This window comes from Pseudomonas sp. CAM1A (assembly GCF_047501685.1).
Lineage (GTDB): Bacteria > Pseudomonadota > Gammaproteobacteria > Pseudomonadales > Pseudomonadaceae > Aquipseudomonas.
In genome coordinates this window covers 1-57,671 of record NZ_JBFNXP010000003.1, presented here as the reverse complement: position 1 = coordinate 57,671, position 57,671 = coordinate 1, and the positions used below count along the sequence as shown (strand labels likewise).

At 65.7% G+C, this 57,671-nt stretch carries 44 protein-coding genes and 1 rRNA gene (1 of these 45 running past the window's edge); 22 read left to right on the top strand and 23 right to left on the bottom strand.

The annotated features are described in order from the left end of the window. Positions 1-1,047, top strand: partial view of a nucleobase:cation symporter-2 family protein gene (locus tag ABZO33_RS08640; RefSeq protein ID WP_023630301.1) — the 3' portion only. 471 nt of this gene lie to the left of the window's left edge; only the last 1,047 of its 1,518 coding nucleotides appear in the window; its start codon lies beyond the left edge, outside the window; it ends in the stop codon at positions 1,045-1,047. A gap of 100 nt (positions 1,048-1,147) precedes the next feature. On the opposite strand, the gene ABZO33_RS08635 is transcribed toward ABZO33_RS08640, so the two are convergent. The 8 genes from ABZO33_RS08635 to radA form a co-directional block, all read right to left on the bottom strand. Beyond that, a complete protein-coding gene (locus ABZO33_RS08635; protein WP_414535721.1) occupies positions 1,148-2,485 on the bottom strand; it encodes a TolC family outer membrane protein in 1,338 nt (445 codons plus the stop codon). 5 nt (positions 2,486-2,490) lie between these two features. Beyond that, entirely contained in the window at positions 2,491-3,822 is a 1,332-nt protein-coding gene (locus ABZO33_RS08630; protein ID WP_414535720.1) for an HlyD family type I secretion periplasmic adaptor subunit, read from the bottom strand. Between the two features lie 4 nt (positions 3,823-3,826). Beyond that, positions 3,827-5,584 carry a type I secretion system permease/ATPase gene (locus ABZO33_RS08625; RefSeq protein WP_414535719.1) on the bottom strand — a complete coding sequence of 586 codons (1,758 nt, stop codon included), beginning with the start codon at positions 5,582-5,584 and terminating at the stop codon, positions 3,827-3,829. A 169-nt stretch (positions 5,585-5,753) separates the two neighbouring features. Then, entirely contained in the window at positions 5,754-6,371 is a 618-nt protein-coding gene (locus ABZO33_RS08620) for a heme acquisition protein HasA (protein WP_414535718.1), read from the bottom strand. Between the two features lie 82 nt (positions 6,372-6,453). Continuing rightward, positions 6,454-9,123 (bottom strand): TonB-dependent hemoglobin/transferrin/lactoferrin family receptor, encoded by a 2,670-nt coding sequence (locus ABZO33_RS08615; protein ID WP_414536326.1) that lies wholly within the window; start codon positions 9,121-9,123, stop codon positions 6,454-6,456. Between the two features lie 195 nt (positions 9,124-9,318). Beyond that, a complete protein-coding gene (locus tag ABZO33_RS08610; protein ID WP_414535717.1) occupies positions 9,319-10,311 on the bottom strand; it encodes a FecR family protein in 993 nt (330 codons plus the stop codon). A 68-nt stretch (positions 10,312-10,379) separates the two neighbouring features. Further along, positions 10,380-10,883 (bottom strand): RNA polymerase sigma factor, encoded by a 504-nt coding sequence (locus tag ABZO33_RS08605; RefSeq protein ID WP_414535716.1) that lies wholly within the window; start codon positions 10,881-10,883, stop codon positions 10,380-10,382. 72 nt (positions 10,884-10,955) lie between these two features. Then, a complete protein-coding gene (radA, locus tag ABZO33_RS08600; protein ID WP_046857208.1) occupies positions 10,956-12,323 on the bottom strand; it encodes a DNA repair protein RadA in 1,368 nt (455 codons plus the stop codon). A 178-nt stretch (positions 12,324-12,501) separates the two neighbouring features. Here radA and mscL point away from each other — a divergent pair, with 178 nt between their 5' ends. Next, entirely contained in the window at positions 12,502-12,915 is a 414-nt protein-coding gene (gene mscL, locus ABZO33_RS08595) for a large-conductance mechanosensitive channel protein MscL (RefSeq protein ID WP_277461073.1), read from the top strand. 68 nt (positions 12,916-12,983) lie between these two features. Here the strand turns inward: mscL and ABZO33_RS08590 are convergent, their stop codons facing one another. Then, the gene (locus tag ABZO33_RS08590; protein WP_414535715.1) at positions 12,984-13,760 is read right to left on the bottom strand and encodes a ferredoxin--NADP reductase; all 777 of its coding nucleotides are present in this window, start codon (positions 13,758-13,760) and stop codon (positions 12,984-12,986) included. A 216-nt stretch (positions 13,761-13,976) separates the two neighbouring features. Here ABZO33_RS08590 and ABZO33_RS08585 point away from each other — a divergent pair, with 216 nt between their 5' ends. Beyond that, positions 13,977-14,681, top strand: a complete 705-nt coding sequence (locus tag ABZO33_RS08585; protein WP_414535714.1) for an autoinducer binding domain-containing protein — start codon at positions 13,977-13,979, stop codon at positions 14,679-14,681. A 98-nt stretch (positions 14,682-14,779) separates the two neighbouring features. After that, positions 14,780-15,904, top strand: a complete 1,125-nt coding sequence (locus tag ABZO33_RS08580; RefSeq protein WP_414535713.1) for a methyltransferase — start codon at positions 14,780-14,782, stop codon at positions 15,902-15,904. A 55-nt stretch (positions 15,905-15,959) separates the two neighbouring features. Here ABZO33_RS08580 and ABZO33_RS08575 read toward each other — a convergent pair whose 3' ends face one another. Genes ABZO33_RS08575 through ABZO33_RS08565 form a run of 3 tightly spaced genes read right to left on the bottom strand, consistent with a single transcriptional unit; the run spans position 15,960 to position 18,558 of the window. Next, positions 15,960-16,100 carry a DUF2474 domain-containing protein gene (locus ABZO33_RS08575; RefSeq protein ID WP_414536325.1) on the bottom strand — a complete coding sequence of 47 codons (141 nt, stop codon included), beginning with the start codon at positions 16,098-16,100 and terminating at the stop codon, positions 15,960-15,962. A gap of 12 nt (positions 16,101-16,112) precedes the next feature. After that, entirely contained in the window at positions 16,113-17,120 is a 1,008-nt protein-coding gene (gene cydB, locus ABZO33_RS08570) for a cytochrome d ubiquinol oxidase subunit II (protein WP_414535712.1), read from the bottom strand. A 1-nt stretch (position 17,121) separates the two neighbouring features. Continuing rightward, a complete protein-coding gene (locus tag ABZO33_RS08565) occupies positions 17,122-18,558 on the bottom strand; it encodes a cytochrome ubiquinol oxidase subunit I (protein ID WP_414535711.1) in 1,437 nt (478 codons plus the stop codon). Between the two features lie 343 nt (positions 18,559-18,901). Here ABZO33_RS08565 and ABZO33_RS08560 point away from each other — a divergent pair, with 343 nt between their 5' ends. The 5 genes from ABZO33_RS08560 to ABZO33_RS08540 all read left to right on the top strand — a co-directional run bounded on the left by ABZO33_RS08560 (position 18,902) and on the right by ABZO33_RS08540 (position 24,248). Further along, positions 18,902-20,122, top strand: a complete 1,221-nt coding sequence (locus tag ABZO33_RS08560) for an MFS transporter (RefSeq protein WP_414535710.1) — start codon at positions 18,902-18,904, stop codon at positions 20,120-20,122. Between the two features lie 244 nt (positions 20,123-20,366). Beyond that, positions 20,367-21,662: an NCS2 family permease gene (locus ABZO33_RS08555; protein WP_414535709.1), complete on the top strand. Its 1,296-nt coding sequence runs from the start codon at positions 20,367-20,369 to the stop codon at positions 21,660-21,662. Continuing rightward, positions 21,659-22,744: a tRNA (uridine(54)-C5)-methyltransferase TrmA gene (gene trmA, locus ABZO33_RS08550; RefSeq protein WP_414535708.1), complete on the top strand. Its 1,086-nt coding sequence runs from the start codon at positions 21,659-21,661 to the stop codon at positions 22,742-22,744. The genes ABZO33_RS08555 and trmA overlap by 4 nt, the downstream gene beginning before the upstream one ends. Positions 22,745-22,802: 58 nt before the next feature. Beyond that, positions 22,803-23,708, top strand: coding sequence for a LysR family transcriptional regulator (locus ABZO33_RS08545; protein ID WP_414535707.1), 906 nt, complete (start codon positions 22,803-22,805; stop codon positions 23,706-23,708). A gap of 102 nt (positions 23,709-23,810) precedes the next feature. Then, positions 23,811-24,248 carry a cupin domain-containing protein gene (locus ABZO33_RS08540; protein WP_414535706.1) on the top strand — a complete coding sequence of 146 codons (438 nt, stop codon included), beginning with the start codon at positions 23,811-23,813 and terminating at the stop codon, positions 24,246-24,248. A gap of 15 nt (positions 24,249-24,263) precedes the next feature. On the opposite strand, the gene pbpC is transcribed toward ABZO33_RS08540, so the two are convergent. After that, a complete protein-coding gene (gene pbpC, locus ABZO33_RS08535; RefSeq protein ID WP_414535705.1) occupies positions 24,264-26,612 on the bottom strand; it encodes a peptidoglycan glycosyltransferase PbpC in 2,349 nt (782 codons plus the stop codon). Positions 26,613-26,680: 68 nt separating this feature from the next. Between pbpC and ABZO33_RS08530 the strand changes: the two genes are divergently transcribed. Further along, entirely contained in the window at positions 26,681-26,974 is a 294-nt protein-coding gene (locus ABZO33_RS08530; RefSeq protein WP_217852491.1) for a hypothetical protein, read from the top strand. Positions 26,975-27,098: 124 nt separating this feature from the next. Here the strand turns inward: ABZO33_RS08530 and ABZO33_RS08525 are convergent, their stop codons facing one another. Further along, positions 27,099-32,003 (bottom strand): alpha-2-macroglobulin, encoded by a 4,905-nt coding sequence (locus ABZO33_RS08525; RefSeq protein WP_414535704.1) that lies wholly within the window; start codon positions 32,001-32,003, stop codon positions 27,099-27,101. 219 nt (positions 32,004-32,222) lie between these two features. On the opposite strand from ABZO33_RS08525, the gene ABZO33_RS08520 reads away from it, so the two are divergent. The 11 genes from ABZO33_RS08520 (at position 32,223) to ABZO33_RS08470 (ending at position 42,098) form a co-directional block, all read left to right on the top strand. Next, positions 32,223-33,560, top strand: a complete 1,338-nt coding sequence (locus tag ABZO33_RS08520; protein WP_414535703.1) for an MATE family efflux transporter — start codon at positions 32,223-32,225, stop codon at positions 33,558-33,560. A gap of 128 nt (positions 33,561-33,688) precedes the next feature. Further along, entirely contained in the window at positions 33,689-34,294 is a 606-nt protein-coding gene (locus ABZO33_RS08515) for a CDP-alcohol phosphatidyltransferase family protein (RefSeq protein ID WP_414535702.1), read from the top strand. Between the two features lie 30 nt (positions 34,295-34,324). Beyond that, positions 34,325-36,079: a bifunctional alpha/beta hydrolase/class I SAM-dependent methyltransferase gene (locus ABZO33_RS08510; RefSeq protein ID WP_414535701.1), complete on the top strand. Its 1,755-nt coding sequence runs from the start codon at positions 34,325-34,327 to the stop codon at positions 36,077-36,079. Beyond that, positions 36,079-37,425, top strand: a complete 1,347-nt coding sequence (locus ABZO33_RS08505) for a phosphatase PAP2/dual specificity phosphatase family protein (protein ID WP_414535700.1) — start codon at positions 36,079-36,081, stop codon at positions 37,423-37,425. The genes ABZO33_RS08510 and ABZO33_RS08505 overlap by 1 nt, the downstream gene beginning before the upstream one ends. Further along, positions 37,422-37,841 (top strand): hypothetical protein, encoded by a 420-nt coding sequence (locus ABZO33_RS08500; RefSeq protein ID WP_414535699.1) that lies wholly within the window; start codon positions 37,422-37,424, stop codon positions 37,839-37,841. The genes ABZO33_RS08505 and ABZO33_RS08500 overlap by 4 nt, the downstream gene beginning before the upstream one ends. Before the next feature lie 5 nt (positions 37,842-37,846). Next, the gene (locus ABZO33_RS08495; protein WP_046857224.1) at positions 37,847-38,467 is read left to right on the top strand and encodes a lysophospholipid acyltransferase family protein; all 621 of its coding nucleotides are present in this window, start codon (positions 37,847-37,849) and stop codon (positions 38,465-38,467) included. Between the two features lies 1 nt (position 38,468). Beyond that, positions 38,469-39,401, top strand: coding sequence for a phosphatidate cytidylyltransferase (locus ABZO33_RS08490; RefSeq protein WP_023631694.1), 933 nt, complete (start codon positions 38,469-38,471; stop codon positions 39,399-39,401). A gap of 4 nt (positions 39,402-39,405) precedes the next feature. Continuing rightward, on the top strand, positions 39,406-39,927 hold the full coding sequence (locus ABZO33_RS08485; RefSeq protein ID WP_414535698.1) for an HIT family protein: 522 nt from the start codon (positions 39,406-39,408) through the stop codon (positions 39,925-39,927). Positions 39,928-39,980: 53 nt separating this feature from the next. Next, entirely contained in the window at positions 39,981-40,739 is a 759-nt protein-coding gene (locus tag ABZO33_RS08480; protein ID WP_414535697.1) for an aminoglycoside adenylyltransferase family protein, read from the top strand. 96 nt (positions 40,740-40,835) lie between these two features. After that, positions 40,836-41,180 (top strand): cupin domain-containing protein, encoded by a 345-nt coding sequence (locus ABZO33_RS08475; RefSeq protein ID WP_023631693.1) that lies wholly within the window; start codon positions 40,836-40,838, stop codon positions 41,178-41,180. Positions 41,181-41,297: 117 nt separating this feature from the next. After that, positions 41,298-42,098, top strand: a complete 801-nt coding sequence (locus ABZO33_RS08470) for an RHS repeat-associated core domain-containing protein (RefSeq protein WP_414535696.1) — start codon at positions 41,298-41,300, stop codon at positions 42,096-42,098. Positions 42,099-42,230: 132 nt separating this feature from the next. Here ABZO33_RS08470 and mmsB read toward each other — a convergent pair whose 3' ends face one another. Continuing rightward, complete coding sequence (gene mmsB / locus ABZO33_RS08465) at positions 42,231-43,121, bottom strand: 3-hydroxyisobutyrate dehydrogenase (protein WP_414535695.1); 891 nt, start codon at positions 43,119-43,121, stop codon at positions 42,231-42,233. A gap of 10 nt (positions 43,122-43,131) precedes the next feature. Next, entirely contained in the window at positions 43,132-44,658 is a 1,527-nt protein-coding gene (locus ABZO33_RS08460; RefSeq protein ID WP_414535694.1) for a CoA-acylating methylmalonate-semialdehyde dehydrogenase, read from the bottom strand. A 133-nt stretch (positions 44,659-44,791) separates the two neighbouring features. On the opposite strand from ABZO33_RS08460, the gene ABZO33_RS08455 reads away from it, so the two are divergent. Beyond that, positions 44,792-45,742: a LysR family transcriptional regulator gene (locus tag ABZO33_RS08455; protein ID WP_102684573.1), complete on the top strand. Its 951-nt coding sequence runs from the start codon at positions 44,792-44,794 to the stop codon at positions 45,740-45,742. 40 nt (positions 45,743-45,782) lie between these two features. Here the strand turns inward: ABZO33_RS08455 and ABZO33_RS08450 are convergent, their stop codons facing one another. The 7 genes from ABZO33_RS08450 to rrf all read right to left on the bottom strand — a co-directional run. Beyond that, complete coding sequence (locus ABZO33_RS08450; protein ID WP_414535693.1) at positions 45,783-46,283, bottom strand: OmpA family protein; 501 nt, start codon at positions 46,281-46,283, stop codon at positions 45,783-45,785. Positions 46,284-46,286: 3 nt separating this feature from the next. Next, positions 46,287-47,558 (bottom strand): diguanylate cyclase domain-containing protein, encoded by a 1,272-nt coding sequence (locus ABZO33_RS08445; RefSeq protein WP_414535692.1) that lies wholly within the window; start codon positions 47,556-47,558, stop codon positions 46,287-46,289. After that, the gene (locus ABZO33_RS08440) at positions 47,555-48,130 is read right to left on the bottom strand and encodes a YfiR family protein (protein WP_414535691.1); all 576 of its coding nucleotides are present in this window, start codon (positions 48,128-48,130) and stop codon (positions 47,555-47,557) included. Before ABZO33_RS08440 ends, ABZO33_RS08445 begins: the two co-directional genes overlap by 4 nt. Positions 48,131-48,199: 69 nt before the next feature. Further along, a complete protein-coding gene (gene recD, locus ABZO33_RS08435) occupies positions 48,200-50,275 on the bottom strand; it encodes an exodeoxyribonuclease V subunit alpha (RefSeq protein ID WP_414535690.1) in 2,076 nt (691 codons plus the stop codon). Beyond that, positions 50,272-53,943, bottom strand: coding sequence for an exodeoxyribonuclease V subunit beta (recB, locus tag ABZO33_RS08430; protein WP_414535689.1), 3,672 nt, complete (start codon positions 53,941-53,943; stop codon positions 50,272-50,274). Before recB ends, recD begins: the two co-directional genes overlap by 4 nt. After that, complete coding sequence (gene recC, locus ABZO33_RS08425; RefSeq protein WP_414535688.1) at positions 53,940-57,422, bottom strand: exodeoxyribonuclease V subunit gamma; 3,483 nt, start codon at positions 57,420-57,422, stop codon at positions 53,940-53,942. The genes recB and recC overlap by 4 nt, the downstream gene beginning before the upstream one ends. Positions 57,423-57,577: 155 nt before the next feature. Further along, positions 57,578-57,671: ribosomal RNA gene (gene rrf / locus ABZO33_RS08420) — 5S ribosomal RNA — on the bottom strand; the annotation flags it as partial.

Sequence of the window (57,671 nt, the reverse complement as noted above, 5' to 3'; positions counted from 1 at the left end):
GTTGCAGCCCGCTGGGTGATGGGCGGCAACAGCGCCTCGCCAGAGTTCGGCAGCATGGCCAACATCGGCCTGGCGGCGCTGACTTTCGCCATCGTCCTGCTGCTGAGCAAGCTGGGTAGCGCGAGCATTTCGCGCCTGTCGATCCTCTTGGCCATGGTCGCCGGCACATTGATCGCCTGGTCGCTGGGCATGGCCGACTTCAGCAAGGTCACCGAAGGTCCGATCTTCGCCTTCCCCACCCCGTTCCACTTTGGCATGCCGACCTTCCACATCGCCGCGATCCTGTCGATGTGCATCGTGATCATGGTGACCCTCGTCGAAACCTCGGCGGACATCCTCGCGGTCGGTGAGATCATCGACACCAAGGTCGACTCCAAGCGCCTGGGCAACGGCCTGCGTGCCGACATGGCATCGAGCATCCTGGCGCCGATCTTCGGCTCGTTCACCCAGAGCGCCTTCGCCCAGAACGTGGGCCTGGTGGCAGTGACCGGCGTGAAGAGCCGCTATGTGGTGGCCACCGGCGGCGTGATCCTGGTGGTGCTCGGCCTGCTGCCGATCATGGGCCGGGTGATTGCGGCAGTGCCTACCCCGGTACTCGGTGGCGCCGGTATCGTGCTGTTTGGCACCGTGGCCGCCAGCGGCATCCGCACCCTGTCGAAAGTCAGCTACAAGAACAACGTCAACCTGATCATCGTCGCCGCCTCGCTGGGCTTCGGCATGATCCCGATCGCGGCGCCGAACTTCTACCACAGCTTCCCCAGCTGGTTCGAAACCATCTTCCACTCCGGCATCAGCTCGGCGGCGATCATGGCAATTCTGCTGAACCTGATGTTCAACCACTTCACCACCGGCAACTCGGAAAACCAGTCGGTGTTCGCCGCGGCCTACGAGCGCACCATCCAGTACTCCGACATCTCGGCCCTGCGTGATGGCGACTACTTCAAGGATGGCAAGCTGTTCGACGCCGAGGGCAACGAGGTACCGGTGCTGGAACTGGACGAACATGGCAACGAGACGCCCAGGCGCAAGGCGGTTGCCGAACACTGATCGCTGACCAGGACGGTCATCGAGGGGAGCCGACGCGCATCGTCGGCTCCCTTTTTTGTCTGGGCAGATCCATGGGAGCAAGCCCGCCCCCACGATCACCCTAGCCGTGCGCCGCGAAGTACCGATTCAACACATTCAGGTCCCCGGCCTCCAGCACCCCCGCCAGATAGCGCAGCTGCAACCACGCCCGCAGGTACTCGTGCCGCGCCTGGGCCAGGTCGCGCCTGGCGCCGAACAGCTGTTGCTCGGCATCCAGCACATCGAGGTTGACCCGTTCACCGCCTTGCACACTCTTGCGCGTGGCCTGCACCAGGGCTGCGGCCGCCTTGACCGCCAGGTCGTAGGCGCGGATCTTCGCCGTGCCGCTGGCGCACAGGTTGAACTGCCGGCGCAGCTGGTTGACCGTGTCGCGCATTTGAGCATCCAGCTCGAAGCCTGCGGCATCCCGCTGGGCACGGGCCTGGCGCACCGACGCCGACACGCCGCCACCGGCGAACAGCGGCACGTTCAACTGCACACCAATGCTGTCGGTGTCGTAGCGCTGGTTGTAGCTGCTCTCGGAGCTGGAGCTGGATACACCCTTGCTGGCATAGGCACTCAACGAAGGCAGATGCCCGGCCCGCTGACGCTCGATGTTCTGCTCGGCGACCTCGAGCCCATGGCGCTGGCTGGCCAGCTCGGCGTTGCGGGCGACGGCCAGGTCGCGCCAGGGCTCGAAACGTGCCGGGGTCAGTGGCTGGACGCGGAAATCACCGGTCATCGGCGCCAGGTCATCGACCTCTACCGGCTCGCCGATGATCGCCTGCAAGGCCCGCAACGCCGCATCGAGATTGTCGCCTGCCTCGATCTCCTGGGCCTGGGCCAACTCATAGCGAGCCCGGGTCTCGAGCACGTCGGTACGGGTACCCTCGCCGCCTTTGACCAGACGCTCGTTGAGCGTCAGTTGTTCGGCAAAGGTACGTCGCTGGGCCTGGGCCAGGGCGATCTGCTCATTGGCGAACAGCGCTTCGCTGTAGGCACCGAACAGACGCACCATCAGCTCCTGGCCACGCCCCCGGTAGCGCTCGTCGGCCAGCGCGGCCTGGGCCACGCCTCGACGATAATCACTCCAGGCGGCATAGTCGAACAGCGGCTGCTCGAGGGTCAGGGTCGAGCTGTAGCTGCGGTAATCGCGCTGGGTGGTCACGTTGCCGGACGGGTTGCGCTGGGTCACCTCCGAGTCGTTGCGGGCGCGGTTGTAGCGATACGACAGCCTGGGCAGCAAGCCTGCGCGGCCGATCGCCCGGTTTTCGAGCCCGGCCTCACGCTCGGCGATCGAGCCCTGCCAGGTCGGGTCGTTGCGCAGGGCCAGGGCGTAGGCATCGCCCAGGTCCAGGGCCTGCGCCGAGAGGCTGGTGAGCAGCAGCAACAGGCCTGCGAAACGCAAAGATACCGGCATCACCCTTATTCCTCCGCCAGGGCAACGTGCACCCGATCGGCCAGAGGCTTGAACAGGTAGTTGAGCATCGAGCGTTCGCCGGTGCGCACGAAAGCCTCCACCGGCATGCCGGGGCGGATATCCAGGCCCGCCAGTTGCCCCAATCCCTGTTCGCTGACCTTGATGCGCACCTGGTAGTAGGGCTGCTGGGTCTTCTCGTCCACCAGACGGTCGGCCGAGACCAGGGTCACCTCGCCGTCCACCCGCGGCGTGGTGCTCTGGTTGAACGCCACGAACATCAGCTCTACCGGCAAGCCCGGGTGCAGACGGTCGATCATCTCCACCGAGGCCCGCGCATCGACCAGCAAAGGCGCATCACGCGGCACGATCTCCATCAGTTGCTGACCGCGGGCGATGACCCCGCCGTTGGTGAACACACTGAGGCCAACCACCGTGCCTGCCACCGGGGCGCGCACCTGGGCATGGGCCAGCTCGAATTCGGCGCTGTGCAGGCGGTTGCCCAGGTCCTCGGCGCTGGCCTGCAGTTCGGCGAGCTGCTGGCGCACTTCGTTCTGGTACTCTTGCTGACGCTGGCCGATCCGCAGCTTCAGCTCCAGCACCTGGCGCCGGGTGCGGCCGATGTTGCCGAAGTCCTCGGCGATCGAGCCATTGACCTGGGCCAACAGGCGCTCGCTGTCGAGCAGGCGATTACGGGCAATGTAGCCGTCCCGGGCCAGCTCACGCAGGCCGCGCAACTGCTCATCCAGCGCATCGCGCTGGGCCTGCTTGCTGGCCAGCGAACCTTGCAGCCCCTGCAGCGAGGCTTCGGCACCGGCAATGCTCTCGCGCAGGCCGCCGAGTTCCATGTCCAGCGCCTGGGCCCGGCTGCCACGCAGCTGGCGCTGCCCTTCCAGCACCGTGGCCACCCAGGGGAGGTTTGCCTGGGCCAGCAGGTCTTCGGGGTATGCAATCGTCGCCCGACCATCGCGCTCGGCCAGCAGACGCGCCTCCCCGGCGCGGGCGTTGACGTACTGCACCCGCAACGAACCGACCTGGGCCTGGGCCTGGGTCGGGTCCATGCGCAGCAGCACCTGGCCGGCGTTCACTGTGTCACCGTCACGCACCAGCAACTGTTCTATCACACCGCCCGTGGGGTGCTGCACGGCCTGGCGGCTACCGGCAACCATCACGCTGCCGCTGACCGGCACACCTTTGTCCAATGGCGCCAGCGCGGCCCACAGCAGGAAGCCGCCGAAGCCTGCCAGCACCAGCCAGCGGCCGACACGGCCCGGCCGGTGTTCATCGAGGCTGAGCAGGCTCGCATCGGTCTTTTGCGTGGAAAGGGCGTGTACGCTCATGAAATCAGGCTCTTGGCTGGCCGAACGTGACGTTCATGCCGATGGGGTTACGGGCGATGGAGGGTGCGGGGGCTGGCCGAGCGGCCCGTTGGGCGTCCTGCAATACCCTGGCGGTGGGGCCGAAGGCCTGCAACTGGCCGCCCTTGAGCATCAACAGGTTGTCCAGGCCGGCCAGCAGCGACGACTTGTGGGTAATCAGGATCAGCGTGCGCTTGTGCTCATGCAGCCTGGCAATGGCCTCGACCAGCGCCCGTTCACCGGCTTCATCGAGGTTGGAGTTGGGTTCGTCGAGCACGATCAGCGCCGGCAGCCCGTACAGCGCGCGTGCCAGGCCGATGCGCTGGCGCTGGCCACCGGAAAGCCCCATGCCGCCCTCCCCCAGCAGCGTGTCATAGCCGCCCGGCAAGGCGAGGATCATGTCGTGCACCCCTGCCAGTTGCGCTGCGGCGACCACCTGCTGGGCGTCGACAGGGCCCAGGCGCGCAATGTTGTCGGCGATGCTGCCGGCAAACAGCTGCACATCCTGCGGCAGGTAGCCAATGTGCTGACCCAGCGCGCCACGGTCCCAGGCCCGCAGGTCGGCACCGTCCAGGCGCACCTTGCCACTGACCGGCGCACTGGCCCCGACCAACAGCCGCGCCAGGGTCGACTTGCCCGACCCGGAGGGGCCGATGATCCCCAGCGACTCGCCCGCCGGCAGCTCGAAGCCCAGGTTGTTAAGGCACAGGCGACTGCTGCCCGGCTGCGTCGCGCCCACCTGCTCGACCGTGAGCTTGCCGAGCGGTGCCGGCAGCGGCATGCCCGCCGGCCGCAGCGGCTGGGCCTGCAGCAACTCGCTCAGGCGCTGATAGGCCAGGCGCGCACCGCTCCATTGCCGCCAGGCGCCAATCAACTGGTCGATCGGCGCCAGCACGCGGGCCATGAGGATGGAGCCGGCGATCATCATCCCCGGGGTGATCAACTGTTCGATGGCCAGCCAGGCGCCCAGCCCGAGCACCAGCGACTGCAAGGCCAGGCGCACGGTCTTGGTCAGCGCGGTGACCGCCGCGGTGCGCTCGCTGCCCAGGTTCTGCCGGGCAAGAAAGCCATGATGCAAGCGTGCCCAGCGCTGGCGCACGGCGCCGAGCATGCCCATGGCCTCGATCACTTCGGCATTGCGCAGGTTGGCGCTGGCCTCCAGGCCCGCCTGCTGCGACAACTGCCCGGCTTGCGCAAACGGCGCCTGGGTCAGGCGCTCGTTGACCCACGCCAGCACCGTCAGCAACACCGCGCCCGCCAGCGCCATCAGGCCCAGCCACGGGCTGAACATGAACATCACCAGCAGGTAAACCGGAAACCACGGCGCATCGAAGAAGGCGAACAACGCCTGGCCGGTGGCGAACTGGCGCAGCGCGGTCAGGTCGGCGAGCATCTGCCCCGCCGCCCCCTTGTGCCCGGCCAGGCTGGCCTCGTAGGCGGCCTCGAACACCCGCGGGTTGAGGTCCATGTCCATGCGCGTGCCCAGGCGGATCACCACCTGGCTGCGCAGCCACTCCAGCAGGCCCATGAAGGCGAACACCCCGAGCACCATGAGGCTGAGCATCAGCAGGGTCATCTCGTTGCGCGACGACAAGACCCGGTCATAGACCTGCAGCATGTACAGCGCCGGCGCCAGCATCAGCACATTGATCACCGCGGTGAACAACGCGACGTTGCCAAGCCCGGCACGGCAGGCCTTGAGCGCCCGCAGCACTTCATTGGCCGCGGCGGGAGCGGTTCGCATTTGTTGGAAACCTCGTAGAAGGCGCCGACCGGCGATTGCATTCGCGCCATCGTCGCCACAGAATTCGCACCGCCGCAGCCTGGGCCCGGCAAAGACACGGGCTGCGGGGTAAGTGCATCAGATCAGCGAATGGCAGGGTGACCTTCCATTCGCTTTTTCATGCCTGCGCTCAGGCCGCCAGGGCCAGGTCCTCAGGCAGCGCCTGCACGCCGACCGCTTCGGCGGAGGCCGCGTGAGCGGGGCCGGCGGCCAGGGCCGCGCCGATTTCGGCGAAGGTGCTGTTGGTGGACACGCCATAACCGGCCAGCAGGTTGTCGAGCACACCTTCCAGGGCCGAGGTGTTGCCCTGCATCAGGCCGTAGATCACGCCCTGCACTTCGTTGCCGGCACGGCCGGCGCCCTGGGCGGCATCCAGGTCCAGGCCGTTGAAGCTGACCACGTAGTTGCTCAGGCTGAAGTCGCTGCCGCTGCCGCCGCCGAGCACTTCACCCAGGGAAACGTTGTCCAGCGAACCCCACAGGTAGTGATTGAGGTTGTCGCCCGGTGCCTTCGACGGGTCGAACACGTAGTGCAGGCCGTTGGCGCTGTCGCTGTCGGCAATGAAGGCGTAGTCCGAGCTGTTGCGACCGTGGGTGGCGTACTGGTCGCCATCGAAGGTGCCGTTGCTGAAGCCGCCGGTGTTGCTGTAGCCGTGGCCGGCGGTGACGAACCCGGCACTCCAGAAGGCCAGGTAGTCGTCGACGGTCGAGGTGGCGAAGGCAGCGTCGTAGTTAACGGAAAGGGTCATGACGGTTCCTCGTTGTTGCACAGTGATGACGAAGGCGTGTTCCGTGCCTTCGCGTCGCCCGGAATGGGCAAACCCGGTTGGTTCAGAAACGGTACTCGAGCATGCCGCTCAAGGTGCGGCCGCGAGCCAGCGACAAGTTGTTGCCATCGCCCATGGCCACGAAGTAGGCCTCATCGGTGGCATTTTCCAGGGAAAGCGCCAGGTTCAGGCTGGGCGTCATCCAGTAGCTGGCGTACAGGTCATAGACTGTGTACTGGGGCCACTGCGCCTGATCGATCTGGTTGTAGGTATGGCTCTTGAGGTTTTCGCCATTGCCTTCGCTGTAGCGCACACGCATGCCTACATCCAGGGTGCGCTCGAGCAGGCGCATGCCCAGGGTCAGCGCGCCGCGGTCTGCAGGCATATAGGAGGCGTTGCCCATGATGTCGCCGCAACTGACGATGCTGTTGGTGTCTGCGGCGCCCTCGGCGCGTGATACCCGCACCGGCAGCATGATGATGCGGCTGCCCACACGGACCGGGCGCATGACGGTGCCGGCACTGACCAGCCGCTGTGCGCCGCCCATGTAGAACTGGTTGGAGCAGAACTCGTTGCTGCCGATCATGTGGGTGTAGCTGAGCTGGCCGTAGTAGGCGCCGGCGTCATAATCCAGGCTGTATTCCACGCCGCGAAAGCGCGTGGTCTCCAGGTTGTTCTGGTAGGCCGAGCGACCCAGGGCGATACCCGCCACGCTGCTGCCGGGCAGTGAGACGTTGGTGTCGAGGAACGAGAAATTGTCGATGCGCGTATCGAAGTACGCGACCTTGGCGCCGAAGCGGTCGCCGTCGCGCAGCAACGACTCCTTGAAGATGTTCACCCCCAACTCCCAGTTGTGCGACTCCTCGGCCTTGAGGAAGGGATTGGGGTAGACCATCTCGGCACTGCCGCCGGCATGCGGACGGCCGCTCATGAACACTTCGGTGACTGCCGGCGGGCGCCAGCCTCGGCCCCAGCGCGTGTACACCTGCAGCCAATCCAGCCCAGGCTTGACGGCAATGCCGAAGGTTGGCGAGAAGCGCCCTTCCTCGGTCTGCTCGTCGAAGATCATGTGGGTCTGCTGGCGCGACAGGCTGACTTCGGTGACCCCCTCGGGGTACATCCAGGTGGTGACACCGGTCTTGCCGCTCAGGCGGTAGCGGTCATAACGCAACCCGGCATCCAGGTTGAGCCAGTCGTCATGCTCGTAGGTGAGATTGCCGAACAGGCTGGCCATGATCCGCTTACCCTTGGGATTGGCACCTTGCACATAGGGCAGCGATTCCACTTCGTTCTGGGCCGCGACACGGTCCGTGCTGGGGCGAAAGCTGTCCTGGAACAGCTCGGTGCCATAGTTGAAGCTCAAGGTGTCGACTTGCCCGAAATGCCAGCGCGAGGTGTTCTGCACTTGCAGGCCCCAGGTGTCGGTCTGGAAGCGGTCGGTGTAGGCCTCGACACGGTTGCCGGTACCTGCACTGGACATATTGTCGGCGTTCCAGCGGTCCTGGCGGGTGGTTACGTAATAAAGCTTGGCCTTGAAATCGATCAGGTCGTTGTCGGGTGAGAAGCTGTAGTCGAATGCAGCGTTCTTCGCATTGATGTCATTGGTCCCGGTGACCCGGTAGTAATAGCGGTTGCTGTTACTGTCGTTGTAGGTCCAGGCATCCTTGCTGTCGGCATCGGTCTCGAAGTAGCTGAACTGAAGACGCTGATGTTCAGGCAGGTTGATGCCGAACTTGAACAGCTGGGAGCGGGTGATGCTGTCCATCGCCCCGACTTCACCGTGCAACCAGCTCTTCCAGGCCTCACGATTCTCCAGCTTGCCGCGGATCTGCGTGCCCAGATTGTCGGCATTCTGCGTGCCGCTGCGGTAGTCGCCGAAGTGCCGCTCGCTGTAGCCGACGAGGATGTCACCTATTTCGTTGCCGGCAGCAAACAGCCCGCTGCCGTTGAAGTACGTGCCATTGCCCAGCTCACCGATTCCATGGCCGGCGCGCAGGCGACCGCCTATTTCCTTGCCTTCGCCAAGCAGGTCATGGGCCTCGACGGTATTGAAACTGGCGATGCCACCGATTACCCCGGCGCCCCCCATGCCGGCAGAGGTGCCCTTGTCGATTTCCACGCCCTGGATGAACTCCGGGTCGATGAACATCGTGCCGTTGCGTTGCTGGTGGCCGTTGACGCTGAAGTTCTGGCGCATGCCATCGATGTTCATGTTGACTCGGCCATAGTCCTGCACGCCGCGGATGTTCACCGACAACCCGGGGTCGCGCTGGTTGACCGCCGTGTACACCCCTGCGGTCTGCTCGAGCAGGTCGGCAGCGTGGCGCGGCGGGCGCTTGTCGATCTGCTCGCGGGTGATCACGCTGACCGAGCGGGGCGTCTGGTAGACCCAGTCACCGTCGCGCGCCGATTCGATGTGGGTGGCGCCCAGTTCCATGACCTGGCCACCCTCCGCCAGGCGCTCCAGGCCCACTTGGCCCGGAGCACTGAAGCGATAGCGTACGGGCATGCCGCGCAGCAACCGGTGCAGCCCCTCTTCGATGCTGTAGCTCCCATGCAGCCCCTCGCTTTGCAAGCCGGCCAGGGTTCGGCTGTCGAAGAACACCTGCACACCGGACTGCTCGGCGTAGGCCAGCACGGCGCTGTCGAGCGACTGGGCAGGGATGTCGAACTGAATGACGGTGTGCTTGGCACTGCTGGCGGCGGTGGCGGCCTGCACCATGCCGATCCCCATCGGCAGGGTGCAGGTGCCCAGGGCCAGGCTGCCGGCAAGGGCGATGCGGCTCAGAGGCCAGAGGGATCGAGTTGATTGCGTGCTCACTGCGCGTCTCGTCTGTTGGCGTTTTCTAGTAATGAAAATCAATCTCAACAGTCAGACGAGCCACGCGGGGAAACTCAGTAACGCCAGATGAAAGTTTTTTCGAGAATCTCAGTAGATCACGGTCAAGCCCGGTAACTGCAGGCGCTTGGCCTTCAGCTCGCGGGTAAGGGTATCGGCGGCGGCGGCCAGGTTGTCGAGGCGGAACACCCCGCTCACTTCCCGCTGCGCCAGCGTGCCATCGATCACCATCAGGCGGCCATCGCGATAACGGTTCAGGCGCTCGACCACCTCGGCCAGGGGCTGGCGCTCGAACACCAGCACACCCCGCTGCCAGTCGGTGGCCCGGTGCAGATCGCGGCCAGTCCATGGCCGGATACCCTGGGCCTGGTCGTAGCGCAGTGCCTGCCCCTCCTGCAGGACCTGATGGGCGGCACCCTGGGCCGGCGCCGTTTGCAGCCGCACATCGACACTGTGCTCGAGCATGCCCACCCAGCCGCCATCACCCGCCTTGCCCACCACGAATCGGGTGCCCAGTGCCTGGCTGGTGGCACCTGCGTATTCGACCACGAAGGGCCGCGGCTCATCCGCGCTGACCGGCGCCGCACTGAACACCACCTCCCCCGCCAACAGGCGCACCCGACGCTGCCGACCATCGAAGTCGAGCTGCACGGCACTGCCGCTGTCCAGGTCGACCTGGCTACCATCGGGCAGGCTTACGCGGCGTACTTCGCCAGGGGCGGTGGCGTAGTCGGCACGCCAGTCGAGCAGTACCCGAGGGCCTTGTTCGACGCCCAGAATTGCCAGCAGCAGCAACGCACTGCTGGCCACCGCCCAGCGCAGCCGCGTCGGCCGACGCCGGCCACGCGGACGCTCGGCCCGGGCCACTGGCGCCCGGTGCGGCGTTGTCGGTGCCAGACTCGTCACCTGCCCGAGATCGGCCCAGGTCGCCTGGGCGAAGGCATAGGCCCGCGCGTGGCGCGGATCGCTGCCGCACCATTGCGCCAACGCCAGCTGCTGCGCCGGGCTCAGGGGGCCGCCCCCCTCCAGCACCACCCACTCGGCGGCCTGCTCGCGGATGGCTTGCTCGTTCTGGCTGCTCACACGGTTCTCTCGCGATCTGGTTATGTCTGGGCTGACGTCTGAAGCGGCATTAGTCAGTAAACCGTTGGTCATTCGGCTTCCTGCAGGCACTGCATCACATAGGCCAGGGCCTTGGCCAGATGCTTTTGCACCGAGCTGTCGGAGATCCCCAGTTGCCGGGCAACCTCGGCGTGGGTCAGGCCTTCCAGGCGGTTGAGGCGGAAGATCTCCCGGGTGCGCTCGGGCAACTCGCCGAGGATCGTCTGCAGGCGACGCAGGTGCTGCTCGCGCACGGCTTGCTCCTCGAGCCCCGGGCCATCCTCGACGAGCGCCTCGAAAGCCTCATGGGGCACCGTGTCGGTCTTGCGCCTTTGCTGCTGACGCACATGATCGATCATCAGGTTGTGCGCGGTGCGATAGAGGTACGCCTGGGCGTTGTCGATCGTCTCGGTACGCTGCTGCTCGGCCAGGCGCAGGAAACTGTCCTGCACAAGGTCAGCGGCCAGCTGGGGGTCGCGCACCTTGCGCGAGAGCAGGCCTTGAAGGTTTTTCGCGTGCTTGAGAAACAGCCGCTTGAGGTCTAACTCCGCCACACGCGCTCCATGAGGTGGTCGCAAGGTGGCGGTATGCTACTCGTTATTGAGAATCACTTACAAGAAAATGACCTACTCGAACAGTGCATCCAGCGCTTGTTCCAGACGGGTCACGGCAATCACCTGCAACCCGGCGGGAGCCTCTTTCGGCGCGTTGCCCTTGGGCACGATGGCACGCTTGAAGCCATGTTTTGCCGCTTCCTTCAGACGCTCCTGGCCACTGGGCACCGGGCGCACCTCGCCCGACAGGCCGATCTCGCCAAACACCAGCAGGCCATGAGCCAGCGGGCGGTTGCGCAGGCTGGACATCACCGCCGCCAGTAACGCCAGGTCGGAAGCGGTCTCGAGCACCTTCACGCCACCAACGACATTGAGGAACACGTCCTGGTCGTGGGTGGGGATGCCACCGTGTCGGTGCAGCACCGCCAGCAGCATGGCCAGGCGATTCTGATCCAGGCCCAGGGTCACCCGTCGCGGGTTGGCCAGGTGGCTGTCGTCGACCAGCGCCTGGACTTCCACCAGCATCGGCCGAGTGCCCTCCCAGGTAGCCATGACCACGCTGCCGGGCACTTCTTCCTGAGTGCGATTGAGGAAGATCGCCGACGGATTGGAGACTTCCTTGAGGCCGCGGTCGGTCATGCCGAACACGCCCAGCTCGTTGACCGCGCCAAAGCGGTTCTTCACTGCGCGCAGCAGGCGCAGGCGGCCATCGGACTCGCCCTCGAAATACAGCACGGTGTCGACCATGTGCTCGAGCACCCGAGGACCTGCCAACGAGCCTTCCTTGGTGACGTGACCGACCAGGAAGATCGCCGTGCCGCTCTGCTTGGCATAGCGCACCAGCAATGCCGTGCTCTCGCGCACCTGGGCCACGCCGCCCGGCGCCGACTGCAGTTGTTCGGTGAAGATGGTCTGGATCGAGTCGATCACCATCACCCGCGGCTTTTCCTGGCGCGCGGTGGCGATGATGGTCTCGATGCAGGTTTCGGTCATGACCTTCAGCTGGTCCTGGGGCAGGCCCAGGCGCCGTGAGCGCATGGCCACCTGCTGCTGCGACTCTTCGCCGGTGACATACAGCGCCGGCATCTGCACGGCAATGTTGCACAGGGTCTGCAGGAGGATGGTCGATTTGCCGATACCCGGATCGCCGCCGATCAGCACCACCGATCCATCCACCAGCCCGCCGCCCAGCACACGGTCGAGTTCGGTGCTGCTGGTGGTAAAGCGCGGGATCTCCTCGACGCTCACTTCGGCCAGGGTCTTGATCTGCGCCTGCTGCCCGGTCCAGCCGGTGCGCCCGCTCGGTGCCGCGGCGCCGCCGCTTTCGATCATGCTCTCGACCAGGGTGTTCCAGGCCCCGCACTCGCCACACTGCCCGGCCCACTTGGGGAAGGTCGCGCCGCACTCGGTGCAGCCATACAAACGCTTGGCCTTGGCCATGGGCTGGGTCTCCTGGAAAAAACCGCCATGATAGCCGAACACGAACGTGTCCCGGAGGCCTCGGTGGGCGACAAAACTATTCGCTCTATAAACAGTCTGTAGCTGCGAACGTCACGCATGAAGCGTTTTAGTGGCTTACACTGCGTTTACCTCTCCATTCGTAACAAAGGAATACAGCATGGGCATGCTCAGTGAATTCAAGGCCTTCGCGGTCAAGGGAAATGTCGTCGACATGGCGGTGGGTATCATCATCGGCGCGGCGTTCGGCAAGATCGTCTCTTCCTTTGTCGGCGACGTGATCATGCCCCCTATCGGCCTGCTGATCGGCGGGGTGGACTTCAGCGACCTGGCCATCACGCTCAAGGCCGCCGAAGGCGATGTGCCGGCTGTGATGCTGGCTTACGGCAAGTTCATCCAGACCATCCTCGACTTCATCATTGTCGCCTTCGCCATCTTCATGGGCGTGAAGGTGATCAACCGCCTCAAGCGCGAAGAAGCCGTGGCCCCGACCGCACCGCCGGTGCCCAGCGCCGAGGAAACCCTGCTGACCGAGATTCGCGACCTGCTCAAGGCGCAGAATCGCCAGCCCTAAAGCACAAAACGACTGGGGCCGCTTTGCGGCGGCCCCAGTGACGACGATCCAAAAGGCGCCGTTGCTCCTTACCAGTAGTTCTCCACCGCCACCTGCCCCGGCCGCTTGCTCAGGCTCAGTTGCAAGTCACGCGCCTTGAGCACCTTGCGCGTCTCGTCGATCATCTCCGGGTTGCCGCACAGCATGATCCGTGAATGCTCCGGCGACAGCGCCAACCCCGCCGCCTTTTCCAGTTCACCGTTCTCGATCAACGTGGTAATCCGCGCGTTCAACGCACCCGGATGCTGCTCTCGGGTGACCACTGGAATGAACTGCAGCTTGCCCGCGAACTCTTGTAGGTAATCGCGCTGCTCCAGCGTGGCGATTTCATCGACATACGCCAGCTCCTTCGCCTCGCGCACCGAGTACACCAGCTTGATGTTGTCGAAGCGCTCCCAGGCCTCGAAGTCCTGCAGGATCGACATGAACGGTGCGATGCCCGTACCGGTGGCCAGCAGCCACAAGTCACGGCCACCGACGAAGCGGTCAAGGGTCAGGTAGCCGAAGGCCTGACGGTCGATCAGCAGGGTGTCGCCTTCGCCAAGGCGGCTGAGCTCACTGGTGAACTCGCCCCCGGGCACCACGATGGAAAAGAAATCGAGAAACTCGTCATGGGGCGCGCTGACCATGGAATAGGCACGCCAGACGACGCTGCCATCGGCCTTGTTCACGCCCAGGCGGGCGAACTGACCGGCACGAAAGCGAAAGCCTGCATCGCGGGTGACGCGCAGGGAAAACAGGTTGGGTGTGAGGGGCTGGACGCCGAGCAGGGTCTGGCGGGTGAATTTGTCGGCGCTGGCGGTCATGACGGGCTCCACGAATCAAGTGCGCACAGTGTCGCGCAAAGCAGCAGAGATAAACACCGTCAGTTTGTAAGGTATCGCCAGGAAGCAAGCGTAATCTGCTTAAGAATGCGTGACAGCTATAGCAAAAAAACCCAGCACACCTCTAGGAGATTTCCTACACTACGAACCGGGTAACGCTGACTTTGGATCCACCGCGACGCAAAGGGAGCTTCATCGATGCCACATTGGAAGAGCGAGCAGCTCCAGCAGATGCTGGAGGAGCGCGAGCCGCAGCAGCTGTTCGGCCAAGCCGTGAGACTGGCCCAGGCACTGGACATGGAGTTCGTCGGCCTGACGCTGCACCTTCATGTCGCTGCCCGTGGCCCCCAGGTGATCCTCTACAACAATTACCCAAGCGCCTGGAATGCGCGCTACCAGGCTGAAGACTTCATCAAGATAGATCCGACAGTATCGAAATGCCACCACACGACACTGCCGCTGGTCTGGAACGACGCACTGTTCCAAGAGGTACCTCAGTTGCGAGAGGCCGCCACTGCCTACGGCATGACCCATGGCTGGAGCCAGTCGGTGCACGACCAGCAGCACAACGAAAGCCAGTTGAGCGTCTCCAGGGCCCAAGGCGTGGTCTCCCGTGACGAACTGTTCGAGAAGAGCGCCCAGGTGATGTGGCTGTGCAACACCTTGCACGCCACCCTCAGCACGCACCATCTGGCGAAGTACAGCCCACTGCCGCAATTGAGCGACCGCGAGCTTGAAGTGCTCAAGTGGTCCGCCGCCGGCAAGACCGCAGCCGACGTGGCAATGATCCTCTCGCTTTCGACCAGCACCGTGAATTTCCATATCCGCAGTGTGATCAGCAAGACCAACGCCTCCAACAAAGCCGGCGCCATCGCCATTGCCGCCCTGCGCGGTCTGCTCTGACAGCCCGTCCCCCGCCCAGGCGCAAAGCCCTGTAGAATCACCCGCCGCAAGCCCGCCGCACAGCGCGCCGGGCAGGATTCGCAGCAGAGCCCCACGTCATGCCCCTGTTCAACAGCCCCTTCGCCGACCTCGACCTGATCCGCCAGCCGGAGCAAGCCAACGACCCGCTGCTGGCGTTCGATGCCGCCGACCAGTACCTGTTGGAGCACCTGGCCGCCCAGGCGCCGGGCGCTGGTTGCAAGGTACTGGTGCTCAACGACAGCTTCGGCGCCCTGGCGACCAGCCTGGCCGGGCACCTGGACGTGACCAGCAGCGGCGACTCGCACCTGGCGCACCTGGCCCTGGAGAAAAACCTCGCGGGTAACGGCAAGGCATTCGACAGCGTGCCCTTCATCCCGGCCAGCGAGCCCTTCCAGGGCCCGTTCGACCGCGTGCTGGTGCGCGTGCCCAAGACCCTGGCCCTGCTCGAGGAACAGCTCATTCGCCTGCAGGGTCAACTGGCCCCCGGCGCCCAGGTAATCGCCGGGGCCATGATCAAGCACCTGCCCCGCGCCGCTGGCGACCTGATGGAAAAGTACATCGGCCCGGTCCAGGCTTCGCTGGCGCAGAAAAAAGCGCGCCTGTTGATTGCCACCGTCGCCGAACGCCCGGCCGCCCGCTCTCCCTACCCCAGCCACTACCGCCTGGACAGCCCGGCCCTGGAGCTGGTCAACCACGCCAACGTGTTCTGCCGCGAAGGCCTGGACATCGGCACCCGCGCCTTCCTGCCGCATCTGCCGCGTGACCTGGGCCGCGCCCGAGTCGCCGATCTTGGCTGTGGCAATGGCGTGCTGGCGATCGCCAGCGCCCTGGCCAACCCGGATGCGCATTTCACCCTGGTCGACGAGTCGTACATGGCGGTGCAGTCGGCGCGGGAGAACTGGCAAGCGGCGCTGGGCGACCGCGAGGTGACGATCAGGGCCGCCGATGGCCTGGCTGGCCAGGAGAAACAATCGCTGGACGTGGTGCTGTGCAATCCACCGTTCCACCAGCAGCAGGTGGTCGGCGACTTCCTCGCCTGGCGCATGTTCCAGCAGGCCCGCGAGGCCTTGGAAGTCGGTGGCGCGCTGTACATCGTCGGCAACCGCCACCTGGGCTATCACAGCAAGCTGGCGCGGTTGTTCCGGGGTGTCGAGCAGGTGGCGGCGACGCCGAAGTTCGTGGTGCTCAAGGCACGTAAATAAAAGCATCGCGGGGCAAGTCGCATCGATGCGACTTGCCCCGCGATGACTCAATGGCTTAGTGAGTACTCAGGCCTGCCGCACTCATGAACATGCGCATGCCATAAGCCACCACGCCAAGCGCCGCCACGCTCACCCCCCAGATCAGCACCAGCCAACCCAGGCGTTGCCACAGCGGCTTCTTCTCTTCGACGCTCATCATGATGCGCTCCTAGTGATAGCCGTCTTCATGGGTCACCTTGCCGCGGAACACGTAGTAGCTCCAGTAGGTGTAACCAAGGATGAACGGCAGGATGAACAACGTGCCCACCAGCATGAAGCCCTGGCTCTGCGGCGGCGCCGCGGCATCCCAGATGCTGATCGACGGCGGGATGATGTTCGGCCACAGGCTGATGCCCAGCCCGCTGTAACCGAGGAAGATCAGTACCAGGGTCAGCAGGAACGGGGTGTAGTGGGCGTTGCGCGCCACCGCCCGCAGCAACCCGTAGAAGGTCACCAGCACCAGGATCGGCACCGGCATGAACCAGACCAGGTTAGGCATGCTGAACCAGCGCTCGGCGATCTGCGGGTAGGCGATCGGCGTCCACAGGCTGACGATACCGATCACCACCAGCAGCACCAGCGCCAGGGGACGGGCCATGTCATGCATCTTCTGCTGCAGCGGCCCTTCGGTCTTCATGATCAACCAGGTGCAGCCCAGCAGGGTGTAGGCGACGATCAGGCCCAGGCCGGAGAACACGGTGAACGGGGTCAGCCAATCAAGGGTGCCACCGACGAACTTGCGGTCGACCACCTTGAAGCCCTCGATGAAGGCACCCAGGGCCACGCCCTGGAAGAAGGTCGCCACCAGCGAACCCCAGATGAAGGCCTTGTCCCAGATATGACGTCTGTGGGCCCTGGCCTTGAAACGGAACTCGAAGGCCACGCCACGGAAGATCAGGCCCACCAGCATCAGGATCAGCGGCAGGTACAGCGCCTCCAGCACCACCGAGTAGGCCAGCGGGAAAGCGCCGAACAGGGCCGCGCCGCCCAGCACCAGCCAGGTCTCGTTGCCGTCCCATACCGGGGCGACCGTATTCATCATCACATCGCGGTCACGCTCGTCCTGGACGAACGGGAAGAGCATGCCGATGCCCAGGTCGAAACCATCCATCACCACGTACATCATGACGCCGAAGATGATGATCACGGCCCAGATCAGCGGAAGATCGATACCCATCTCAGTTCCCCTTGCTCAGGCTGCTGGAGTCGGCCTCATGGCCTTCATCGGCGGCGGACAGCGGCCGCGCCGGTGTACGTTTCTGGCCAGGGCCACCCGGGGTGTGCTCATCGCCTTCACCGGTCTTCGGCCCTTTGCGCACCAGGCGCATCATGTAGCCCAGACCGGTGCCGAACAGGGCGAAGTAGACCACCACGAACATGACGAGGGTGAAGCCGAGCTGGGCATAACTGTGGTTGGACACCCCATCGGCGGTGCGCATCAACCCGTAGACCACCCACGGCTGGCGACCGATTTCGGTGGTGAACCAGCCAGCGAGGATGGCGATCAGCCCTGAAGGGCCCATCCACAGGGTCAGGTAGAGGAACGGCCGCGAACTGTACAAGGTGCCGCGCTTGCGCAGCCACAGGCTCCACAGGCCGACGAAGATCATCAGCATGCCCAGGCCGACCATGACTCGGAACGACCAGAACACGATGGTCGAGTTGGGTCGGTCCTCAGGCGGAAACTCCTTCATCGCCGGCACTTGCTTGTCCAGGCTATGGGTCAGGATCAGGCTGCCCAAGGCAGGGATCTCGACCTTGTAGCGCGTGGTTTCGGCCTGCATGTCGGGAATGCCGAACAGGATCAGCGGGGTAGGCTCGCCGGGCTTGTTCTCCCAGTGGCCTTCGATGGCGGCGATCTTCACCGGTTGATGCTTGAGTGTGTTCAAGCCATGGAAGTCGCCGATCACGGCCTGGATCGGCGCCACCACCAGGGCCATCCACATGGCCATCGAGAGCATCTTGCGCACCGCAGGGTTGTCACGCCCGCGCAGCAGGTGCCAGGCCGCCGAGGCGCCGACGAAGAACGCGGTGGCGACAAAGGCCGCAGTGGCCATGTGCATCAGGCGGTAGGGGAAGGACGGGTTGAAGATCACCGCGAACCAGTCCACCGGAATCACTTGGCCATTGACGATCTCGTAGCCCTGGGGCGTCTGCATCCAGCTGTTGGAGGCGAGGATCCAGAACGTCGACACCAGCGTGCCGAGCGCCACCATGCACGTGGCGAAGAAGTGCAGGCCACGCCCGACACGGTTCCAGCCGAACAGCATGACACCGAGGAAACCGGCCTCGAGGAAGAATGCCGTGAGCACCTCGTAGGTCAGCAGCGGGCCGGTGATGGACCCGGCAAAGTCGGAGAACTGGCTCCAGTTGGTGCCGAACTGATAGGCCATGACCAGGCCCGAGACCACGCCCATGCCGAAGTTGACGGCGAAGATCTTCGACCAGAAGTGGTAGAGGTCACGGTAGGTATTGTCGCCGGTCTTCAGCCAAAGGCCTTCGAGGACCGCCAGGTAGCTCGCCAGACCAATGGTGATGGCTGGGAACAGGATGTGAAAGGACACGGTAAAGGCAAACTGGATTCGGGCGAGCTCTAGGGCTTCCAATCCGAACATGGTGCTTCCTCTTCAGGTAATCCGGCGACCGGGCTCATGGCCTGTCGCCCACTGCCCCCACGGGTATCGAGTGCGGCGCGTTGGAATTGTTCTGTTCGATCGCGGGGATTCCGGCCCGAAGGCCAAGATCGTTGCATCTGGAACGATTGATCCAGATCAACGACTGAATGGAAGCATAGTCCCGAATGACCCATCCGGATGTGTGGTTGATTGCCGCGTGACCGGTTGCCTCACCCTCTTTTTTTGCGTGTGAAACGTTGATCCATACGGCTTTCAGCAACTATTTGTTACAAACAGATGTTACTCTTCAGCCCCCTCTAGTACCGAGGTCGCAGGCTCTCCGATGTCCGATTCCGCCCCGCAATTGCTGCGCCATCATCGCCCTTTCCTGGCCTTCTGGCTGGCCCGTGTGTTCACCGCCAGCGGCTTTCAGATGCTCACCGTGGCCATTGGCTGGCACCTCTACCAGCTCACCGGAAACGTGCTCGACCTGGGCCTGGTCGGGCTGGTCGAGTTCGCCCCGCGGGTGCTGTTCATGCTGCACACCGGGCACGTCGCCGACCGTTATGACCGGCGCAAGGTCGCCGCCCTGTGCCAGACCTTGCAGGCGCTGATCGCCCTGGCGCTGGCCGTGGGCAGTTTTACCGGCAACGTCAGCCGTGAGCTGATCTTCGTGCTGGCGTTCCTGCTGGGTGCCGCCCGCTCATTCGAGATGCCGGCGACCCAGGCCCTGCTGCCCAACGTGGTGCCAGCCGGGCTTTTCCCACGCGCGGTCGCAGCCTCGGCATCGGCCTCCCAGGCAGCAACCATCGTCGCACCGGCGGTGGGTGGCCTTCTCTATGCCTTCGGCAGTACCTGGGTGTATGGCCCGACCGTGGCCCTGTATGTCATCGCCTGCCTGCTCACCTTGAGCCTGGACGCCCGCCAGCAGCTCCCGCAACGCGGCCGCGCCAGCCTGGACTCGCTGCTGGCCGGGATCCGCTTCATTCGCAGTCGCCCGGATATCCTCGGCGCGATCTCGCTGGACTTGTTCGCCGTGCTGCTCGGCGGCGCCACCGCGCTGCTGCCGGTGTTCGCCAAGGACATCCTGCTGACCGGCGCCTGGGGCCTGGGCCTGTTGCGCTCGGCACCCGCCGTCGGTGCATTGCTGATGTCATTGTGGCTGGCGCGCTTCCCGGTGGAACGCAAGGTGGGCCTGACCATGTTCACCGCCGTGGGCATATTTGGCGTGGCGACCATCGCCTTCGGCCTGTCCACCTCGTTCTGGTTCTCGCTGGCGGTACTGGTGGTGCTCGGCGCGGCGGACATGATCAGCATGGTGATCCGCAGCGCTTTCGTGCAACTGGAGACGCCAGACGAGATGCGCGGCCGGGTAAGCGCGGTGAACGGGCTGTTCATCGGTGCCTCGAACCAGCTCGGCGAGTTCGAGTCGGGGGTGACCGCGCACTGGTTTGGCACAGTGCCGGCAGTGGTGCTCGGTGGCGTGGGCACACTGCTGGTGACCGGGGTATGGATGAAGCTGTTCCCGACGCTGACCCATCGCGACCGGATGCATAACGGCTGACACGCTCTTACATTCCCATTGTGGGAGCGGGCTTGCCCCGCGATCTCAACGGCGCGGACGTTTGCGCATGACCGATCCGACGAAATCGCGGGGCAAGCCCGCTCCCACGATAGGCCCCTGTCCCCCTTGCTGGTATGATGCGCGGCTTTTTTCCACCCCACACAAAACCACGGCACCCGGTACGGTCTGTGCTTTGCTGTTGGGGTCGATACATTCACGGCGCGAGGGCGCCCGGGGAGCAGGCATGCTGGAAAGGCTGTTTCAACTAAAAGCACACGACACCAATGTGCGCACCGAGATTCTCGCGGGCGTCACCACCTTCCTGGCCATGGCCTACATCCTGTTCGTCAACCCGAGCATCCTCGGCGAGACCGGCATGGACAAGGGCGCACTGTTCGTCGCCACCTGCCTGGCCGCGGCCATCGGCTCGGTGACCATGGGCATCATCGCCAACTACCCGATCGCCCTGGCGCCGGGCATGGGCCTGAACGCCTTCTTCACCTACACCGTGGTCCTGCACATGGGCCACACCTGGCAGGTGGCGCTGGGCGCGGTATTCATCTCCGCCGTGCTGTTCTTCCTGCTGTCGATCTTCCGCATCCGCGAGTGGATCGTGAACAGCATCCCGCTGCCGCTGCGCTCGGCCATTGCCGCCGGTATCGGCCTGTTCCTGGCACTGATCGCCCTGCATAACGCCGGCATCGTCGTCGATAACCCGGCCACCCTGGTGGGCCTGGGCGACCTCAGCAAGCCGGCGCCGATCCTCGCCATCCTGGGCTTCTTCCTGATTGTCGCCCTTGAGTCGCTGAAGGTCCGCGGCGCGGTGCTGATCGGCATCCTGGCGGTGACCGTGGCCTCGATCGCGATGGGCGTCACGCCGTTCAATGGCGTGGTCTCGATGCCGCCGTCGCTGGCCCCGACCTTCCTGCAACTGGACATCGCCGGTGCCCTCGACGTCGGCCTGATCAGCGTGATCTTCGCCTTCCTGTTCGTCGACCTGTTCGACAACTCCGGCACCCTGATCGGCGTGGCCAAGCGCGCCGGCCTGATGGGCAAGGACGGCCACATGCCGAAGATGGGTCGCGCCCTGATCGCCGACAGTACTGCCGCCATGGCCGGCTCGCTGCTGGGCACTTCGACCACTACCAGCTACATCGAATCGGCAGCGGGCGTGAGCGCCGGTGGCCGCACCGGCCTGACCGCCATCGTGGTCGCCATCCTGTTCCTGCTGGCGCTGTTCTTCGCCCCGCTGGCCGGCAGCGTACCGGCCTTCGCCACCGCACCGGCGCTGCTGTTCGTCGCCGTGTTGATGGCCTCGGGCCTGGCCGAGATCAACTGGGATGACGTCACCGAAGCCGCACCGGTGGTGGTGACCGCCCTGGCCATGCCGCTGACCTATTCGATCGCCAACGGCATCGCCTTCGGCTTCATCGCCTGGACTGCCATCAAACTGATCTCCGGTCGTCACCGCGACCTGAACCCGGCGCTGGTGATCCTGTCGATCCTGTTCGTCATCAAGCTGGGCTGGTTCCCCGCATGAGTGCTGTCCTGGATCCTTCTCAATACGACGCGCAACTGGCGGCCAAGGCCGTCCGCCTGCGCGAGCTGCTGGCACCGTTCAGCGCGCCGGAGCCGGCGGTGTTCGACTCGCCACGCGGGCACTATCGCCTGCGCGCCGAGTTCCGCCTGTGGCGCGAAGGCGGCCAGCGTCACTATGCGATGTTCGCCCCGGGCGAAAAGCACAAGGCCATCCTGATCGACGACTTCCCGATCGCCAGCGAGCGCATCAATGAACTGATGCCACGCCTGAAGGCCGCCTGGCAGGGCAGCGAGGAATTGAACAATCGTCTATTCCAGGTCGAGTTCCTCACCACCCTGGCCGGTGATGCGATGATCACCCTGTGCTACCACCGCCCGCTGGACGAAGCCTGGGAAGCCGCCGCGCAGCAACTGGCCCGCGACCTGAACGTCAGCGTGATCGGCCGCTCCAAGGGCAAGCGCGTGGTGATCGGCCGTGACTACGCCGTGGAAAAACTCGACATCGCCGGGCGCACCTTCAGCTATCGCCAACCCGAAGGCGCCTTCACCCAGCCCAACGGCGCGGTGAACCAGAAGATGCTCGGCTGGGCCTTCGAGGCCATGGGCGAGCGCCAGGACGACCTGCTCGAGTTGTATTGCGGCAACGGCAACTTCACCTTGCCGCTGGCCACTCGCGCGCGCCAGGTGCTGGCCACCGAGATCAGCAAGACCTCGGTCAACGCTGCCCTGCACAACCTCGACGAGAATGGCGTGGACAACGTGCGCCTGGTGCGCCTGTCAGCCGAGGAACTGACCCAAGCGCTGAACGAGGTCCGCCCGTTCCGCCGCCTGGAAGGCATCGACCTCAAGGCCTACGACTTCGGCACCGTGTTCGTCGACCCGCCGCGCGCCGGCATGGACCCGGACACCTGCGAGCTGACCCGGCGCTTCGAGCGCATCCTGTACATCTCGTGCAACCCGGAAACCCTGGCGCAGAACATCGCCCAGCTGCACGATACCCACCGTATCGAACGCTGCGCGCTGTTCGACCAGTTCCCCTACACCCACCACATGGAAAGCGGGGTGCTGCTGGTTCGGCGCTGACCCGCGACGACGCGGGGCCGCCACGGCCCCGCCGTTCGCTGCAAGGAGTGATGTGCCATTGGACCAGTTGAGCGCCATGCAGACCTTCCGCCGGGTCGTCGACCTCGGCAGCTTCAGCGCCGCCGCCCAGCAGGCGGGCGTTTCCCACACCGTGCTGTCGCGCCAGGTGAAGCACCTCGAACGCCATCTCGGCACGCAACTGCTCAACCGCACCACCCGTCGCCTGCAAGTGACCGAAGCCGGCGCGCTGTTCTATCGCCACTGCTCGCGGATTCTCGAGCAGATGCAGGCCATGAACCTTGAACTGTCCGAGCATCAACAACAGCCCAGCGGCACGCTGCGCCTGGGTGTGGCCACTGCTTTTGGCGAGCTGGAGCTCGGACACTGGCTACCCGATTTCGTCGGACGTCACGAGCGATTGCAGGTTGAACTGCATTGCAGCGACCGCTTCATAGACTTGCTGGAAGAAGACATCGATGTCTGCCTGAGGGTCACCGACCACCTGCCCGACTCCAGCCTGGTGGCCCGCAGGCTGGCGGACAGCGAGGTGCTGCTGGTGGCCGCCCCCGGCTATCTGGAGCGACACGGCACGCCGACAACGCCCGACGCCCTGGCTGCTCACCCGCTGCTCGGCTACAGCCGCTTGCCGCATCCACAGCGCCTGCAACTGACCGGCCCCGCCGGCGAGCGCCGTGAGTTGCTGATGCCCCAGCGCCTGAGCGCCAATTCGCCGATGGCCCTGCGCGCGGCAGCAATCGGCGGGTTGGGGATCGCCAGCTTCGACCGCTTCATCGCCCACGATGCCTTGCGCGACGGGCGCCTGGTGCCGGTGCTGGCGGACTGGTCGATACCCTCGCGCACCCTGTACGCGGTCTACCCGCAAAGCCGCTACGTGGCCCCCAAGGTACGGGCACTGCTCGACTACGTGCAGGCGTACTACGCAGCGCCGCGATGGCGGTATTGATTTGTGCTTAAAACGCACAAGACATGGCATTTTGAAGGTGTATTTGTGCGTAGCTTGATTGGTTAACCTTCGCCCATTGTCACTTGGCGAAGGAGCCTCCCCATGAAAGCACTGCACACGATGTTCGCCGGCCTCACCCTGGCCGCGATTGCCACTACCGCCAGCGCCGCTGGCGACAACCTGAGCTCGGTCCCTGACAGCGCCGCACTGAAATGGCAGCAGGTGCCCGGCACCCAAGGCGCGGTGAGCTACGCCAATGTCGAAGGCGATCTGTTCGGCAAGGGGCCGTACTCGGCCTACGTGAAGTTCCGCAAAGGCACCGACAATGGCCTGCACACCCACAGCCAGACCCTGCCGACCGTGGTGCTGAGCGGAACCTTCTACGCGGTGATCGATGGCAAGCGGGTGGAGTATCCGGCAGGCGCCTACTACAAACTGCCCGCCAACCTGGTGCATGAAAGCGGCTGCACCGCGGCGGCGGATTGCCTGCTGTTCCAGTACCAGGCCGGTGCCTTCGACCTGAACCCGGTCAAAGGCTGAGCCTGGGCAACGGGCTCACTCGCTGACCTGGAACTCCACCCGCGCCGTTTCGCCGCTTTCATCCAAAGCACTCAACTCGATACGCCCGGCCTGCTCGAAACTTACCTGCAGGCTGTCCTGCCCTTGGGTCTCGCCCAAGGGCTGGCCATTGAGGAACCACCAGCGCCGCCCCGCCCCACCCAATGCCGACACCCGCACCTGCAGCGGCTCATGGCTGGTGGCCGGGCGGCGCAGGCTGTCGCCGGCCCGCACCCCGACGATCGACAGCGGTGGCGCGCTGGCCGCCATCTGCGGTGGGCAGGCGGGGTCAACCGCCGGCAGCCGCGTTGCCCGGCGTTCAACGGTGGGCAACCACGGCTCGAGCGGGGCCGGCCACAGCGCGACGTCATGGGCCTTGGCACCGGCACAGGAGGCATCGACACGCAAGCCGCGCTCGTTGAGCCACACCGTTTCGCGCAACCCCAGCCCCAGCGGCTGGTCGGCAGCCTGCAAGGTCGGTGGCGTGGTGGCGTCGAGGGTCCAGGCGAAACGTTGCCGACGGCAGTTCGGGTCCTGGCGGTTCATCGGCTGGCCCAGCGGCCAACAGATTGCCGCCACGCCGACCGAATCGGGCACTGCCTCGACCGGCACTTCGATGCCGCGTTGGCTGTCGCGATTGCTCAGCAGGTCATGCACCTGCAGCATCAATGGCGCCGCCGAGGCCAGGCCGAACTGGCCCGGCACCGGGGTGCCGTCGGGGCGGCCGATCCACACGCCGATCAGGTAGCGCGGGCCGACGCCCACCGACCAGGCATCGCGAAAGCCGTAGCTGGTGCCGGTCTTCCAGGCCAATTGCGGACGCTGCACCAGCTCGGCATGAGGGTCACGGTCCGGCCGGGCCAGGCCGCTGAGAATGCGCCGGGTGATCCAGGCCGAACCCGGCGATAGCAAGCGGCGCTCCACCAACGGGTCCTGCGGTTGCAGGCGCACCTGTGCGCTCAAGCCGCCGCGGGCGAGCGCGGCATAGCCACCGACCAGGTCATCCAGCCGGCTGCCTGCGCCACCGAGGATCAGCGACAGGTTCGGCTCGGCCAGCGGCGGCAGCACCAGCGGCATCCCGCCCATGCGCATCTGCGCGGCGAAGCGTTTCGGGCCGTAGGCCTCGAGCAGTTGCACCGCCGGCAGGTTGAGCGACAGCGCCAGCGCCGAGCTGGCCGACACCGGGCCGCTGAAACCCATGGAGAAGTTGCCGGGGCGGTAATCGCCATAGCGTCGTGGCACATCCTGCAACAGCGACTCGGAGTGGATCAGGCCGTCGTCCATGGCCATGGCGTAGAGGAACGGCTTGAGGGTCGAACCGGGTGAACGCAAGGCGTGGATCATGTCCACGTGACCGAAGCGGCGCTCATCGTTCAAGTCGATGGAGCCGAGATACGCGCGCACGGCCATGCTCTGCGTCTCGACCACCAACAACGCCGCCGAGGTGCGCTCGGGCAGGCGGGCACGCCAGCCCAGCAGCAGGTCTTCGAGGCGCCGCTGCAAGGCTGCGTCGAGGGTGGTGCGGATCAGCGGCGGGCTGTTCGGGGTATTCAGACGCCGGGCCAGCAGCGGCGCCAGCGCCGGCTCCTGGCGTGGCGCCAGCAACAGCGGCTCCTCACGGGCCTCGGCGATGCGCTGGGCCGGCCACACCTGGTACTCGGCCAGGCGCTGCAGCACCTTGTCCCGGGCGCGTTGGGCGCGCTCAGGGTGGCGGTCCGGGCGCAAGCGGCTCGGCGCCTGGGGCAGCACGGCGAGCAACGCGGCTTCGGCCGGAGTCAGGTGTTTCGGCGACTTGCCCAGGTACGCCCAACTGGCCGCTGCCACACCCTGCAAGGTGCCGCCGAACGGCGCCCGGTTGAGGTACAGCTGCAAGATCTCGTCCTTGGACAGGTGCCACTCCAGCTGCGCCGTGCGCCACAGCTGGCGCAGCTTGCCGGACAAGGTGCGGTCGTGCGGGTCGAGCAGGCGCGCCACTTGCATCGACAGGGTGCTGCCGCCAGACACCACCCGCCCGCCACGCAGGTTGAGCCAGGCGGCACGGGCCAGGGCCATGGGGTTCACCCCAGGGTGGTGGTAGAACCAGCGGTCCTCGTAGGCCAGCAGGGCTTCAAGGTACAACGGCGAGACTTCCTGCGGGCTGACCGGATAGCGCCATACGCCGTCGGCGTCGGCGAAGCGCCACAACGGTGTGCCGTCCTCGGCCAGCACCACCCGCGCCAGGTCGTCGCCCGGCATGGGCAATGGCCAGATCCGGTCGGCCAGCCACAGCAGGGCGATGCCCAGCAGCACGCTGACGGCGACACGCCGCAGCAGCTTGAACAGGCGTGGGCGCGCTAAGCTTGGCATCGGGAACCGACCGGGCCAGGAGATGGCCAAAGGCTGGGTATCCTTGATTCGTTCATCAGGAAGCGACTATGCATGTAGAAGGTTTTTTCGGATGGCTGGGCCAGGCGCTGGGCGAGATGATCCGTTTCATCGTCGATGGCCTGAGCGGGTTGTTCAACCTGCTGGCCAACGCCGGTGGCAATTTCATCGATGGCCTGGCGCGCACACTGGGGATGGACACCTCGCTGGTGAGCATCCTGGCGCTTATCGTCGGCCTGATGTTGCTGTACTCGGCGGTCCGCGCATTCATGCGAGCGTCGATCATCCTCGGGATCATCTGGGCATTGCTGGGCTTGTGGGTGTTGAGCTGGGTGGTGCATTGAAGGCTTTGCACTTTCCCGTAGGAGCGGGCTAGCCCCGCGATAGCGTCAGACCAGGCAGCGGTGCGGCCCGTACTGACGCTATCGCGGGGCAAGCCCGCTCCCACGATTCATCTCCTGTGCGGCTTCAGCGGGCGCGGACCACCATATCGCCCTGGCTATCACCAATCGCCTGCAGGTTGGGCCGGTACATCGACTCCACCTGCGGTGGCGGAATGCGGTAGCTGCCCGGCGTCACCGCACGGGCCAGGTACAGCAGGTGGGTGGTGCCGTAGCTGTCGAGCTTGAGCGCGGCCACATAGCGGTCGTCGCGGTACTCCTGGTGCACCACGCTGGCGTTCTGCATCGACTCGCGCCATTGCTTCACTGCGCTGCTGGCGTTGTCCAGGCTGGCAGCGCTCTGCGCCAGGTTCTGGTTCTCCAGCTCCAGGCCTGCCGGCAGCAGGTCCACCACCAGGGCGTCAGGCACCTGGTCCTGGGCCTTGAGCGCCAGGTGCACCAGCACCAGGTCACCGCTGCGCAGGTTGCGCACATCCAGCGTCTGGCCATTCATGCCCAGGTACTCGCGGCGGATTTCCATGCCATTGCCGCTGGCGGCCGGAGCCTGGCGCGGGTAGCCGGACAGCGTCAGTTGCTGGTACAGAGTGTCGCCGCCCTGGTTCTGCACGGTCAGGGGCGATGCCAGCAGCGGGCCTTCGAGCTTCATGCCCGAGTCGTTGTTGTCGAACTCGCGGACTTCACCGGCGCTGTCCAGCCGGGCCTTCCAGTTGCCTTCCGGTTTACCCAGCAGGCCACGGCCGGCAAGGAACAGCGCGTTGCGCTCCTGGGTGGACAGCCAACGGTTGGCGGCCAGCTCGTCGGACAGCCCGAACAAGCGCTGGTCGACCTGGTTACCCGCCAGGTTGTTCTCCTGCAGCAGGGCCAGGATCAACGCCTGGTCACGCAGGGCGCTGCCGTAGTCGGCCAGCCAGCCTTTGCCGCGGGTAACAGCGAGGCCCGCCTGCAGTGCCTGTTGCGAGCGCTGCTTGTCGCCCATCTTGTCCAGCGCCACTGCCAGTTGCACCAGCGGCAGACCGGAGCGGGCGTCGGCGCGACGCTCGAACAGGCTGCGCAGGGCTCCCAGCGGCGCCTGTTGGCTGCGCGCCAGCACCAGGCCAGCGTAGGCCTGCACGGCGAAGCGGGTGTGGTCGGCGTTCTGGCTGTAGTCGACTTCGATCAGGTTGCGCTCCTGCACATAGCGCAGCAGGCGCTCGCTGGCCTTCTTCAGCGCCTCGGCCGGTACGCCGTAGCCTTGCTCGCGCGCGCGCAGCAGGAAGTCGGTGACGTAGGCGGTCAGCCAGTATTCCTCCTCGCTGTCCGAGCTCCACAGGCCGAAGCTGCCGTTGTAGCGCTGCATGCCCAGCAGGTGCTCGATGCCCATCTCGATCTTGCGCTTGCGCACATCGACCGGCTCACCCTTGATGCCCAGGCGCTTGAGGCTGTCGGCATCGGCATACAGCGACGGGTACAGGCCACTGGTGGTTTGCTCCAGGCAGCCGTAGGGGTAGGCTTCCAGGGCACGGATCTGCTCGGCAAGGTTCAGCGGTGGGCGGCTCGACAACGCCAGGCTGGCCTCCAGGCCCGCAGGCTCGAACTCGGCCAGGTCATTGTCCGGCAGGCTCCAGGGCTGGTCCTTGAGGGCCACGCGGTAGTGCTTGAGCATCGCCGGGTAGGCCGGGCGGATACCCAGGGTCCATTCACGCTCGAAGGTACTGGCAGGCTCACCCGGCAGCTGCAGGCCGTTGACCTGCACACGGACTTTGCCCTGACCCAGACCGCCTTGGGCCTGCACCGGGATCATCAGCGTGGTGCGCTGGCCTTCGGCGAGGGTGAAGTTCTGCTGCGCGCCACCGACCAGGTTCAGTTGACCTTCGCTGGACACCTGCACACTCAGTTGCTGGTCGCGGCCGGACAGGTTGGCCAGGTCCAGCGCCAGGCGGGTCTGATCGCCACCGGCGAGGAAGCGCGGCGAGGACAGCTCGGCGATCAGTGGCGCGGCGACCACGGTCTTGCCTTCGGCCATGCCGAAGTGTTCCTCGGTCCAGGCCTGGGCCATCAGGCGCAGCTCACCGTTGAAATCGGGAATATCGACGCTGGCCTGGCCCTCGCCCTTCTCGTCGAGTGTGACCGGCAGGCTCTGCTGGGCAACGATGGTCACCGTGGTGTTCGGGCGCTTGCCGCCCTTGGCCATGGCGGCGTCACCGCCGAAGGCCAGGCTGGCCAGCCGGCCCTGGCCGGCTTCGATCAACTGGCCATAGATGTCCAGCTGGTCGGCGCCATAGGCCTTGCGGCCGAACAGGCTGGCGAACGGATCGGGGGTCTTGAAGTCGGTGATGTTGAGGATGCCCACATCCACCGCCGACAACAACACATGCACCTGCTTCGGTACGCTGCCATCGGCATTGACCGCCTTGAACTTCACGGTCAGCGGTTGCTTGGGCCGCATTTTCTCCGGCGCCTGCAGCGACACGGCCAGCTTGCGCTCGGCGCGGTCCAGCGGCAGGTGCAGCACGCCCACGGCACGCTTCGGCGTGGCGTTGGCCTTGCGCTCACCCGGGCGGATCACCAGGGCGCTGATGTACAGGTCGTGGCGCGCCCACTTCTTGTCCAGTTCGACATCGAAGGTCTTGCCCTCGGCCGGCACTTCGATCTCCTGCCACCACAGCGGGCCGTCGGCGGACTCGATCATCAGGTAGCCGCTGCCGGCGGCCGGCGGGGTGACGGTGACCTTGGCGGTGCCGCCTTCTTTGTAGGCAGGTTTGTCCAGGGCGATCTTCACCTGGTCGGGGCGCACGGCGCCGCCCTCGGCGTTGTCCTGGGCGCGGTAGCCGGCCCAGAAGCGGGCGCTGGAAACCAGGCCGGTCTGCGGGTCTTCCACCTCGACGCGGTACGGGCCCCACTCCACCTGGAAGTTCAGCTTGGCGGTGGAACCGGCCTTCACGCTGACGGTTTCTTCAGCTTGGGTTAGGAATTTCTCGTTGTAGTTGTAGCTCCAGCCATCGCTCTGCGAGTAGTTCCAGTAGTAGTCGCGGCGCTCGCGGATCAGCCGTACCTTCAGGTTGTCGGCAGCCAGCTTCTTGCCATCGCGATCGGCCACCAGGAACTCGAACTCCACCGGGCCGTCACCGTCGGTTTCTTCGCCGTCGAACAGGCCGCGCAGGCCCGGCAAACGGTCGGCAGGCCAGATCGGCTGCTCCAGACGCCGGGTGATCGGCCGACCACCGGACTCCTGCAGGCTGGCCTGCACGGTCAGTTGCAGCGGCGAGCGGGCTTCGGCCCAACGGCTTTCGATGGCGATACGGGCCTTGCCGTTCTGGTCGAGGGTGACTTCGTCCAGTTCCAGGTCCTGGTTCAGCTCGGTCTCGGTGACCGCGCCGAACTGGTAGCCCGGCAGCGCCTTCACCGCTTCACGCAGCGGGCGCACGTAGGCCTGGCCACTGAGGCGGTTGCCGGCAGCCGGCGCACCATAGAGATAGCGACCATTGACCTGGATGGTGGCGGTTTCGTCCGGCGCCAGCGGCGCGGCACTGCCTTTGAGCTCCAGCGCCAGGCGCTCGGGGAGGAAGTCCTCGACCAGGAATTCGTAGACCTGCTTGCGGCCACCGCCCATGTCGAGCAGCAACTGCCAGCGGCCGGTCGGGGCCTCGGTCGCCAGTTGCAGTTGGTACTGGAACAGGCCGTTCTGGTCGGCCTCCCAGACGAACTTGCGGCTGACCTGCTCATCGGGGCGGCGTACTTCCACGTTCACTGGCTGGGCCTTGACCGGCTTGCCGTCCTGGTCGCGCAGCAGGCCGTTGAGCAGCACGGTCTCGCCCGGACGATAAAGGTCGCGTGGGCCAAAGATGAAGAACTGCAGCGGGTTGGCCTGGGGGCCGGTGATGTCGAACTCGGCCAGGTCCAGGGCGGCGGTGTTCAGGCGCAGCAGGGTGGTGTGCACACCCTGGGTGGCGATCAGCGTATCGGCCTTGGCGGTGATCGGCAGCTGCCCATGGCCGTCGCTGTCGGTCTTGGCCTGGGCCAGCAGCTTGCCCTTGTCGTCGTGCAGCTCGAGGGTGACGTCCTTGAGCGCCTTGCCGCCCTCAAGGGCCTGGGTGAACACGTCCAGGCGATCGCGATAGCGGTGCGCCGAGACGCCGATGTCACTCAGGGTGAACAGGGTCGCCGGCTGCGAGTAGTCGTAGGTGCCCGAGGCACGCATCACCGCCAGGTACACGCCTGGCTCCTGCAGCGGCTTGATCCCGGCGATTGGCAGCAGCACGGTTTCGCGGGTATTGCGCGCAGGGTTGAGGTCGAAGCGGCCGCTGTAGACCAGCTCGGCCATCTCCAGGGTTTCCTTGGACTGGTAGTAGTACAGGCTGCTGTTGCGCCCCCAGTTGACCAGGAAACTCGAGAGCATGTCCGGCTTGATGCGGAAGAACTCGACATCGACCTTGTCGACGTTCAGGGCGATCACCGGCAGGCCTTCGGCCAAACGCGTGGGCAGCAGTGAACCGCGGCTGGCGAAGCCCACCGTGGCCTGCATGTCACGGGTCTCGAAGCGGCTGACCGATTCGGCCTGCAGCTGGTTGCCGTTGACCGAGAGCAGGCCCTTGTCGATGGTCAGGACCATCTTGCGCTGCGGCTCGAGGTGGCGCAGGCGCAGTTCCATCTGGTTGTCGGAGAGTTCCCAGGCGCCGTCGACCTTGCCCTTGACGGTATCGACCAGGTGCAGCTTGGCGGCGAAGTCCTGGTTGGCGTCCAGTGGCGCGGAGACGCTGACCGACAGGGTGCTGGCGCCGTCGAGCTGCACTTCCGAGACGTCCAGCACGGTCAGCTCGCGGCCGGCATAGCGCTTGGCGAGCACTGCCGGATCTTCGCGCTTGGCCGTCCGGGTCTCGACGGGCGCGACGGCAGCGGCGTCAGCGGCAGTCGCCGATGGCTTGTCCGGGGTGGAAGAATCACAGGCACTGAGCAGGGCCAGCGCGCAGGCCAGCAACAATCCTTTGTTGAGCATTTGAGAGAGAACTCTTCGGCAGCGTGTACGTGAGGGGGGCAACTATAGCGCAACGGCTCGAGGCTTTCCTGGCGATGCGCGGCAAGTGAGACCGTGTTCGCGCCAATAGGTTGCCGGGCCGGTACAATCCGTTCGGCAATCGCGGGGCAAGCCCGCTCCCACGCTTTGTGGGAGCGGGCTTGCCCCGCGATTGCCCTATTGCATCCCGCTGGAGCCCGCATGTCTTCATTGTCCACCGCCTGGCACAACCGCCCCACCCACCACAAGGTCTGGGCCCTGGCCGCGCCGATGATCCTGTCCAACATCTCGGTGCCGCTGGTGGCGCTGGTCGACAGCACGGTGATCGGCCACCTGCCGCATGCCCACCAGTTGGGCGCGGTGGCCGTCGGTGCCACGCTGTTCACCTTCATGGTCGGCCTGCTGGGTTTCCTGCGCATGGGCTCCACCGGCTTCGCCGCCCAGGCCGCCGGCCGCGCCGACGGCGCCGCGCTGCGCCAGGTGCTGGTGCAGGGGCTGCTGCTGGCGCTGGCGTTCGCCGTGCTGATCGGCCTGCTGGCCCTGCCCTTCAGCCAACTGGCACTGCAGGCGATGCAGCCCAGCGAGGCGCTGCATGCCTCGACCGAAGCCTTCTTCCACACCCGCCTGCTCGGCCTGCCGGCAGCACTGGCCAGCTATGCCCTGGTCGGCTGGTTCCTCGGCACCCAGAACGCCCGGGCGCCGCTGGCAATCCTGCTGACCACCAACCTGCTCAACATCGCCCTGAACCTGTGGTTCGTGCTTGGCCTGGACTGGGGGGTGGTCGGCTCGGCGCGGGCCTCGGTGATCGCCGAATGGAGCGCCGCCCTGCTCGGCCTGGCCCTCACCCGCCCGGCGCTGCGCGCCTACCCCGGGCATATCGCCTGGGCCGCGCTGAAACGCTGGCAGAGCTGGCGGCCGCTGCTGGCAGTCAACCGCGACATCTTCCTGCGCAGCCTGGCGCTGCAACTGGTGTTCCTGCTGCTCACCGTGCAGGGTGCGCGCCTGGGCGAGGCGACGGTGGCGGCCAATGCCCTGCTGCTCAATGGCCTGATGCTCACCGCCTATGCCCTCGACGGCCTGGCCCATGCGGTCGAGGCCCTGTGCGGCCATGCCATCGGCGCCCGTGACCGCAGTGCCCTGAAGCAGGCACTGGTGGTGGCCTGCGGCTGGTCACTGATCGTCAGCCTGGTGTTCGCCGTGCTGTTTTTGCTGGGCGGGCACCTGTTCATCGACCTGCAGACCGACATCGCCAGTGTGCGCGAGGCCGCGTATCCCTATCTGCCCTATCTGGCGGTGCTGCCGTTGGTAGCCGTGTGGAGCTACCTGCTCGATGGCCTGTTCATCGGCGCGACGCGGGCACGCGAGATGCGCAATGCGATGCTGCTGTCGGTGGCAATTGCGCTGCCCCTGGCGCTCGCCATGCGTGGGTTCGGCAACCATGGGCTGTGGTGGGCGTTCCTCGGCTTCATGGTGCTGCGGGCGGTGACGCTGGGGTGGCTGGGGTGGCGTTTGCAGCAGCGCGACCGCTGGATTCGCTGAGCGCGGCGCCGCTTTGCAGGGCTGCGTCACGAAACCAGGAGAAAGCCCTCACCTGCCCCCCCCCTTGCCTGCGCCCGGCCTGATTCCCCACAATCGCGGCCATGCCGCACCATGACAGGGAATTCGCCGTGCCATCCATCTACCAGCTCAAACCCCGTTTCCAGGCGCTGCTGCGCCCTTCGGTGCAACGCCTGTACGACCGTGGCGTCACCGCCAACCAGGTTACCGTCGCCGCCGCGGCAGTCTCCATCCTGCTTGGCCTGCTGCTCGCTTGGCAGCACCAGGTCACCTGGCTGTTCATCCTGATACCGCTGTGGATGCTGCTGCGCATGGCGCTGAACGCGGTCGACGGCATGCTCGCCCGCGAGTTCGGCCAGCAGTCCAAACTCGGCGCTTACCTCAATGAACTGTGCGACGTGATCGCCGACACCGCACTGTACCTGCCGTTCGCCCTGTTGCCGGGCGTTTCGCCGACACTGGTGGTGCTGGTGGTGGTGTTCGCCGTGATCAGCGAATACGCCGGGGTGATGGGCCCGCTGGCCGGCGCTTCACGCCGCTACGACGGGCCGATGGGCAAGAGCGACCGGGCCTTCGCCTTCGGCGTGCTGGGCACCGGGGTGGCGTTCGGGCTGCTGGCCGCGAGCTGGATCAACGGTCTGTTGCTGGTCATCCTGCTGCTCTCGCTCTATACCCTCTACAACCGGGTTCGCCACGGCCTGGCCGAAACCCGCTGAGCCCCTCGCTGCCGGACAAGGATATTCGCCATGCGCCAAGCGCAATCGCTGCATTTCTGCACCCATGACGGCGTCGAGCTGCACTATCGCCACTGGCCCGCCACGCGCAACGAGCATCAACCACGCCGCGCCGTGGTGATGTTCCACCGTGGCCACGAGCACGGCGGGCGCATGGCCCACCTGGCCGACGAACTGAACATGCCCGGCTACGACTTCTTCGCCTGGGACGCACGTGGCCATGGCCAATCGCCAGGCGCACGCGGTGACAGCCCGGGCTTCGCCACCAGCGTGCGCGACGTGCAGACCTTCATCGAGCACATCCAGGCGCAGCACGGCATCGCCGAGGCCGACATGGTAGTGCTGGCGCAGAGCGTCGGCGCGGTGCTGATCGCCACCTGGGCCCACGACTATGCGCCCAGGGTGCGTTGCCTGGTGCTCGCCTCGCCGGCCTTCAAGGTCAAGCTCTACGTGCCCTTCGCCCGCCCCGGGCTGAAGCTGATGAAGGCCCTGCGCGGCAATTTCTTCGTCAACAGCTACGTCAAGCCGCGCTTGCTGACCCATGACCCCGAGCGGGTCATGTCCTATGTCGCCGACCCGCTGATCAGCCGGCCCATTTCGGTCACCATGCTGCTGGGCCTGTATGACGCCGCCGACCGCGTGGTGGCCGACGCCCAGGCAATTCAGGTGCCGACGCAACTGCTGATCTCCGGCGCCGACCTGGTGGTCGAGCGCAAGCCGCAGGAACTGTTCTTCGACCGCCTGGGCAGCGTGCGCAAGGAAAAGCACATCCTCCCCGGCTTCTTCCACGACACCCTTGGCGAGCGCGACCGCGCCCACGCCCTGGCACGGATCGAACGCTTCGTCGCACACTGCTTCGACGCGCCGCCAGCGCGGCCGGCGTTGCTCGACGCCGACCGCAGCGGCGCCAGCTGCGCCGAGGCCGAAAGCCTGGCTGCGCCGTTGCCACGCCATTCGCCACGCGACCTCTACTGGCGCGCCACCCGCGCCGGCCTGCGGCTGGGCAAAGGCTTCTCCGAAGGGGTGAAACTGGGCTTCGACACCGGCTTCGACTCCGGTTCCACCCTCGACTACATCTACCGCAACACCCCGACCGGCAGGGGCAAGCTGGGCGAGCTGATCGACCGCAACTACCTGGATGCCATCGGCTGGCGTGGTATCCGCCAGCGCAAGCTGAATGTCGAGGAACTGCTGCGCCTGGCCATCGCCCACCTGCGCGAACAGCAGCGTGCGGTGCATATCGTCGATATCGCCGCCGGCCATGGCCGCTACATCCTTGAAGCGCTGCAAGGCCTGCAACAGCTGCCCGACTCGATCCTGCTGCGCGACTACAGCGAGCTGAACGTGCAACAGGGCAACGCGCTGATCACCGAGAAAGGCCTCGGTGATGTCGCGCGCTTCGTCCAGGGCGATGCCTTTGATCGCCAGAGCCTGGCCGTCCTCACCCCGCATCCGACACTGGCGGTGGTCTCGGGCCTCTACGAGCTGTTTCCCAGCAACGAGCTGGTCGGCAACTCGCTGGCCGGACTGGCCGACGCGGTCGAGGACGGTGGCTACCTGGTCTACACCGGCCAGCCCTGGCACCCGCAGCTGGAGATGATCGCCCGCGCCCTGACCAGCCACCGTGGCGGCCAGGCCTGGGTGATGCGTCGGCGCAGTCAGGCGGAGATGGACCAGCTGGTAGAAGCGGCCGGGTTCCGCAAGATTACCCAGCGCATCGACGAGTGGGGCATCTTCAGCGTCAGCCTGGCACAGCGGGTGCGCTGATGGCCCGTGAAGCCGGACTGCTGCGCCGGGGTATCCTGTGGCTGTTGCTGCTCGGGCCGTTCTTCTTCCTCAGCTACGGCCTGACCAATACCTATACCGCCGGCCGCGATGACATCGGCAGCCTGGTGTTCGCCTGGGAACGGCATATGCCGCTGTGGCCGTGGACGATCATCCCGTACTGGTCGATCGACCTGCTGTACGGGTTGTCGTTCCTGCTGCCGCGCTCGCGTTCGGAGATGGACCGCCATGCCCTGGCACTGCTGACGGCGCAACTGGTCTGCGTGGCCTGCTTCCTGCTCTGGCCGCTGCGTTTCACCTTCGAGCGCCCCGAGCTGTCAGGGTTGTTCGGCTGGCTGTTCGATGTGCTGATGGGCTTCGACAAGCCCTACAACCAGGCGCCTTCGCTGCATATCGCGCTGTTGGTGATCATCTGGACGATGTTCGCCCGCCATACGCGGCATCCCGCCTGGCGCTGGCTGGTACACGGCTGGATGGGGCTGATCGGGCTGTCGGTGCTGAGCACCTGGCAGCATCACTTCATCGATGTACCGACCGGGGCGCTGGCCGGGTTCGTCTGCCTTTGGCTGTGGCCGCAACAAGGGCCGCTGCCCTGGCAGCAAGCACGCCTGGCACGCGATCCCAAACGCTGGCGGCTGGCGTTGCGTTATGGGCTGGGCGCACTGGTGCTGGCCGTGCTCGGGTTCAAGCTGGGACACACCGCCTTGTGGCTGCTCTGGCCTGCGTTGTCACTGCTACTGGTAGCGTTGAACTATGCGCTGTTCGGGGCGCAAGGTTTCCAGAAAGGCAGCGATGGCCGGCTGTCGGTCGCGGCGACGGCATTGCTGGCGCCTTACCTGATCGGGGCCTGGATCAATTCAAGGCTGTGGACCTGGCGGCATCCGCAGGCGGATGAGGTGTGCGAGGGGGTGTACCTCGGGCGTGTGCCGGGCGCAGGTGATGCGCCGCAGTTCCCGGTGGTGATCGACCTCAGCGCGGAGCTCGCCTGCAGGGTCCTCATCGCGGGGCAAGCGCGCTCCCACGAGCAGACGCCACAGGCTTCGCAGTCCTACCTGAATCTGCCGTCACTGGACCTGGTCGCCCCTGACACGCAGACCTTGCAGCAAGCTGCCGAGGCTATCGAACACCTGCGCCGGCACGGCCCGGTACTGGTCTGCTGCGCGCTCGGCTACTCGCGCAGCGCCAGCGCGGTCGCCGCCTGGCTGGTGGTCAGCGGCCGCTGCAAGGCAATCTCGCATGCCGAAACACTGATCCGCCAGGCGCGCCCCGGCGTGGTCCTGCACCCGGCCCACCGCCAGGCCCTGCAGCCGCTGGAGACACGGCCATGAACCTGCTCGTCGTCGCCAGCCTGCTCGCCCGTGGTCGCCAACTGGAGCGCTGGTCGGACGGCATCACCTTGCTGGCCCTGGCCTGCAGCCTGGCCCCCATGCTGGGCGCGCCGTTGCCAGCGCTGCCCCGGGTGTTCTGCGCAGCGTTGCTGGTGCTTGGCCTGGCACACAAGTACTGGGCCATACGCGTTGCCCTGGATGCCGAGCTGTTCGCCCGGCTCGCCACCCGCGACGACCTGCCCGGCGACACCCTGGCCCTGGACCGCGCCCTGTTCGAACTGCGCCTGAAAGCGTCCGCCGACGACCCACGCGGCTGGCCTGCGCGCAGCGAGGCCGCCCTGGCCCTGTTGCGACGTCAGGCCTTGTGCCTGGCCGCGCAGGTGCTGCTCGCCGTCACCCTCCCCTTCACCGGATAACCCCGATGCTCGCCAGCCTGACTGCCTTCGTCATCACCTCCGCCGCACGCCTGATCACCGGTGCCCGCGCCCTGTGGCTGGGCTGCACGCCGCAACCGGTACAGCGCCTGTACTTCGCCAACCACAGCAGCCACGGCGACTTCGTGCTGCTCTGGGCCGCCCTGCCCGAGCCGCTGCGCCGCCGCACCCGGCCAGTGGCCGGCGCCGACTACTGGTGCAAGCCGGGCATCCGCGATTTTTTGATCCGCCAGGTGTTCAACGGCGTGCTGATCGATCGCCAGCAGGCCAGCGAGGGCAACCCGCTGCAACCGGTGCTCGACGCCTTCGCCCAGGGTGACTCGCTGATTTTCTTCCCGGAAGGCACGCGTAACCTCACCGATGACCCGCTGCTGCCGTTCAAGAGCGGCCTGTTCCACCTGGCCTCGGCCAACCCGCAGGTGGAGCTGGTGCCGGTGTGGATCGCCAACCTCAACCGGGTCATGCCCAAGGGCCGCGCCCTGCCGCTGCCCCTGCTGTGTACCCTGAGCTTCGGCGAGCCGTTGCACCTGCAGCCGGACGAAGCCAAGCACGCCTTTCTCGAGCGGGCCCGCCAGGCCCTGCTGAACCTGGCCCCGAAGGAAGCCTGAGATGGATCACAACACCCTGTCACTGTTCGCCGGTATCGGCGCCCTGCTGCTGCTCGCCAGCCTCGTCGGCCGCCTGCTCAAGTGGCGTGCCGGCCCTGCGCCGCATGCGGTGATCGACAACCTCAACGCCCGCATCAATGCCTGGTGGGTGATGGTGCTGGTAATCGGCATCGCCTTCCTGTTCGGCAAGTACGGCGTCATCGTGCTGTTCTACGGCGTCTCGTTCTACGCCCTGCGCGAGTTCATGACCCTCACCCCGACCCGACGCAGCGACTACCCCGCCTTGGTGGCGGCGTTCTACGTGGCGTTGCCGGTGCAGTACCTGCTGATCGCCATGGACTGGTACGGCCTGTTCAGCATCTTCATCCCGGTGTACCTGTTCCTGCTGCTGCCGATCCTCGCCAGCTTCGGCGGCGACACCACGCGCTTCCTCGAGCGCGCCTCGAAAGTGCAGTGGGGCCTGATGATCGCGGTGTACTGCGTGTCCTCGGTGCCGGCGCTGATGACCCTGGACATCCCCGGCTACGAGGGCCGCAACCTGCTGCTGATCGCCTGGCTGATCCTGGTGGTGCAGATCAGCGACGTGCTGCAGTACGTCTGCGGCAAGCTGTTCGGCAAGCGCAAGGTGGCGCCCAACCTGTCGCCGTCGAAGACCGTCGAAGGCCTGGCCGGCGGCGTGGCCTTGGCTACCCTGGTCGGCGCCCTGCTGTGCTGGATCACCCCGTTCACCTTCTGGCAGGCGGCGCTGATGGCGCTGACGGTCAATGCCATGGGCTTCTTCGGCGGGCTGGTGATGTCGGCGATCAAGCGCGACCGCGGGGTGAAGGACTGGGGCCACATGATCGAAGGCCACGGCGGCATGCTCGACCGCATGGACTCGGTGTGTTTCGCAGCGCCCGTGTTCTTCCACTTCGTGCGGTACTGGTGGGCGTGAGGGGATGCACATGCGTGCCGACTACATCGTCCACGAAAGTGAACACTGGATCGTCAACCATCACCTGGCCTCGCGCCTGCCAGGCTACCTGATGTTCGGTTCACGAGCGCAAGTCGATAGCCTGGCGGACCTCCCCGCCGAGGCTTTGGCGGAAATGGGGCTGCTGATGAGCAAGGTGCAGCAGGCGATGGACCAGGAACTGGCACCCAAGTGGCTATACATTGGGCGATTCGGTCATGCACCGGGACTGCCCCTGCATTTTCACTTCATCCCGGTGTACGACTGGGTCGAGGCGCTATTCTGGCGCGATGAACGGTACCGGGCGCTGCAACAGTTCGGCTCGATGGAGCAGGCGTTGTCGCAGACCGACGGTGCAGAGCTGACGCTGTTCGTCTGGCGCGAGTTCGGCGAAAGCCAGACCCCGCCGCAGATATCGGGGAGAAGTGTTGCCGAGGTCATTGCGGCGCTGCGTGCCAGTATCAAGCAAGCCATTGTGGGGCAGGCCTGCGCCGACTGCCTCGTGTGAGCGGGCAGGATGGGAGCGGCCTGCTATGGTGTGTCCCCAGGAGGCTTTCACCAATGATCGAGCGACAACTGCATGCAGCCCAGCAATTGCTCCATCGGCACCTCGGCGATCAGTTGCTGGCCATCCATCTATACGGCTCGGCGGTAGCCGGCGGCCTGAAGCCAGAGAGCGACCTCGACTTGCTGGTGACCGTGAGCCAACCGCTGAACGATGTCACGCGACGGTCGCTGCTGCTCGATCTTCTGGATGTCTCCGCCCCTCCCGGGTGCCACGCCAACTGGCGCGCGCTCGAAGTGACGTTGCTGGTTCACGCCGATATCCAGCCCTGGCGCTATCCCGCACGTCGAGAACTGCAATTTGGCGAATGGCTGCGCGAGGCTTTGCTCGCCGGCGAGATCGAAACTGCGGTGCTCGACCCGGACTTGGCCATCCTGCTGACCAAGGCACGTCAGCATAGTGTGTGCCTCTTAGGCCAACCTGCCGCTGCTTGGTTCGCCCCGGTGCCAACGGCTGATCTGGCGCACGCCTTCTGTGACACCCTCGCCCAGTGGAACACGGCAGATGACTGGCGTGGTGACGAACGCACCGTGATCCTGGCCTTGGCGCGCATCTGGTACAGCCGCACAACCGGCGCGATCGTGGCCAAGGATGTGGCCGCCGAATGGCTGCTGCCACGCCTGCCCGAGCCCCATCGCCACGTACTGGCCAACGCCCGCGCCGCCTACCTGGGCGAAGCCGAAGAGCGTCTGGGCGAATGGCCGGTACAAGTGTCCGCCTTCATCCACTTCTGCAAGGCGCAGATGCCAGCATAGCGCGGGCAGGCAGCTGGACGTCGAGCCCAGGCAACTGCCCGTACGACGATGGCCCTATGGTGACGCGTCATCTCACCTGTCACCTGGAGCCACGTCATGTCCGATTTCATCACCGTCCTGCGTGAAACCTGCCCGACCCCGGTGGTCGACGCGACCAAGTGGAAGCGCATCGGCGGCGACCCGCACACCGTCAACCTCAATGCCTACCTGTCCGCCGACGGCAGCAAGATCATGGGCACCTGGATCTGCACGCCGGGCAAGTTCGAGGTCAACTACGAGAAGTGGGAGTACTGCCATTTCCTCGATGGCTATTGCATCGTCACCCCGGAAGGCGAGGAGCCGAAGCATCTGAAGGCGGGTGATGTGTTCGTGATCGAACCGGGAATGAAGGGGACCTGGGAAGTGGTCGAGACGGTGCGCAAGTACTTCGTGTTTGCCTGAAGCAATCTGAGCCGCCTGCGGCCCAACTGGTAGAAATGCCAGTTGTGGCACGCCCCCTGCCGGGTTCAAGCTGCAGCGGCTTCTCTTTGCCTTGCAACCAGACACGGTGCGTAACCAATGCACAAGCGCCCTCCCGATACACTGTTGGCGATCGACCTCCAAGGCTCCGTTCTGAGCGCATGCAAGGACCATAATTTTCTCAGTGTCGCCTATACCGCATACGGTTGTGGTTCACAGTCCATAGGCTCCATGTCGCTGCTTGCCTTCACTGGCCACTATCAGGAACCCTTCACGGCCAGCTATCTCTTCGGTAACGGTTACCGTGCATACCAACCCGGGTTGATGCGCTTTCTGTCTCCCGACAACCTGAGCCCCTTCGGTAAAGGTGGAGTAAATGCCTACGCTTACTGTGCTTGCGACCCTGTGAACTACAAAGATGCCTCAGGGCGTTCAAGATCGCTCATCGCCCGGGTTGGCAAACTGCCCCGCGTTGAGATCGAGATCGATGTTTCTACCCAACAGGTCACCAGTCAGCAGCAACTTTGGCTGCGACCCGGCAATACGAGAAACCTGGAAATGGAGCCCAAAACACGAACCACCACCTTCCGCCGTGAAACATTCTATTTAGTCCCGTTTGGAGGGAAGGACTACCCCATTGCAGACCACCATATGCAGGAGCTCATCAGCAACGGCATCGAACTCAAACAACTGGCGACCACCCTCCAGATGTACAAACAAGACCCGAACACATCTGCAACATGGATCAACGACCTTAACCGCGAGATTAATACGCGCAACAAACGAAACCAGACGATTGTGAAGTTTGGCGCGAAATTCTACGCCTCTGCACAATCTCCCGAAGTGCAGAACATCAATATCAGAGGTGATTACAGAATGACCTCACCGGATCCACGCTAAAGCGTTTGTTATCTGAATCTGTTTCGGACAGCCTTTCAGATACAAAAAAATCGCGGAACGCATGCCCCTCCCCCAAGGTGCGCAGTTACAAGGGGGAAGACCATACGCTCCGCGATCAAGTCCACTCGCGGGTCAATCCTTCTTGCGGTACCCCTCGACGATCGCCGAGAAATCCTTGCCACCCTCGCCGCGCAGGCTCATGGCCTGGTACAGCTGCTGGGCCACGGCCCCCAGGATCACCGGCTGGTGCGCCTGGCGCGCGGCCTCGGTGGCCAGCCCCAGGTCCTTGAGCATCAGCTCGGCGCCAAAGCCGCCGGTGTAACCCCGTGAAGCCGGGGCAGTCTCGATGATGCCCGGCCACGGGTTGTAGGTGTCCGAACTCCAGCAACGTCCGGTCGAGCTATTGATGATCCCGGCCAGCACCTTGGTGTCGATGCCCAGCGCATTGCCCAGGGCCATGGCCTCGGACACGCCGATCATCGAGATGCCCAGCAGCAGGTTGTTGCAGATCTTGGCGATCTGCCCGGTGCCGACTTCACCGCAATGCACGATATTGCGGCCCATCTGCTCCAGCACCGGCTTGAGCGTGGCGAACAGCTCGGTGCTGGCGCCGACCATGAAGGTCAGGGTGCCGGCGGCCGCGCCACCGGTGCCGCCGGAAACCGGCGCATCACCCATGTCGATGCCCTTGGCCGCCGCGGCCTTGGAGACCTCACGGGCGGTCTGCGGATCGATGGTGCTGCAGTCCACGGTCGGGGTGCCGGGGCGGATGCCGGCCAGCACGCCGGTTTCTTCGTCCAGGTACACGCCACGCACATGGGCGGCGGCAGGCAGCATGGTGATCACCAGCTCGCTGTTGGCGGCGGCGTCCTTCGGTGAGGTGCTGACCTGGCCGCCCAGCTCGGCGAGTTCGGCCAGCGCGGTCTTGTTCAGGTCGAATAGGTTGAGCTGGTGCCCGGCCTTGATCAGGTTGCGGGCCATGGGCGCGCCCATGTTGCCCAGGCCGATGAATGCGATACGCATGACGAGCTCCTTAGCGCAGGCTGATGGTGGTGTTCACACCGTCATTGACGCTGTCATCGTCGAACCAGCGGGCGGTGACGGTCTTGGTCTGAGTGTAGAACTGCACCACCTGCTTGCCGTACGGGCCGAGGTCGCCGAGCTTGGAGCCGCGCGAACCTGTGAAGCTGAAGAACGGCACCGGTACCGGGATCGGGATGTTGATGCCGACCTGGCCGATGTCGATCTCGCTCTGGAACTTGCGCGCCGCCGCGCCGCTCTGGGTGAACAGGCCGGTGCCGTTGCCGAACGGGTTGGCGTTGACCAGGGCGATGGCCTCGTCGAGGGTATCCACCTCCAAAGTCACCAACACCGGGCCGAAGATTTCCTGGGTGTAGATCTGCATGTCGGTCTTCACCCCGGAGAACAGGGTCGGGCCGACGAAGTTGCCCTGCTCGTAGCCCGGCACCTTCACGTCGCGGCCATCCAGTTCGAGATTGGCGCCCTCCTTGATGCCGCTTTCGATCAGGCCCAGCACACGCTCCTTGGCGCGCTTGGAGACCACCGGGCCGACATCGGTGCCCGGCTCGTTGCCGGCATTGACCTTGAGCTTGCTCGCCGCGTCCTTGATATCCGGCAGCCATTCGCGGGCCTTGCCCACCAGCACCGCCACCGAGGTGGCCATGCAGCGCTGGCCGGCCGCGCCGAAGGCGGCGCCGACCAGGGCGTTGATGGTCTGGGTGCGGTTGGCGTCGGGCAGCACCACGGCGTGGTTCTTGGCGCCCATCATCGACTGCACGCGCTTGCCGTGCTGGCTGCCCAGGTTGTAGACGTGGGTGCCGACTTCGGTGGAGCCGACGAACGAGATCGCCTTGATGTCCGGGTGGGTGCAGATGCCATCGACCACCTGCTTGCCGCCATGCACCACGTTGAGCACACCCGCCGGCACCCCAGCCTCCAGTGCCAGCTCGACCAGCATCATGGTCGACAGCGGGTCCTGCTCGGACGGTTTGAGCACGAAAGTGTTGCCGCAGACGATGGCCATGGGGAACATCCACAGCGGGATCATCGCCGGGAAGTTGAACGGGGTAATGCCGGCGCACACGCCGATCGGCTGGCGCAGGGTATAGGTGTCGACACCGCCGGCGACGTTCTCGGCGAACTCGCCCATCTGCAGGGTGCCGATGGAGGCGGCGTGCTCGACCACTTCCAGGCCGCGGAAGATATCGCCCTCGGCGTCGGCGATGGTCTTGCCCTGCTCGGCGCTGAGGGTCACGGCGATGCGCTTGCTGTGTTCGCGGATCAACGCCTGCAGCTTGAGCATGATGCGCATGCGCGCGCCGATCGGGGTGTCGCGCCAGGTCTTGAAGGCACGCTCGGCAGCGGCCACCGCGGCGTTCACTTCCTCGACGGTGGCGAACGGCACCCGCGCCAGCACTTGCTGGGTCGCCGGGTTGACGATATCGCGCCACTCGGTGGTTTTCGACTCGACCCATTGGCCGTCGATCAGCAGCTTGACCTGCTCGACCTTGGTCTGGTCGGGTGTCTGGGGTGCGTTCATCTGCGCTCTCCTTGGAATTATTGTCGGAACGAAGACGCCTACGCCGGCATGGACACGGGGTGGCGTACAGGGGCTGAGATCGAGTATAGATGTGCAAACATCCAACAAGAATGCACAAAAAAACCGGATCATCATGCAAAAAGACCTCACCTCCCTGAGCGCGCTGAACTGGGACGACCTCAAGTTCTTTCTTGAGGTAGCGCGCACCCGCAAGGCCAGCAGTGCGGCCAAGCGCCTGGCCGTGGACTACACCACGGTGTCGCGGCGCATCGGTTCACTGGAAGGGGCGCTGGGCACTTTGCTGTTCGAGAAATCGCGGACCAACGGCTTCGTCCTCACCGCCGAGGGCCAGCGTCTGCTGGGCTATGCCGAGTCGATCGAGAGCACCCTGCACATGGCTTGCGAGCAAGTCTCGGGCTCGGGCGTCGCATTGTCGGGGCATGTGCGCATGGGCTGCACCGAAGGCTTCGGCAGCTTCTTCGTCACCCCGCAGCTGAGCCACTTCGTCGATGCCTGGCCGGCGATCTCGGTGGACATCCTGCCGCTGCCGCACTTCATCAGCCTGTCCAAGCGCGAAGCCGATATCGTCATCGCCCTGGAGCGCCCGGAACACGGACCTTACGTGTGCTGCAAGCTATGCGACTACCGCCTGCGCCTGTATGCCACCCAGGACTACCTGGATCGCCACGAGCCGATCCGCGAGATCGCCGACCTGGGGCGCCACCCGTTCATCAGCTACGTGGACGACCTGGCGTTCAGCTCGGAGCTGCTGTACCTGGCCAACCTGATCCCCAATGCCAACGCGCACCTGCGCAGCACCAGCGTGATCGCCCAGTACACGGCGGCCTTGCAGGGGCGTGGGCTGGCGATCCTGCCGTGCTTCCTGGCGGCGCAGGATCCACGGCTGGTGACGGTGCTGCCGGAGCAGATCGAGGTGACGCGGCAGTTCTGGATGTACTGCCGGGAGGATCTGCGCAAGTTGAAGCGGATCACCCTGCTGTGGGATTACATACGTGAGGTGACCGAAGCCAATGCGCCGTTGTTGATGGGGGAGACGCGGGAGATGAAGTTCGCTCGGGATTGAGGGTAGGCATCATCGCGGGGCAAGCCCCGCGATGTCGGTATCACTCCGATCCCACCACGATCGACACCCGGCGATTCTCCATGCGCCCTGCGGCGGTGCGGTTGTCCGCCACCGGCTGGCTGCTGCCCATGCCGCGGGTCTGGATGTTCTGCGGCTGCATGCCGATGCTGGCCAAGGCCTTGGCCACGCTCTGCGCACGGCGCTCGGACAACTGCTGGTTGTAGGCGGCCTTGCCCGAAGCGTCGGCGTGGCCGTCGATGCGCACGCGCTGGATATCCACCGACAGCAATGCCTTGCCGATGCGCTCGACGATCGACTCGCTGGCGCTGTTGAGGCTGTCCAGGTCGCTGCCGAACAGCACCTTGCCGGACAGGTCGAACGCCCAGCCGTCATCGGTCGGGGCGAAGCCCTCGCGCTTGAGCACGGCGACCTGCTCGGGTGTCAGCCCCTTGGGCGGCACGCTCTGGCAGCCGGCCAGGGCGAACAGCGCCAGCAGCAGGGTGAATAACGGGAAACGCAGTAGGGAAAAACGCTTGGTCACGGTTCAGCTCCTGTTCTTTGCATCGTTGGCACAGCGTTCCGTCTGTGCCACTTGCCAATGGCCGCGGCGATTGCGCTTGGCCTGGTACATCGCCGCATCGGCGGCATTGAGCAGACTGGCCGGGTCGCGGCCGTCGTCCGGGTAATAGGCAATACCGACGCTCAGCGAGGTGGTCAGACTGGTACCATCCTCCAGCTGCACCGGCAGCTTCATGCTGGCGACGATTTTCTCGGCGATGCGCTTGGCATCCTCGCGCGAGTGCAGCGGCGTCAGCAGCACGGCGAACTCGTCGCCGCCCAGGCGCGCGACCAAATCATGCTCGCGTAACTGTGCGCGCACCCGGCTGGCCACGCTGATCAGCACTTCGTCCCCCACCGCATGGCCGAGGCTGTCGTTGATCTGCTTGAAATGGTCGCTGTCGAGGAACAACAGGGCCAGGTGATCTTCCGTGCGCGCGGCGTTGCGCAGGCTGCGGCTCAGCCGCCCTTCGAAGAAGGCGCGGTTGGGCAGGCCGGTCAGGCTGTCGTGGCTGGCCTGGTGGGCGAGGGTTTCGTTCTCGCTTTGCAGGTGGCTCTGCCACACCTCCAGCTCATCGAGCAGGGCATTGAAGTCGTTGCCCAGCTCGTTGAGCTCGGCGATCTGGGTTTCCGGCACGCGGCGATCGAAACTGCGCTCGCGCCGCGCCGCATGGGCGACGCTGGCCAGGTTGCGCAGGGGCCGAATGATGTCGCCGAACAGGCGCCGTGACAGGTACAGCGCCAGCACCGCACTGAATACCGTGCACACCAGGATCCCGACCAGGCCGCTGAGCAGGAAGCGCACCAGGCTGCCACCCTGCCCGGTCAACTCGATATGCCCGACGCGCTGGCCCATGTGTTGCACCGGCATGTTGATCGGCTCTTCCAGCAAGCTGCGCGCCACCTGGGTCTGCAACTGCGCCATCACGCCGGGCGTATCACGCTGCCAATGGGCGAGCAGTTCGCCGTCGTTGTCGTAGACCTTGGCGTCGGCGACCTCCTCGGTGGAGGCGATCAATGCCAGCGCTTCGTTGGCCGCGGCACTGTCGTCGAATACCACGGCGGCTTCGACGGTGTAGTTGATGGAGCGGGCGATCAGGTGCAGGTTGTGATTGGCATAGACGCGCAACGCCGCCACGCCGAGCAGAGTCACCAGCACACCGGCCAGGCCCGCGGCGAGCAGCGCCACGCTCAGGTGACGACGGCCGAGCACGGCACGCAGGGTCGGCCGGCTGAAGCGCTTGGCTGAACGCTTCATGGCTGCCCTGCCCGCCGTCGCGACAGCTGCAGTACGCTGGGGTGGATGCGCACACCGCTGCGCGCCACCGAGTCGAGGTTGACGTCGAACGCCACCTGCTGGTCGCTGACCCGCAGGCAGAACAGGCTACCCACCGTGCACGGGTCATCGGCCTCGCTGATGCTCAGCAGTGGGTGCCCATTGACCCGTTGGAACAACCGCTCACGTTCCAGCTTGTCGAGCTTGCCGATATAGATGGCATCGCAGGCGCTGGCCACGCTCGGGTCGTCGGCCAGCAGACGGCGCACCTGCAGGGGTTGCCCGGAGTTCTGCACGTTGCCCTTGATCAGGTCATCGGCGTACTCGGTGGGGCCGACCAGGCACAGGCGCAAGGGGTTGGGGTCGGCAGGCCAGCGTGCGTAGCTGAGGATCCCCAGTACCACCTGGGTCACGGCCTTGGCCCGTTGCTGCGCCTGCGCGTCCGACGCGGCAGTGCCCGCCCAGGCGGGTGCGCCGGTCGACAACAGCGTGGCCATCAGCAGCGAGAGCGCACAACCCGTCACTCGTCTCAAGACCGAGACAGCCACAGTCATGGGGGGAAATCTCACAAAATGTTTGCGGATAATGCCGCAACGATAGCATATCGGCGGCGAACTCCAGAGTCAGACTTGCTCCAGCATCAGCCCCGAGACACGCCTGACCTTGCGCCCCACCGCCTCCTCGAACACCCCGGCGCGCGGCTCGATCAGGCTGAAGCATTGCTTGGCGCGGGTAATGCCGGTGTACACCAGCTCCTTGGTCAGTACCGGGTTCAAGGCATCGGGCAGCACCAGCGCGGTATGGCTGAATTCCGAGCCCTGGGACTTGTGCACGGTCATGGCGAACACCGTTTCCACTTCGCTGAGCCGGCTGGGCAGGACGAAGCGCACCCCGCCGCTGCCATCGTTGCGCGGGAAGGCCACGCGCAGCAGCGCCTCGCCCTGCTCGTCCGGCAGGCGCAGGGCAATGCCGATATCACCGTTCATCAGGCCGAGACCGTAGTCATTGCGAGTGACCAGTACCGGGCGGCCCTCGTACCAGGGTTGCTGGCTATCGATCAGCCCGGCATTGTGCAGCACCCGGGCCACCCGCTCGTTCAGGCCTTCGACGCCCCAGGCGCCCCTGCGCACAGCGCAAAGCAACTGGAAGGCTTCAAAGCTCTGCAGTACCTCGGCCGCCCAGCGCTCCCAGCGCGGATCATCGCCCGGCGTACCAGGCGGCGGGCGCAAGCGGCCGATGGTGCGCAGGTAGCCACGGTAACCCTGCGGCCCTTCGCCGCCCTGGCCAAGGCCGTCGAGCAGCAGGCGATCAAAGCGCTTGTCGTGTTCGCCGCCCAGGGTCAGGCAATGAACATCCGCGGGCCGGGTCGCCAGCAGCGCCCGCGCCTCCAGCGCCTGCTGGCGATTGACCAGGCGCGCCAGCTGGCCGATGCCGCTGCCTTCGCCGAAACGCCGCGAATGACGCAGCATCACGATCTGCTGGGCCAGCGGATTGCGCAGGCCATCGCCCGGCTTCAGGCCGATGCCCGCCAGCGACTGCCCGCCCACCTGTTCAAGCCAGGCCAGGGTCTGCGGCCAGTAGCAGCCTTCCTCGGCGTCGCGACACAGGTCGCCCAGCACCGCCCCGGCTTCCACCGAGGCCAGCTGGTCCTTGTCGCCCAGCAGCACCAGCCGTGCAGTGGGCGGCAGGGCATCGAGCAGGTTGGCCATCATCTCCAGGTCGATCATCGAGGCTTCATCGATCACCAGCACGTCCAACGGCAACGGGTTGCCGGCATGATGGCGGAAATGCCGCGAGCCCGGGCGGCTGCCGAGCAGGCGGTGCACAGTGCTGACCTCGGTGGGGATCTGCGCCCGTACCTCAACGTCCACCTGCAGGCGCTCGACCTGCTGGCCGATGGACTCGGTCAGGCGCGCCGCGGCCTTGCCGGTCGGTGCCGCCAGGCGGATACGCAGCGGTCGGCCTTGCGCGACCGCCGGCCCCTGCAACAACGCCAACAGGCGCACCACGGTGGTGGTCTTGCCGGTGCCGGGGCCGCCGGTGATCACACTGAAACCCGCTCGGGTGGCCAGGGCGCAGGCCAGTTTCTGCCAGTCCACCTCGCCGGCCGCCGAGCCGCCGTCGAACAGCTGCGCCAGGCGCTGGGCCAGGTCGGCCGGCTGAGGCTGACGGCGCGCCAGGCGCTCATGCAATGCGCCGTCGATCCGTCGCTCGTAGGCCCAGTAGCGGCGCAGGTACAGACGCTCGGCGCTGAGCACCAGCGGCCGGGCGCGCTGTTCGACGCTATCGCCCGCCGCGACCAGCGGGCTCTCGGCAATCCGTTGCAGCCAGGTCCCCAGGTCAAGGCTGGCCAGCAATTGCGAAGGCAGCAGCAGCGGCCCGGCCAGGGCATCGCCTTCCGGTGGCAGCGACAGGGCGAAATCTGGTTCAGCGAGGGTCTGGCGCAAATCCAGGCAGACATGCCCATGCCCCAGCTGGTGGCTGGCCAGCGCCGCGGCCAGCAGGACCAAAGGGTCACTGCCTGGCGCCCGCTCCTCGAGAAAACTCACGAAGGCCCGGTCCAGAGCACGCAACCAACCGCGCTCGACCCAGCGATCGAGCAACGCCAGCAGGTCGTGGCTGGCGCTCAGCGGCGCCAGGGCGCTCAGATGCTCCGCCTGCAATGGCGTGGGCAGCAGGTCATCGAGGTTGCGGCTCATGGCGCGGCTCCGGCAAACAGGTCCTGTTGTTCAGGTTCTTGCTCACCCCGGAACATCGCGTCGAGCTGCTCGATCAGCGCCCGGGGTGGGCGCGCATGATACAGCCCGTGACCCGCCGACGTGACGCCGCGCAGGAAGATGAACACGGCGCCACCGACATGCCGATCGTAATCGTAGTCAGGCAGGCGGGCGCGCAATTGGCGATGCAGGGCCAGCAGGTAGAGCACGTACTGCAGGTCATAGCGGTGCTCGAGGATCGCCTGCTCCATCGCCAGGTCGCCATAGGCTTCGGCGTCGGGGCCAAGCCAGTTGGACTTGTAGTCGGCCACGTAGTAGCGCCCATCGAGCTCGAACGCCAGGTCGATGAAGCCCTTGAACATGCCATTGAGCAAGGTCGGCTGCGCGGCCGGGCGCGCCGCGCCGGCATGGGTATGGCGTACCACCTGGTAGTCGAGGCGCAGGGCGTCGACCTGATGGCTGGCGAACCAGAACTCCATTTCGATCTGGTAATGGTTCAGGTGCGCCAGGGTAAGGGTGGCCCCCTGCAACGGCATGGGTTGCAACAGCAGTTGCTGCAGCCACTGCGTCAGCGTGGGGATCCAACCGGTCCAGTCGCGTCGATTGCAACGCCGTCCCACGGTGCGCTCGATCACTTCGGCCTGGCTGCTGATCTCGGCGAAGCCTTCGCGGCCCGCCCATTCGAGCAGGCCATGGAGGAAGGTCCCCGGGTTCGGCCCTCGGGGGAAGCGGTGGATATCGCCCGCCTCGGCCGGGACCTCGCGCAGCAGCTGGCTGTCCAGCACCTCGTCGTCCAGTAGTTGCTGGGCCTGGGAGCTGTCGGCGATCAGCGTCTGGTCGCCCACCCGCAGGGCACTGTAGGAAGCAATCCACCAGTGTTCCGCGGCGGCGCGTCGTGGCTTGCGCGGCGGCAGCAGTTCGCGCTGGCTGTCCGGCGTGCGATAGCACTGTGTCTGCACTTCGGGCAGCGGCTCCCGGCTGATGGCCGGGTTGCTCGCCGCCAGCGCCTGGAGCCACTCGCCCAGCTGGCTGGAGGTGGGCAACGGCAGCCCGCCCCCGAGCAGGTAACCCAGTGCCGAACGGTGCAGTTGCGAGCTGCGCTGGGTACCGCGCTTGAGGTCGGCGACGCCCAGCCAGCAGGCGTATTGGGCGCGGGTCAGGGCGACGTAGAGCAGGCGCAGGTCCTCGGCCAGGCGCTCGTCGTCGGCGCGCTCGATCTGCTCGGCATTCGGCGTCAGGGTCAGGTGCGCCACGCCCTGGTCGTCGTGCCAGCCCAGGGGCAGGCGCTGGCCATCCACCGGTTTGCTGGTGCAGATGAACGGCAGGTACACCAACGGGTATTCCAGGCCCTTGGATTTGTGGATGGTCACCACCTTGACCAGCTGCTCGTCGCTTTCCAGGCGCAGGATTTGCTCCTCGCCCGCTTGCCCGGCGTTGGCCAGGTGCTCGGTAAGGTGACGGATCAGCGCTTGCTCGCCATCCAGCTCGCCCGCCGCCTGCTGCAGCAGCTCGGCCAGATGCAGCAGGTTGGTCAGCACGCGTTCGCCGTCACTGCGGCCCATCAACGCGCGGGGCAGCTGGAAGTCATGCAGCAGGCGGCGCAGCATCGGCAGCACGCCCTGGCGTTGCCAGATGTCGCGGTAGCGGCGAAAACGCATCACCCAGCCCTCCCAGACCCGCTCGTCCTGGTTCAGACGCTCCAGTTCGACCAGCGGCAGGTCGAGGGTCAGGCTGGCCAGGGCGGCCTTGAGCAGGCGTTCCGAGTCCGGTTCGGCGCAGGCCTTGAGCCAGGCCAGCAGGTCGTGGGCTTCCTGGGCGGCGAACACCGAGTCCTTGTCCGACAGGTACACGCTGCGCACATCGCGGGCGGCCAGCTCGGCACGGACCAGCTGGGCTTCGCGACCGTCGCGCACCAGAATGGCGATATCGGAGGGCAGGCAGGGGCGCAACTTGCCAGCGGCGTCGGCGAAACCACTGACGCCTTGCTGCCCGCCATTGAGCAGTTCAACGATATGGCTCGCGCAACTGGCCGCCAGCTGCTGGCGATACAAGGTGCTGGATACCGGCTCATCGCTGTCCAGCTGCCAGCAACAGAGGGCCGCGCTCGGCTGCCCGGCCACCAGCAGTTGCTCGCCACGGCCCTTGGCGCGTACTTCGACGAAGGGCAGCGGGTTATCGCCATGGGCCCGGAACAGGAATGCCCCACGGCCATCGGCACGCTCCTCGGCCTGGAGGAATACCCGGTTCACCGCCGCGACCATGGCCTGGCTGGAGCGGTAGTTGGTGTCCAGGCTGTGCAGCCGCCCAGCGGTGGCGCGGCGCGCGGCCAGATAGGTGAAGATGTCGGCGCCGCGGAAGGCATAGATCGCCTGCTTGGGGTCGCCGATCATGAACAGGCCTGTGTCCGGGTTGTTCTCGCTGATGCGGTAGATGCGCTCGAAGATGCCGTACTGGACGGGGTCGGTGTCCTGGAACTCGTCGATCAACGCGACCGGGAACTGCTCGCGGATCAAGGCGGCCAGGCGCTCGCCGGCATCGCTGCCCAGGGCATGCTCGAGGCGCAGCAGCATGTCGTCGAAACCCATCTCGGCACGGCGGCGCTTCTCTACCTCGAAGCGCGCCGAGACCCAGGCGGCGGCATGTTCCAACAGGCGTGCATCGGGGCTGGCCAGCCCCTGCAACTGTTCACGCAGGGCCGCCATGGCGTGCAGCGCCGGGTGCTGCGGTGGCTCGCCGGCCTTCCACGCCTCGGCCATGCCGGCCAGGGTCAGGCGGGTAAAGCCGGTGCCCAGGTCCAGCTCCATGGCCTGCTCATCACCAGCCCAGGCGCGCAGCTTGTCGAACCAGGGCTCGAAGTAGCGTGCCTGCAACTTGCGCCCGTCCGCCTGCTTGGCCGCCACGGCATCGCGGCAGATCTGCTGCAGCTCATCGGCCCAGGCGCCCCAAGGGGCCTTGAGCTGGGCCAACTGCTCGGTGCGCTGGCGCAGGGTCGCCTCGATCAAGGCTTGCGGTTCCTGATCGTCCACCTGGCCTCGGACGCGGCCGAACAATGGCCTGATCCTTGGCAACAAGGCATCGGGGCTGCCCCAATTGCCACGCACCCAGGCCAGCGACTCGCCACGCATGCCGTAGCAGAAGCGCCGCCAGTAGTCGCGCATGACCTGGCCGAGCAACTCGCTGTGATCGGTTTCCAGGCTCTGGGTGAACAGGCTGCCACTGTCGAACGCATGCTCGCGCAACATGCGCTGGCACCAACCGTGGATGGTCGAAACCGCCGCTTCGTCCATCCATTGCACAGCGATTTCCAGACGGTTGGCACAGCGTGGCCAGTGCGCCTGTGGATAATCCTCGCGCAGCAAGTGCAGCAAGGGGTCGGCGTCCTCGAGCTCGCCGCGGAAAAAGCGCGCCGCTTCAGCCAGGCGCGCACGGATACGCTCACGCAGTTCCTTGGTCGCCGCATCGGTGAAGGTCACCACCAGGATCTGCGGCGGCAGCAGCTCGCGGGCAAAGCCCTGCTCGCCGCCATGGCCGAGGATCAGGCGCAGGTACAAGGCCGAGATGGTGAAGGTCTTGCCGGTGCCGGCGCTGGCCTCGATCAGTTGGCCGCCGTGCAAAGGAAAGCTCAGCGCCAGGGGGCGGGCTTGGGTCATTGGGCGCTCTCCGGGTTGCCCAGGGTTTGCCAGGCCGCCGCGAACAAGGGGCGATACAGGGTTTCGCACCATCCCTCGAAGGTTTCCTCGAGGGCCAGTGCGGCGAAGTCACGGTATTGACGGGCCAGGGCCAGGCTCTCGCTGCGCTCGCCAAAGCTGTTCTGGCCATCACCTTCGTAGGCCCGGGCTGCGGCAGCCAGGGCCTTGTCCGAGTCTTCCTGGGCGAGCCAGGCGAAGGCGGTCTTGGCCGCGACGGGCAAGGGCGCGTTCATTCCCGCCTGGCGCGCGACCAGCAGCTCGCCCAGGCGCTGCGTCGCATCGGCCTGCGGCAGCGGTGCCAGAAGCAAGGTCAGGTCGCTGGCCACCAACGCGCTGTGCAGCGGATAGCCCGAGGCGCAGGCGGCAAGGTGCATGACCCAGGCCGGGATCAGGCGATGCCATTTCAGGCTGTTGCGCCCGGCACTGAGGGTATTGGGCACGGTGGCAATGCTCAGCAGGCTTTGGTCTTCGGCCTGGTACACACGGCCGAGCCAGCCTTCCAGGCGGTGTGCGCCCTGTTCGAAGTGAATCGGCAGGGCACCCTCGACCAGCGTCGGCCAGCGCTGCAGCAACTGGCGATGGCGTTGCAGCAAGTCCGGCAGCGGTTGGATCAGCTCCGCCTGCAAGGCCTCACCGAACCCGGCCAACGGTAGCAGCCCGCAGGCCTGCAGCCTCCGGGCCTGGGCTTGCAGGGCTCGCTCGGCGTTGTCGGGGTCGGCCAGCGCGGCGCCGAGCAGGCTTTCACTCAGGCCATAGCGTTGCAGGGCATCCAGGACGAAGGGTTCTTCGTCCGGCGTCGGCGCCTCCAACGTTTCGAAGAACACTTTCAGGCGCTGGCTGAAAAAATGCCGTACCGGGTGGCGCAGGAAGTCCTGAAGCTGCACCAGGTTAAGCGGTTCATCGCTGACGTAGGGCGACAGCCCGATAGCGGCGGTCGCTGCGCCGTCCTCGGCCTGATGCAAGGCCAGCCACTCATGGGCAAAGCTGAACAGCGGGCTGCCTTTCTGGAAATAGCGCTGGCTGAACGGCTGCAGCGGATGCTCCTGGGTCAACGCATGCAGCAACTGCTGTCCAGCGTCATCGCGCAACCCGGCCTTGGCCCCGGCAAGCCGCCAGCCAGCGGCCAGGTGGTCGCGCAGTTGGCCGATCAGCACCGAGGCCGGACGCTCGCTGTTGTCGCGGATACTACGCCCGACCCAGCTGACATAGAGCTGGTCACGTGCCGACAGGAGGGCTTCGAGCAACAGGTAACGGTCATCCTCCCGCCGGGAGCGGTCGCCCGGGCGATAGTCGCTGGCCATCAGGTCGAAGTCCAGAGGCGGCTGGGCGCGTGGATAGTCACCATCATTCATGCCCAGCAGGCAGACCACGCGAAACGGAATGGCGCGCATGGGCATCAGGGTGCAGAAGTTCACGGAACCGGCAAGGAAGCGTTGCGACAACTTGCCCTGGTCCAACCCCGACAGCCAGGCCTCGCGCACCACCGTGAGCGGCAGTAGGTCTTGCAGGCCAACCGCCTCGCAAGTCTCCAGCCAGGTGTCGCGCAGATCCTGCAGTTGCACCAGGAGCAGCTCATCGTGTTCGTTCTCGGCCAGGAAGAAGATCTGCAGCAGGGCGTGCAGCCGTGCGCCCCAGTCAGGCGCCGAGGCCGGCTGGGTCAGGGCCTGGCAGGCGACCTCCAGAGCATCGAGCAAGGCGACCAGCGGCCCGATCAATGCGGCATCGAGGCCGCCAATCTCATCATAAGGCTCGATGCCGTCACAGCCTTCGCCCACCCCGACCGCGTACCCCAGCAACATCCGGCGCAGGCCGAACCGCCAGCTGTTCTGCTCCAGACCTTCCGGCAGCCCAAGGCTGGCGCGCTGTTCGGCACTCAACCCCCAGCGGATGCCCGCCCCTTCGATCCAGCGATGCAGCGTCGGCAGGTCGCCTTCCTGAATGGCGAAGCGGGCGCGCACGGCCGGTACGTCCAGCAGGTCGAGCACTTCACTGACGGCAAAGCGGCTGTCGGGCAGCTTGAGCAGATGCTCCAGCGCAATCAGCAGCGGGTCGCGACCACGCTGGCCCTGGTCGGTCAGGGTGAAGGGGATGTAGCGCGGGTCGTTGCGATCGAGCTGGCCGAACACCGCACGGATATGCGGCGCGTAAGTGTCGATGGCCGGCAGCATGACGATGACGTCGCGAGGGCGCAGGGTTGGGTCGGCGCTGAAGCGGGCGAGTAACTGGTCGTGGAGGATCTCGACTTCGCGCTGCGGGCTATGGGCCAGGTGGAAGCGCACGGAGCGGTCCTTGGCCGGATCGACTGCTGGCCATTGCGCACGCGTCTCGGCCAAGGGGCGCAGCTCGAGGATATCGTCCTGCAGCTGGTTGAGCAGGGTCTCGGGCTGGGCGTCACTGAACAGGTCGATACGGCCTTCGCTGAAGACATTCTGGTAGCTGCCTGGGTCGTCGTAGCTGTCGAGCAGGTTGATGTAGTCACGCCCCTGCTTGCCCCAGGCCGCCAACAGCGGATGGGCATGCTGATGCAGCAGTTCGTCGTCCAGCTGCAAAGGCATGCCCTGTTTGCGTTGTTGGCGTTTGTACTGGTGCCGCAGCAGGTCCTTGTCGGCGACGATATCGCCCCAGTGGTGACGACAGGGGTTGTGCACGCACAGCAGCACCTGGCTGAAACGGGCAAGACCTGCCAAGGCTTCCAGGATCTGTGCAGGCAGCGACGAAATACCGAACACGATCAACCGCGCCGGCAGCCCTGGGGGCGCCTGCTCCAGGCTGTTGATCCGCTCGATGAAGCGCTGATGCACACCGGCTCGGCTCTGGGCCATGCCCTCCTCGCCCACGTCCTCGAGCAGGAGCCGCCACAGCTCGGCCTGCCAGCGATTGCCAGCCGCCAAGGGCTTGCGCTCGCCACGGGCGGTATTGAGTACATGGGCACCGTCTGCCCAGTCCTTCAACCAGTCGGCGCGGTAGACCTGGTACTGGTCGAACAGGTCGGCGAGGCGCTCGGCCAGCTGGTAGCGCTTGCGCAGGTCGCTGTCGTCGGTGAGGAAGCGGCGCAGTGGTTCGAAGTGCGGACGCTCGATCACTTCCGGGAGCAGACGCATCAGGCGCCAGGTCAGGGGGGCCTTGTCGAGCAGCGAAACCTCGGGGATTTCATCTCGGCCCAACACGCGACGGTACAGCTGCCACATGAAGCTGCCCGGGAGCTGCACATCGATGGCAGCGGCGATGCCGCAACCGCCCTGATCGTCGTCTTGCGGGTCCTCGGCCAGAGCCAGTTTCAGCCATTGGGCGATCCCGTTGCTCTGTACCAGCGCAATCTCGCTCTCCAGCGGCGCCAGGGGGTAGCGGCGCATCACGCTCACCACCAGATTGCGCAGCTCGTCCAGGCGATTGCCCTGGACGATCATGAAACCTGGGTGGAGTGAGGTGGTCTGCGGCATAGGAGCTCTCGGGAATGCGGTTGATGCTGACGGGAAACCTTATCACGGAGAAAGCAGGCAGGGTCTGGTGATGCTGCCCGGTCAGCCCATGAGTTTTCCGGGCACAAAGACAAAACCCCTACCTGCTCGCGCAGATAGGGGTTTTGCGAAATGAATCTTGACGATGACCTACTCTCACATGGGGAAACCCCACACTACCATCGGCGATGCATCGTTTCACTGCTGAGTTCGGGATGGGATCAGGTGGTT

Excerpts from the sequence above, each read along its gene's own strand:
- ABZO33_RS08635 (WP_414535721.1), bottom strand. The coding sequence starts at position 2,485 with ATGCCGGTATCTTTGCGTTTCGCAGGCCTGTTGCTGCTGCTCACCAGC.
- ABZO33_RS08630 (WP_414535720.1), bottom strand. The coding sequence starts at position 3,822 with ATGAGCGTACACGCCCTTTCCACGCAAAAGACCGATGCGAGCCTGCTC.
- ABZO33_RS08625 (WP_414535719.1), bottom strand. The coding sequence starts at position 5,584 with ATGCGAACCGCTCCCGCCGCGGCCAATGAAGTGCTGCGGGCGCTCAAG.
- ABZO33_RS08620 (WP_414535718.1), bottom strand. The coding sequence starts at position 6,371 with ATGACCCTTTCCGTTAACTACGACGCTGCCTTCGCCACCTCGACCGTC.
- ABZO33_RS08615 (WP_414536326.1), bottom strand. The coding sequence starts at position 9,123 with ATGGGGATCGGCATGGTGCAGGCCGCCACCGCCGCCAGCAGTGCCAAG.
- radA (WP_046857208.1), bottom strand. The coding sequence starts at position 12,323 with ATGGCCAAGGCCAAGCGTTTGTATGGCTGCACCGAGTGCGGCGCGACC.
- mscL (WP_277461073.1), top strand. The coding sequence starts at position 12,502 with ATGGGCATGCTCAGTGAATTCAAGGCCTTCGCGGTCAAGGGAAATGTC.
- ABZO33_RS08590 (WP_414535715.1), bottom strand. The coding sequence starts at position 13,760 with ATGACCGCCAGCGCCGACAAATTCACCCGCCAGACCCTGCTCGGCGTC.
- ABZO33_RS08585 (WP_414535714.1), top strand. The coding sequence starts at position 13,977 with ATGCCACATTGGAAGAGCGAGCAGCTCCAGCAGATGCTGGAGGAGCGC.
- ABZO33_RS08580 (WP_414535713.1), top strand. The coding sequence starts at position 14,780 with ATGCCCCTGTTCAACAGCCCCTTCGCCGACCTCGACCTGATCCGCCAG.
- ABZO33_RS08575 (WP_414536325.1), bottom strand. The coding sequence starts at position 16,100 with ATGAGCGTCGAAGAGAAGAAGCCGCTGTGGCAACGCCTGGGTTGGCTG.
- cydB (WP_414535712.1), bottom strand. The coding sequence starts at position 17,120 with ATGGGTATCGATCTTCCGCTGATCTGGGCCGTGATCATCATCTTCGGC.
- ABZO33_RS08565 (WP_414535711.1), bottom strand. The coding sequence starts at position 18,558 with ATGTTCGGATTGGAAGCCCTAGAGCTCGCCCGAATCCAGTTTGCCTTT.
- ABZO33_RS08560 (WP_414535710.1), top strand. The coding sequence starts at position 18,902 with ATGTCCGATTCCGCCCCGCAATTGCTGCGCCATCATCGCCCTTTCCTG.
- ABZO33_RS08555 (WP_414535709.1), top strand. The coding sequence starts at position 20,367 with ATGCTGGAAAGGCTGTTTCAACTAAAAGCACACGACACCAATGTGCGC.
- trmA (WP_414535708.1), top strand. The coding sequence starts at position 21,659 with ATGAGTGCTGTCCTGGATCCTTCTCAATACGACGCGCAACTGGCGGCC.
- ABZO33_RS08540 (WP_414535706.1), top strand. The coding sequence starts at position 23,811 with ATGAAAGCACTGCACACGATGTTCGCCGGCCTCACCCTGGCCGCGATT.
- pbpC (WP_414535705.1), bottom strand. The coding sequence starts at position 26,612 with ATGCCAAGCTTAGCGCGCCCACGCCTGTTCAAGCTGCTGCGGCGTGTC.
- ABZO33_RS08530 (WP_217852491.1), top strand. The coding sequence starts at position 26,681 with ATGCATGTAGAAGGTTTTTTCGGATGGCTGGGCCAGGCGCTGGGCGAG.
- ABZO33_RS08525 (WP_414535704.1), bottom strand. The coding sequence starts at position 32,003 with ATGCTCAACAAAGGATTGTTGCTGGCCTGCGCGCTGGCCCTGCTCAGT.
- ABZO33_RS08520 (WP_414535703.1), top strand. The coding sequence starts at position 32,223 with ATGTCTTCATTGTCCACCGCCTGGCACAACCGCCCCACCCACCACAAG.
- ABZO33_RS08510 (WP_414535701.1), top strand. The coding sequence starts at position 34,325 with ATGCGCCAAGCGCAATCGCTGCATTTCTGCACCCATGACGGCGTCGAG.
- ABZO33_RS08505 (WP_414535700.1), top strand. The coding sequence starts at position 36,079 with ATGGCCCGTGAAGCCGGACTGCTGCGCCGGGGTATCCTGTGGCTGTTG.
- ABZO33_RS08500 (WP_414535699.1), top strand. The coding sequence starts at position 37,422 with ATGAACCTGCTCGTCGTCGCCAGCCTGCTCGCCCGTGGTCGCCAACTG.
- ABZO33_RS08495 (WP_046857224.1), top strand. The coding sequence starts at position 37,847 with ATGCTCGCCAGCCTGACTGCCTTCGTCATCACCTCCGCCGCACGCCTG.
- ABZO33_RS08490 (WP_023631694.1), top strand. The coding sequence starts at position 38,469 with ATGGATCACAACACCCTGTCACTGTTCGCCGGTATCGGCGCCCTGCTG.
- ABZO33_RS08485 (WP_414535698.1), top strand. The coding sequence starts at position 39,406 with ATGCACATGCGTGCCGACTACATCGTCCACGAAAGTGAACACTGGATC.
- ABZO33_RS08480 (WP_414535697.1), top strand. The coding sequence starts at position 39,981 with ATGATCGAGCGACAACTGCATGCAGCCCAGCAATTGCTCCATCGGCAC.
- ABZO33_RS08475 (WP_023631693.1), top strand. The coding sequence starts at position 40,836 with ATGTCCGATTTCATCACCGTCCTGCGTGAAACCTGCCCGACCCCGGTG.
- ABZO33_RS08470 (WP_414535696.1), top strand. The coding sequence starts at position 41,298 with ATGCACAAGCGCCCTCCCGATACACTGTTGGCGATCGACCTCCAAGGC.
- mmsB (WP_414535695.1), bottom strand. The coding sequence starts at position 43,121 with ATGCGTATCGCATTCATCGGCCTGGGCAACATGGGCGCGCCCATGGCC.
- ABZO33_RS08460 (WP_414535694.1), bottom strand. The coding sequence starts at position 44,658 with ATGAACGCACCCCAGACACCCGACCAGACCAAGGTCGAGCAGGTCAAG.
- ABZO33_RS08455 (WP_102684573.1), top strand. The coding sequence starts at position 44,792 with ATGCAAAAAGACCTCACCTCCCTGAGCGCGCTGAACTGGGACGACCTC.
- ABZO33_RS08445 (WP_414535692.1), bottom strand. The coding sequence starts at position 47,558 with ATGAAGCGTTCAGCCAAGCGCTTCAGCCGGCCGACCCTGCGTGCCGTG.
- ABZO33_RS08440 (WP_414535691.1), bottom strand. The coding sequence starts at position 48,130 with ATGACTGTGGCTGTCTCGGTCTTGAGACGAGTGACGGGTTGTGCGCTC.
- recD (WP_414535690.1), bottom strand. The coding sequence starts at position 50,275 with ATGAGCCGCAACCTCGATGACCTGCTGCCCACGCCATTGCAGGCGGAG.
- recB (WP_414535689.1), bottom strand. The coding sequence starts at position 53,943 with ATGACCCAAGCCCGCCCCCTGGCGCTGAGCTTTCCTTTGCACGGCGGC.
- recC (WP_414535688.1), bottom strand. The coding sequence starts at position 57,422 with ATGCCGCAGACCACCTCACTCCACCCAGGTTTCATGATCGTCCAGGGC.